The 45,672-nt window shown below is 59.6% G+C and carries 46 protein-coding genes and 1 tRNA gene (1 of these 47 cut by a window edge); 26 read left to right on the forward strand and 21 right to left on the reverse strand.

The features are described 5' to 3' along the window. From ACF8RA_RS05300 to ACF8RA_RS05360, 13 genes are all read left to right on the forward strand, one after another. Nucleotides 1-2,284, forward strand: partial view of a phage tail protein gene (locus ACF8RA_RS05300; protein ID WP_392518880.1) — the 3' portion only. Its footprint begins 557 nt before the window's first position; 2,284 of the gene's 2,841 nt are visible here — the last part of the coding sequence; the start codon falls outside the window, past its left edge; it ends in the stop codon at nucleotides 2,282-2,284. A gap of 50 nt (nucleotides 2,285-2,334) precedes the next feature. Continuing rightward, nucleotides 2,335-3,909: a phage tail protein gene (locus ACF8RA_RS05305; protein WP_392518881.1), complete on the forward strand. Its 1,575-nt coding sequence runs from the start codon at nucleotides 2,335-2,337 to the stop codon at nucleotides 3,907-3,909. Nucleotides 3,910-3,980: 71 nt separating this feature from the next. After that, entirely contained in the window at nucleotides 3,981-5,141 is a 1,161-nt protein-coding gene (locus ACF8RA_RS05310; protein WP_392518883.1) for a phage tail sheath subtilisin-like domain-containing protein, read from the forward strand. Between the two features lie 11 nt (nucleotides 5,142-5,152). Then, complete coding sequence (locus tag ACF8RA_RS05315) at nucleotides 5,153-5,662, forward strand: phage major tail tube protein (protein WP_341782681.1); 510 nt, start codon at nucleotides 5,153-5,155, stop codon at nucleotides 5,660-5,662. 11 nt (nucleotides 5,663-5,673) lie between these two features. Continuing rightward, nucleotides 5,674-6,261, forward strand: a complete 588-nt coding sequence (locus tag ACF8RA_RS05320; RefSeq protein WP_392518884.1) for a phage tail assembly protein — start codon at nucleotides 5,674-5,676, stop codon at nucleotides 6,259-6,261. Between the two features lie 150 nt (nucleotides 6,262-6,411). After that, on the forward strand, nucleotides 6,412-9,201 hold the full coding sequence (locus tag ACF8RA_RS05325; protein WP_392518885.1) for a phage tail tape measure protein: 2,790 nt from the start codon (nucleotides 6,412-6,414) through the stop codon (nucleotides 9,199-9,201). Between the two features lie 12 nt (nucleotides 9,202-9,213). Then, complete coding sequence (locus tag ACF8RA_RS05330) at nucleotides 9,214-10,092, forward strand: phage tail protein (RefSeq protein ID WP_392518887.1); 879 nt, start codon at nucleotides 9,214-9,216, stop codon at nucleotides 10,090-10,092. Then, nucleotides 10,067-10,273 carry a tail protein X gene (locus ACF8RA_RS05335; protein ID WP_029615568.1) on the forward strand — a complete coding sequence of 69 codons (207 nt, stop codon included), beginning with the start codon at nucleotides 10,067-10,069 and terminating at the stop codon, nucleotides 10,271-10,273. The genes ACF8RA_RS05330 and ACF8RA_RS05335 overlap by 26 nt, the downstream gene beginning before the upstream one ends. A 24-nt stretch (nucleotides 10,274-10,297) precedes the next feature. Beyond that, the gene (locus ACF8RA_RS05340; protein ID WP_392518888.1) at nucleotides 10,298-11,341 is read left to right on the forward strand and encodes a phage late control D family protein; all 1,044 of its coding nucleotides are present in this window, start codon (nucleotides 10,298-10,300) and stop codon (nucleotides 11,339-11,341) included. Nucleotides 11,342-11,376: 35 nt separating this feature from the next. Beyond that, nucleotides 11,377-11,946 carry a glycoside hydrolase family 19 protein gene (locus ACF8RA_RS05345; RefSeq protein WP_392518889.1) on the forward strand — a complete coding sequence of 190 codons (570 nt, stop codon included), beginning with the start codon at nucleotides 11,377-11,379 and terminating at the stop codon, nucleotides 11,944-11,946. Next, entirely contained in the window at nucleotides 11,946-12,500 is a 555-nt protein-coding gene (locus tag ACF8RA_RS05350) for a lysis protein (protein WP_392518890.1), read from the forward strand. Before ACF8RA_RS05345 ends, ACF8RA_RS05350 begins: the two co-directional genes overlap by 1 nt. A gap of 151 nt (nucleotides 12,501-12,651) precedes the next feature. Then, complete coding sequence (locus tag ACF8RA_RS05355; RefSeq protein WP_392518892.1) at nucleotides 12,652-13,446, forward strand: DNA adenine methylase; 795 nt, start codon at nucleotides 12,652-12,654, stop codon at nucleotides 13,444-13,446. Between the two features lie 265 nt (nucleotides 13,447-13,711). Continuing rightward, nucleotides 13,712-15,073, forward strand: coding sequence for a hypothetical protein (locus ACF8RA_RS05360; protein ID WP_392518893.1), 1,362 nt, complete (start codon nucleotides 13,712-13,714; stop codon nucleotides 15,071-15,073). 512 nt (nucleotides 15,074-15,585) lie between these two features. Here the strand turns inward: ACF8RA_RS05360 and ACF8RA_RS05365 are convergent. Then, nucleotides 15,586-17,913 (reverse strand): UvrD-helicase domain-containing protein, encoded by a 2,328-nt coding sequence (locus tag ACF8RA_RS05365; RefSeq protein ID WP_392518895.1) that lies wholly within the window; start codon nucleotides 17,911-17,913, stop codon nucleotides 15,586-15,588. Between the two features lie 2 nt (nucleotides 17,914-17,915). Next, a complete protein-coding gene (locus ACF8RA_RS05370) occupies nucleotides 17,916-18,785 on the reverse strand; it encodes a hypothetical protein (protein WP_392518896.1) in 870 nt (289 codons plus the stop codon). Nucleotides 18,786-19,654: 869 nt separating this feature from the next. On the opposite strand from ACF8RA_RS05370, the gene ACF8RA_RS05375 reads away from it, so the two are divergent. Together ACF8RA_RS05375 and ACF8RA_RS05380 are read left to right on the forward strand one after the other, a co-directional pair. After that, a complete protein-coding gene (locus ACF8RA_RS05375; RefSeq protein ID WP_392518898.1) occupies nucleotides 19,655-19,879 on the forward strand; it encodes a hypothetical protein in 225 nt (74 codons plus the stop codon). 1,017 nt (nucleotides 19,880-20,896) lie between these two features. Then, nucleotides 20,897-21,196, forward strand: a complete 300-nt coding sequence (locus tag ACF8RA_RS05380; protein WP_392518899.1) for a hypothetical protein — start codon at nucleotides 20,897-20,899, stop codon at nucleotides 21,194-21,196. 127 nt (nucleotides 21,197-21,323) lie between these two features. On the opposite strand, the gene ACF8RA_RS05385 is transcribed toward ACF8RA_RS05380, so the two are convergent. Next, the gene (locus tag ACF8RA_RS05385) at nucleotides 21,324-22,421 is read right to left on the reverse strand and encodes an SDR family oxidoreductase (protein ID WP_392518900.1); all 1,098 of its coding nucleotides are present in this window, start codon (nucleotides 22,419-22,421) and stop codon (nucleotides 21,324-21,326) included. Nucleotides 22,422-22,493: 72 nt separating this feature from the next. On the opposite strand from ACF8RA_RS05385, the gene ACF8RA_RS05390 reads away from it, so the two are divergent. Beyond that, the gene (locus tag ACF8RA_RS05390) at nucleotides 22,494-22,865 is read left to right on the forward strand and encodes a MerR family transcriptional regulator (RefSeq protein ID WP_392518901.1); all 372 of its coding nucleotides are present in this window, start codon (nucleotides 22,494-22,496) and stop codon (nucleotides 22,863-22,865) included. Nucleotides 22,866-22,896: 31 nt separating this feature from the next. On the opposite strand, the gene ACF8RA_RS05395 is transcribed toward ACF8RA_RS05390, so the two are convergent. From ACF8RA_RS05395 to adhP, 3 genes are all read right to left on the reverse strand, one after another. Then, nucleotides 22,897-23,133, reverse strand: coding sequence for a hypothetical protein (locus ACF8RA_RS05395; protein WP_020191348.1), 237 nt, complete (start codon nucleotides 23,131-23,133; stop codon nucleotides 22,897-22,899). Between the two features lie 277 nt (nucleotides 23,134-23,410). Then, nucleotides 23,411-23,617: a DUF6434 domain-containing protein gene (locus tag ACF8RA_RS05400; RefSeq protein WP_019438758.1), complete on the reverse strand. Its 207-nt coding sequence runs from the start codon at nucleotides 23,615-23,617 to the stop codon at nucleotides 23,411-23,413. An 89-nt stretch (nucleotides 23,618-23,706) separates the two neighbouring features. Next, entirely contained in the window at nucleotides 23,707-24,717 is a 1,011-nt protein-coding gene (gene adhP / locus ACF8RA_RS05405) for an alcohol dehydrogenase AdhP (protein ID WP_047603476.1), read from the reverse strand. Nucleotides 24,718-25,109: 392 nt separating this feature from the next. On the opposite strand from adhP, the gene ACF8RA_RS05410 reads away from it, so the two are divergent. Further along, nucleotides 25,110-25,304, forward strand: coding sequence for a hypothetical protein (locus tag ACF8RA_RS05410; protein WP_392462041.1), 195 nt, complete (start codon nucleotides 25,110-25,112; stop codon nucleotides 25,302-25,304). A gap of 1 nt (nucleotide 25,305) precedes the next feature. On the opposite strand, the gene ACF8RA_RS05415 is transcribed toward ACF8RA_RS05410, so the two are convergent. Further along, complete coding sequence (locus ACF8RA_RS05415; protein WP_176682371.1) at nucleotides 25,306-25,719, reverse strand: DoxX family protein; 414 nt, start codon at nucleotides 25,717-25,719, stop codon at nucleotides 25,306-25,308. A gap of 104 nt (nucleotides 25,720-25,823) precedes the next feature. Further along, nucleotides 25,824-25,908: transfer RNA gene (locus ACF8RA_RS05420), tRNA-Leu, on the reverse strand. A 200-nt stretch (nucleotides 25,909-26,108) separates the two neighbouring features. On the opposite strand from ACF8RA_RS05420, the gene ACF8RA_RS05425 reads away from it, so the two are divergent. The 4 genes from ACF8RA_RS05425 (at nucleotide 26,109) to ACF8RA_RS05440 (ending at nucleotide 29,445) form a co-directional block, all read left to right on the forward strand. Further along, complete coding sequence (locus ACF8RA_RS05425; RefSeq protein WP_176682372.1) at nucleotides 26,109-26,384, forward strand: hypothetical protein; 276 nt, start codon at nucleotides 26,109-26,111, stop codon at nucleotides 26,382-26,384. A gap of 84 nt (nucleotides 26,385-26,468) precedes the next feature. Further along, nucleotides 26,469-27,629 carry a nitrogen regulation protein NR(II) gene (locus tag ACF8RA_RS05430; protein WP_176682373.1) on the forward strand — a complete coding sequence of 387 codons (1,161 nt, stop codon included), beginning with the start codon at nucleotides 26,469-26,471 and terminating at the stop codon, nucleotides 27,627-27,629. Nucleotides 27,630-27,634: 5 nt separating this feature from the next. Continuing rightward, the gene (locus ACF8RA_RS05435) at nucleotides 27,635-29,080 is read left to right on the forward strand and encodes an ATPase domain-containing protein (RefSeq protein ID WP_392518902.1); all 1,446 of its coding nucleotides are present in this window, start codon (nucleotides 27,635-27,637) and stop codon (nucleotides 29,078-29,080) included. 11 nt (nucleotides 29,081-29,091) lie between these two features. Continuing rightward, entirely contained in the window at nucleotides 29,092-29,445 is a 354-nt protein-coding gene (locus ACF8RA_RS05440) for a response regulator (protein ID WP_010954660.1), read from the forward strand. Nucleotides 29,446-29,484: 39 nt separating this feature from the next. On the opposite strand, the gene csrA is transcribed toward ACF8RA_RS05440, so the two are convergent. The 8 genes from csrA to ACF8RA_RS05480 all read right to left on the reverse strand — a co-directional run bounded on the left by csrA (nucleotide 29,485) and on the right by ACF8RA_RS05480 (nucleotide 35,247). Then, nucleotides 29,485-29,682 (reverse strand): carbon storage regulator CsrA, encoded by a 198-nt coding sequence (gene csrA / locus ACF8RA_RS05445; RefSeq protein ID WP_012051904.1) that lies wholly within the window; start codon nucleotides 29,680-29,682, stop codon nucleotides 29,485-29,487. A 253-nt stretch (nucleotides 29,683-29,935) separates the two neighbouring features. Further along, nucleotides 29,936-30,958, reverse strand: coding sequence for a DNA topoisomerase IB (locus ACF8RA_RS05450; RefSeq protein ID WP_392513917.1), 1,023 nt, complete (start codon nucleotides 30,956-30,958; stop codon nucleotides 29,936-29,938). A 57-nt stretch (nucleotides 30,959-31,015) separates the two neighbouring features. Beyond that, nucleotides 31,016-32,107, reverse strand: coding sequence for a molybdenum ABC transporter ATP-binding protein (gene modC / locus ACF8RA_RS05455; protein WP_392518903.1), 1,092 nt, complete (start codon nucleotides 32,105-32,107; stop codon nucleotides 31,016-31,018). Nucleotide 32,108: 1 nt separating this feature from the next. Then, nucleotides 32,109-32,789 carry a molybdate ABC transporter permease subunit gene (gene modB, locus ACF8RA_RS05460; RefSeq protein ID WP_392518905.1) on the reverse strand — a complete coding sequence of 227 codons (681 nt, stop codon included), beginning with the start codon at nucleotides 32,787-32,789 and terminating at the stop codon, nucleotides 32,109-32,111. Next, a complete protein-coding gene (modA, locus tag ACF8RA_RS05465; protein ID WP_176682378.1) occupies nucleotides 32,789-33,547 on the reverse strand; it encodes a molybdate ABC transporter substrate-binding protein in 759 nt (252 codons plus the stop codon). The genes modB and modA overlap by 1 nt, the downstream gene beginning before the upstream one ends. 82 nt (nucleotides 33,548-33,629) lie before the next feature. Continuing rightward, nucleotides 33,630-34,715 (reverse strand): NAD(P)H-dependent flavin oxidoreductase, encoded by a 1,086-nt coding sequence (locus ACF8RA_RS05470; protein WP_392462049.1) that lies wholly within the window; start codon nucleotides 34,713-34,715, stop codon nucleotides 33,630-33,632. Nucleotides 34,716-34,766: 51 nt separating this feature from the next. Continuing rightward, a complete protein-coding gene (locus tag ACF8RA_RS05475) occupies nucleotides 34,767-34,937 on the reverse strand; it encodes a hypothetical protein (protein WP_012051910.1) in 171 nt (56 codons plus the stop codon). A gap of 7 nt (nucleotides 34,938-34,944) precedes the next feature. Beyond that, a complete protein-coding gene (locus ACF8RA_RS05480) occupies nucleotides 34,945-35,247 on the reverse strand; it encodes a DUF1883 domain-containing protein (RefSeq protein ID WP_003250918.1) in 303 nt (100 codons plus the stop codon). 159 nt (nucleotides 35,248-35,406) lie between these two features. Here ACF8RA_RS05480 and ACF8RA_RS05485 point away from each other — a divergent pair, with 159 nt between their 5' ends. From ACF8RA_RS05485 to gorA, 5 genes are all read left to right on the forward strand, one after another. Further along, entirely contained in the window at nucleotides 35,407-35,766 is a 360-nt protein-coding gene (locus ACF8RA_RS05485; protein ID WP_176682380.1) for a hypothetical protein, read from the forward strand. 77 nt (nucleotides 35,767-35,843) lie between these two features. Then, entirely contained in the window at nucleotides 35,844-36,494 is a 651-nt protein-coding gene (locus ACF8RA_RS05490; RefSeq protein ID WP_176682381.1) for a cytochrome c, read from the forward strand. Next, complete coding sequence (locus tag ACF8RA_RS05495; protein ID WP_176682382.1) at nucleotides 36,491-37,405, forward strand: c-type cytochrome; 915 nt, start codon at nucleotides 36,491-36,493, stop codon at nucleotides 37,403-37,405. The genes ACF8RA_RS05490 and ACF8RA_RS05495 overlap by 4 nt, the downstream gene beginning before the upstream one ends. A gap of 236 nt (nucleotides 37,406-37,641) precedes the next feature. Then, complete coding sequence (galU, locus tag ACF8RA_RS05500; RefSeq protein ID WP_014590484.1) at nucleotides 37,642-38,481, forward strand: UTP--glucose-1-phosphate uridylyltransferase GalU; 840 nt, start codon at nucleotides 37,642-37,644, stop codon at nucleotides 38,479-38,481. A 97-nt stretch (nucleotides 38,482-38,578) separates the two neighbouring features. Continuing rightward, the gene (gene gorA / locus ACF8RA_RS05505) at nucleotides 38,579-39,934 is read left to right on the forward strand and encodes a glutathione-disulfide reductase (RefSeq protein WP_392513921.1); all 1,356 of its coding nucleotides are present in this window, start codon (nucleotides 38,579-38,581) and stop codon (nucleotides 39,932-39,934) included. Nucleotides 39,935-40,046: 112 nt separating this feature from the next. Here gorA and ACF8RA_RS05510 read toward each other — a convergent pair whose 3' ends face one another. The 5 genes from ACF8RA_RS05510 to ACF8RA_RS05530 all read right to left on the reverse strand — a co-directional run bounded on the left by ACF8RA_RS05510 (nucleotide 40,047) and on the right by ACF8RA_RS05530 (nucleotide 45,434). Continuing rightward, nucleotides 40,047-41,354, reverse strand: a complete 1,308-nt coding sequence (locus ACF8RA_RS05510; RefSeq protein ID WP_176682384.1) for a substrate-binding domain-containing protein — start codon at nucleotides 41,352-41,354, stop codon at nucleotides 40,047-40,049. 156 nt (nucleotides 41,355-41,510) lie between these two features. Then, nucleotides 41,511-42,659 carry an ABC transporter ATP-binding protein gene (locus ACF8RA_RS05515; RefSeq protein ID WP_209966958.1) on the reverse strand — a complete coding sequence of 383 codons (1,149 nt, stop codon included), beginning with the start codon at nucleotides 42,657-42,659 and terminating at the stop codon, nucleotides 41,511-41,513. 19 nt (nucleotides 42,660-42,678) lie between these two features. Then, a complete protein-coding gene (locus ACF8RA_RS05520; RefSeq protein ID WP_176682386.1) occupies nucleotides 42,679-43,488 on the reverse strand; it encodes an ABC transporter permease in 810 nt (269 codons plus the stop codon). Between the two features lie 6 nt (nucleotides 43,489-43,494). After that, complete coding sequence (locus ACF8RA_RS05525; protein ID WP_176682387.1) at nucleotides 43,495-44,412, reverse strand: ABC transporter permease; 918 nt, start codon at nucleotides 44,410-44,412, stop codon at nucleotides 43,495-43,497. Next, nucleotides 44,409-45,434, reverse strand: a complete 1,026-nt coding sequence (locus ACF8RA_RS05530) for an ABC transporter substrate-binding protein (protein ID WP_021784242.1) — start codon at nucleotides 45,432-45,434, stop codon at nucleotides 44,409-44,411. The genes ACF8RA_RS05525 and ACF8RA_RS05530 overlap by 4 nt, the downstream gene beginning before the upstream one ends. Nucleotides 45,435-45,672: the final 238 nt, after the last annotated feature.

Genomic DNA, 45,672 nt, shown 5'->3' on the forward strand with positions numbered 1-45,672 from the left:
CTTTGACGGGGCGCTGGCCTGGGGGGCGATCAATGCCGGCGTGCGTGCGCTGCGTGAAGACGGATCGACCGACTGGGACAAGGACGGCACGGTGTATGAGGTGGAATGGATCATTGCCCACACCGGCCAGAAAATCACCCTCGACGGCAGGGTGCTGTCAGAAGGGCACACCGGCGCCGAAATCGGCCGGGTGCAACTCAAGGACACCACCCTGAATGGAACCCACCTGTTCAACTACGCCACCCGGCAACCGGTCGAGCATGGCGGCTACCTGATCCCGCGCAATGCGGTACAGCACAACCGCCCGTTGCATGTGCCGCTGCTGGGTGGGGTCAACCAGATGGGCAACGCTGCAGACGGCGAACTGTGGTACATGGACGCCTGTTATCTGCTGTGGCGTATCACCGGCGAGGAACGCTACAAGAAAGCCTTGGATGCCTGCCTGTTCACGGCCCATGAGTACACCCTGATCGACTCGACCGACCGCTTTTTCCGGCAGAGCACGGTGGCCGCCACGCCGTTTACAGACGGCATTTCCTACGAGTTCGCTTACCCCAGCGAGGCGAAACGGGAGTACGGCCGCGACTCGCAGGGCTACATCACGCTGCAGACCGATATGGGCGCCCAGGTATCCATCGAGCAGCAATCTGTGTGGTTCCGCGTCAGCAAAGACTCCAAGGTGCGGACCAGTTTCGGCGGGGTCGACCAGGCAAACGGCGCGCTGACAGCCAAGGTCGAGGTCACGATTGCCCCGGAGAAAGTCGAAAACACCGGCACCCGTTACTGCTACATGCTGCCGGAGTCGACCTCCAGCTGGCAGGTGCTGCAGCACGATATCCCGCTGTCGCAGTTCTACCGGGTGGCCAAGGATGATGGGGCCGAATACATCATGGCGGACCTGCGCGCGGTGGTGCACTCGGCCGACATTACGTCGCAAGAGCGGCATGTGCCGGTGATCTTTCCCGGTCGAGCGGGCAACGTGGTGCGCTCGTTCTTCCCGGGCGGCGGCAATGGCGGCTGGTATGTGATCGGCAATTACCTGCAGCCGAGCAAAAAGGCGCCGCTCAAAAGCATTACCTACCGGGCGGACGGCAATTTCAACGTCCGTATTCAGGACAAGGACGGCTGGCGGTGGTGGTGGATGCTGCCGGCCACGGATGGCGCGTTCTCGACTGTGCAGATCCGCCCCCAGGACGGCACGCTGTCAGGCTACCAGCCCAACGCGGCCGGCCGGCCGAACCCGTCAGCGCCGAACTACGACGAGCTGGCGGAAATGGACATTCTGCTGGACAACGACGCCGACACGAATCTGACGTTTGAGTATTACTGCATCAACGAGCTGCCCGACCTGTACGACGGGGTGGACGGCTACACGATGCTGTACCGGCTGACCCTCAACGGTCAGCAGGCGTTTCTCGGCCTGGTGGGCGATTGCACGGTGGTTGGCTATCGCAACGACTCGTTGGCATACAGCCCTGGGGTAATTCCGTTTTCCAATATCTACTCGGACGGCACCGAGCAGATTGGCGCGTGGCACGGGATGCCCTATCCCGGCTATCAGTATCCGCTGATCTTTTGCCTGGACCCGGAGACGTACAGCGTCGAGCTGGGGAACATGATCGATTTCTTGTACGACTCGCAGCAGTGGTACCAGCAGAAATTCGGCGTCCTCGGACCTGGTGCAGCGGCGTACATCTGGAACCGTTGGGACAACTATCGCTATGGCCCGGCCGACACCTGGACTCAGTACCACTGGGGCGATGGCAATGCCTGGGCCGGCTACCAGCCCAGGGCGATGATGGGCGCCTGCAGGGCCTGGTACGAGCTGGTGCACCGGGGCAAGCCCGTGCCGCCCAAGCTGGTCGCCTACGCCGAGAACTGGCTGCGCTGGTTGGTGCAGTTCGTCAAGGACTCCAAGGGGATCTTGCCCACCGACTTCCCGACCAACAGCGTGCCCAAGCCGGTCGAGGATGACTTTACCGGGCACATGACTGGGCTGTGGCTGGCCGGCGCCTGCCTGGCGGCGATGGCCGGAAGTCAGGTGGCTGACCTGGATGTGCTGATCGAGGCGTGCATGGACGAGCTGCAGGCGAACTACACGGTAACCCCCATTCCTGGTCATGCCATGAACGGCAGCTGGACCCCCGATCCGCGCCTGGGTACCGATAACGGCATGTTCTTTGGCTTCTGGGCCGGGGAAATCCTGCGCGGGCTGGGCCTGTACATCCAGTACCGGACCTTGGGCGTCGGGGCCAACATCTACGGCGGGCCAGTGCCCGCATAGCGCTTCACGGCCTGCCGCGAGGGCAGGCCACTTACTTCAAGAGCGAACCAATGGCAGATACAGACGCGATTTACGTCGCCATGCTGACTGACGCGGGCGCGGCTGCGCTGGCGAAAGCCATCGCCACCAAGACCACCCTCAAGATCACCCGCATGGCGGTAGGGGATGGCAACGGCAGTACGCCGCTGCCATCCAAGCTGCAGAAGAAGCTTATTCACGAGGTGTTCCGGATCAATCTCAACCGCCTTTCAGTGGAGAGCGGGAGGCCGGTGATTGTGGCCGAAGGCATCCTGCTGCCGGAGGTTGGCGGCTGGTGGGTGCGAGAGGTCGGCCTGTACGACGACACCGGCGTGCTGGTTGCGGTGGCGAGCTACCCGGCGACCTTCAAGCCGCTGCAGGAGCAAGGCAGCGGCCGTACTCAGGTGATCCGCCTGCTGATTCAGGTCAGCAGCACCGGCAACGTGCAGATCCTGCAGGATCCCAACACGGTTACGGCCACCCTGGCAGTGGTGCAGGAGGTCATCAGCCAGGGCGAGGCCGCCACTGCCCGCGCACTGGCCACCGAGCGCACCATTTCGCTCAAGGGTGATGCCACCGGTGCGGCCAAGTTCAACGGCGCCGGTGACGCGGCGATCAATGTCACCCTGGCCAATTCGGGGGTGCAGGCTGGGACCTATTCCAAGGTGCGGGTCAGCGCCAAGGGCCTGGTGCTGGAGGGGGCGGAGCTAACAGCCGCTGACATCCCCAGCCTGGACGCGACCAAGATCACCACCGGCACCCTTAGCCGGCCGACCACCGGCAATGCCGGCAGCGCGAGCAAGCTGCAGACGCCGCGCCTGTTCACCTTTGACGGTGATGTGGGCGGGCAGGCTCAGTTCGACGGCGCCAAGGATGTGGCCATTACCCTCAGCCTGGGCAGCACCGGTGTGCAGGCCGGTACCTATTCCAAGGTGCGGGTCAGCGCCAAGGGCCTGGTGCTGGAGGGTGCGGCGCTGACGGCTGCTGATATCCCCAGCCTGGACGCGACCAAGATCACCACCGGTACCCTGAGCCGGCCGACCACGGGCAACGCCGGCAGCGCGACCAAGCTGCAGACGGGGCGGACGCTGAGTTTCACCGGTGACGCAACCGGGCAGGGGGTGTTTGACGGCTCGCAGAACCTGTCGATTGCCCTGAGCCTGGCTGGCATGGACGTTAGCAAACTGGTGAGCGGCATTCTGCCCATCCACCGGGGCGGTACCGGGGGCAACACGCCTGACAGTGCGCGAACCGCGCTCAACGCGGCGGTGCGCTCGCAGTTTTCAGGGGCACAGAACGGTTTCTACTGGGACACCGACAACGGCTTTATGGCCCAGTGGGGGCGCTTGAACGTGGGCGACTTGCCCAGCCAGTTCACCGAGTACCAGGTGTGGTTCCACTCGGGTGGTTTCTCGGCTGCGCCGTTCATTGTCATTCCGGTGATCTACCACAAGAGCAACCCAGGGGTGCCGGCCGCCACCCTCACGCCGGCGATCATGGAGGGCAAAACATCGGGGCAAAGCTTCAACATCATGATTGGCGAGTGGGCCAATTCGGTACAGGACTTCGCGCTGTACTGGTTCGCCATCGGCTTCCGAGCGGGCTAACGCTCAACACCTTTCACGCTGTTCAACACGACCGCCCACTGGCGGTTTTTTCGTTTCTATAGGGAGCATTTATGGCTAACTTTTTTCATGGCGTGACCACCTCGCTGGTCAATTTGGGTGGGCGCACCATCAGCGTGCCCTCGTCGTCGGTGATCGGCATTGTCGACGTATACACCCCTGGGGTGGGACTGGCTGAGCCCAATACGCCGGTGATGGTCGTTAGCGACCGCGAGGCCGTGGCGGCGTTCGGTCCTAACTCCCCGCTGACCAAAGCCTGCCTGCAGATTCTCGACCAGGCCAAGGCCGTGATCATCGCTGTGGGTGTTACGTCTGCCGGCACGCCGGCCAGCATCACCAGCGCGGTGATCGGCGGTGTGGCGGCCGATGGCAAGCGCAGCGGCCTGCAGGCCTTGCTCGATGCCAAAAGCCTGTTCAACCAGCACCCACGGCTGTTGCTGGCACCCAAACACTCGGCCACCAAGGCGGTGGCCACCGCCATGGATACCTTGGCAGACAAGCTGGAAGCCATGGGCCTGATCGACGGGCCGGGTACTACTGACGAGGCGGCCATTGCCTATGCCACCGGGTTTGGTAGCAAGCGGCTGTACATGGTCGACCCCGGCGTCAAAAAGTGGAGCGTTACCAGTAACGGCGACGAGGACCTGGCGGCGTCGCCAGTGGCGGCCGGCCTGTTCGCGCAGACCGATGCCAACATCGGTTTCTGGGCTTCGCCGTCCAACAAGGAAATCAAGAACATCACCGGCACCGTGCGGGCGGTCGAGTACCTGGACAACGACCCGACTTGCCGGGCCAACCTGCTCAACAACGCCAATATCACCACCATCATTCGCGACGGGGGCTATCGCCTTTGGGGCAACCGCACGCTGTCCAGCGATAGCAAGTGGGCATTCGTCACGCGGGTGCGCACCGTGGACATGGTGATGGCAGCCGTGCGTGCCGGCATGAAATGGGCCGTCGACCTCGGGATCACCAAAAGCTATGTCAAGGATGTGACCGAGACGGTGCACGCCTTCATGCGCGACCTCAAGGCGGCCGGGGCGGTGATTGACTTCGAGGTCTACGCCGACGCCGAGCGCAACACGGCCAGCCAGCTGGCCCAAGGCAAAATCATTTGGGTGATCCGCTTCACCGATGTGCCGCCTGCCGAGAACCCGATTTTTGAAATCGAGGTGACCGATGAATACCTGACCCAAGTTCTCGACGTAGCCTAAGGAGGCACGCAATGGCTGTTATTCCAGAAATTCTGTTCAACATGAGTGCCTCGGTGGGCGGTGTCAGCCTGCAGGGCGATGTGCCATCGCTGACCCTGCCCAAGCTCACGATGAAGACCGACGAATATCGCGGCGGCGGCATGGACGCGCCGATTGAGATGGATATGGGCCTGGAGAAGCTGGAGGCCAGCTTTACCTCCAACGGCATGCGCCGGGAAACCCTCAAGTATTTCGGTGACTTTGACCTGTCCGGCTTCAACTGCGTGTTCCGGGGCAGTTTCAAAGGGCGTGGAGGGGCCACCAAGGCGGTGGTCGCCACCTTGCGCGGTGCGCTCAAGGAAGTCGATCCGGGGGACTGGAAGGTTGGCGAGAAGGCCGAAATGAAGCACAGCATCGCGGTGAGCTACTACAAGCTGGAAGTCGGCGGCCGCGTCATCTACGAAATCGATCCTGTGAACTGCATCCGCGTTATCGACGGTGTCGACCAACTGGCCAGCGTTCGCGCTGACCTCGCCATTTAAGGAGCCTGAGCATGTCCATTACCAACACTACCCCTTCCTGGCTCAACATCGAGGGCGGTCGCGCCGTTGTGTCCCTGAGCGTGCCCCTGGAGGTTTACGGCGAGGTGCGCCAGGCGCTGACCATGCGCTGTCCGACCGTGCGCGAAGACCTCATGGTGGCGCACCAGGCCGGGGACAACGACGAGCAGCGCGAATTGCTCATGCTGGGGTCGCTGTGCGAGCTGGCCGAGGATCAGCTGACGGCCCTGCAGGTGCGCGACTACCGCCGCCTGCAGCGGGCCTATAAGGAACTGCTGGGCGATGACAGCGGCGAGAATCCGGCCTGGCTCAAGCTGACCCTGGAGCATGCGGTGGTGCGCCTGATGGAGCCTATCGAGCGCGATGGCGTGAAGGTCGACCGCCTGACGCTGCAATCGCCCTCGATCCGTCTGAGCCGTGAGGTGGAGGCCGAGGCCGGCGACGACAACAGCAAGCTGGAAATGCTGCTGTTCCAGCGCCTGACCGATACCACGCCGGCCGAGCTGCATTCGCTGACCACCCGCGATTACAACCGTGTGCGCGCGGCCTACTTTCGCCTGGTCCACCAAGACGGGGTTTAACACCCCCGGATTCCAAAAGTCTCTTGCCAAGCGCCTGGCGCGAGAACTGGGGTTCTCGGCCAGCGAGCTGGAGCAAATGCCATTCGCGCGCATGGTCTGGTGGCTCTCTGAGTGAGCCGCCGGGCTGTGCCTGCGTGGGAGTGAGAAACCATGGCCAACAACAAGTTTTCCATTGGCCTTGTGATCGGCGGGGTGGTCAGCGCAACGGTCGGCGCCGCGTTCAAAGACGTTGAGGGCCGCATCGGCAAACTCAAGAAGCGCGGCGAAGATGCCAAGGTGCTGCAGGGCGTCATTGGCGAAACCATGCGCCTGCGCGATGAGTGGAAGAAAGCCAGCGAGGCTGGAGAGGCCAGCGCGCGCGGCCTGCGCAACCAGCTGGACCGCAACCTTGATGCATTGCGTAAACAAGGCGTTGAGGTCGGCCGGCTGGAGGATCACTACCGCACGCTGGGTCGCACGGCGCAAACCGCTGCCCGTCAGGCCAAGGGCCTGCAGCAGATCGAGGCGGGCAAAGCCGGCTTGCGGTCCACCGTTGTGCAGGCCACGGTAGGCACCGCGGCCTTGGCGGTGCCCACTAAGGTCAGTGCCGATTATCAGGCGATCGTGCGTGATATCGCGATCAAGGCAGGGGTGGCCAACAAGGCCGAGGAAGTCGAGCTAAACCGGGGCATCATCACCACGGCCAAGGACACCGGCCTGGGTCGCAATGAGGTGGCGGGTGTCCTCAACCAGCTGGTGGGTGCCGGTATGGACCTGCAGGAGGCGGCGCGTTATTCGAGCGTGGCCGCCAAGTTTGTGGTGGGGCAGGGCGCGGACGGTACCGACACCGCACGAATGATCAATGCCCTGGGGCAGAACGCCAAGATCACCGACCCTCAGGAGATGCAGCGGGCACTGGAGGCCATTGCCTACCAGGGGCAGGCCGGTAGTTTCGAGGCCAGCGACATGGCCAAGTGGTTCCCTGAGCTGCTGGCCGGTATGGCGAAGCAGGGTATCTATGGCATGGACGCCGTCACCCAGCTGGGTTCGATGCTGCAGGTGCAGATCAAATCCGCCGGCAGCGCCGACGAGGCGGCCAACAACCTCAAGAACTGGATGGAAAAGATCGGCTCAAGCGAGACGGTCAAGGCGTACAAGGACGCCGGTATCGACTACCAGAAGTCGCTTAACACCGGGCTACAGAATGGCATGTCGACACTGGAGTCGAGCTTTGCGCTTGCCCAGCAGTACATCCAGAAGACCGACCCCAAAAAGGCCGCAGCCATGGCCGAGGCGGCGGCCAAGATCAACCAGGAGACGGACCCCGAGAAAGCCAAGCGCATGATGCAGGCGCTGGAAGAGTCCATGCGTACCGGCGACCTGTTCGCGGATATGCAGGTCAAATCCGCGCTCATGGCTTACATGCAAAACAAAGCGCTGTATGAGGACCTGAAAACCAAGTCTGCAGACGCGGCGGGCATTCTCGACCAGAACCTGGCCGAGCGCCGCGAAACGTCCTCGCAGAAGTGGAAAGAAGCTGCCAACGCGATTGACGACGCGTTCCGCGCAATCGGTGACGGTCTGCGGCCGCTGACGGACGGCGCCGCCGATGTACTGCGGACGACGGCCAACGGCATCGGCTGGATTGCTGAAAAAGTGCCTTCGTTGGCTCTTGGGGCTACAGCGCTGGCGGCAGGTGGCTTTGCCATCGCCAAGGCTGTGGCCGCCATCCGGGTGGCCCGAGGCTTGTACAACGTCGCCAAAGGGGCTGCAGGTGCTGCCGGGGTGCAGCGTGTGTTCGTCACCAATCCCCAGGCAGGCGGCGGTAAGGGCAGCGGCCCTATTGAGAGCGGCGTGGGCGACACCGCACGCCGCAACCCACGGCGCAGTCGTTGGGGGCGTGTCGGCGGCTTCGTGGGGCGCGCCGGGCGCTTGGCCAGCCTTGGCAAGGGGGTGCCGGTGCTGGGTGCTGCGCTTGCAGCGCTGCAGGTCGGTAGCGCTGTGGCCAGCGATCAGCCGCCTGAGCAAAAGGCCGAAAGTGTCGGCGGAGCGGTAGGCGGTTTGGCCGGAGGTATCGCCGGCGCAGCCACGGGCGCTGCCCTGGGCTCGATCATTCCGGTGGTCGGCACGGCCATTGGTGGCCTGGTGGGCGGCATCCTCGGGAGCCTTGGCGGTGAGGGGATAGGTGCCAAGGTGGGCAGTCTGTTTGCGGGCGACCCGCAGCTTGACCCAGCGTCAGCGCCGGCGGAGCCGGGAGGACCTGCAGAAGGGCGAGAAGGCAATGGGCCGGCTGCGTCAGTGTCTTCTGATTCGCCTGTTACGCGTAACGGCCCTGAGTCGGTGCGGGTGGTGCCAGCGCCTGCCGAGTCGCCGGTTTCCTACGACCTGAGCGATTCCAGCTCAAAAGACCCGTTCCTGGTGCCGGCGCTGGCCGCCAACCAGGTGCGGTTCCCTGGCGCGCCGCTCACCCGGCCATCGGCTGACCCGGTCGTTACGCGTAACGACTCTGAGTCGCTGCGAGTGGTGCCGGCTCCTGCGGTACCGACGGTTTCCTACGCCCCGAAGGAGCCCGACTCCAAGGACCCGCTCCTGGCGCCGGCGCTGACTACTGTCAAGGAGCGTTTCCCTGGTGTGCCGATCACCCGGCCGCCGGCCGGCGATCCTGCGGCCTTGCTGGGCAACCTGCAGTCAGCCGGCGTCGTTGCGCCTGGTTTGGCTCAGGCGGGGCAAATGCTGGGCGACTACCAGCGTGCAGCGGATAAGCCGGCACCGGCCAAGTCCGAGCCGGCATCCCTCAAGCTGGATCAGCGGTTTGAGTTGAGCATGCCGGTGACGGTGAAAGGCGATGTATCAGACCGCCAAGCGCTGGCCAATGAGCTGCGGCCTTATTTCATGAAAATGATTGAGGACGCGACCCGCGACCTTAACGCGCGTCAGCTGTACGACGCGCCACACTTGTAGGGAGGATAACCAATGGCTTACATGGAGCAGCTGCAGGGCAGCTTAAAGTCGCTTGCCGCTGCGGGAGAGGCTGGCCGCCGCACGGTGGACGGCATGATTGGCCCCATGAATGGGGCCGTTACTCAAATGAAAGGCGCGGTTTCCGAGCTGGAAACCCTGCCGGTGGTGGGGGAGCTGATCGGTGGCCAGTTGAACCGGGTCATGGGCAGCATCACCCAAGCCCAGGCCAAAGTCGGCAAGGTGTTGGCCGTTTACAACCAGGCCAGCAACGCGGTCACGCAAGTGCAGGAGCGAGTGGCCGAGTTTGGCGAGCAGGCGGAGAGGGCCAAGAAGGCCATTTCCAACATTGCGGACAAGTACAACCAGGCCGGCGGTATCAGCGGCATGCTGTCCAATTTTTCGCTGTCGGAAATGTTCTCCAGCGCCTCGATCCGCCCCAAGGAAGACCCGCCCAAAGAAGCTATCAAGGCGTTTCCCCACCTGCTTATCCTGCAGCCTCAGAGCGTCAAGGCGGAGCCGTTCTACTTCAACCTGGACACGGCGGCTTTTGAGGAGCTGCGGCGCAAAACCTCGTTCCGCTGGGCTGCTCAGGAGCGCCTGACCCGACGCTCTGCGCAGCAGGCGGTAGGCATTGGCGATGAGCGCCTGACGCTCAAGGGGGTTATTTTCCCCTCGTTCCGTGGGGGCCTCGGCCAGCTCGACACCTTGCGCAGCATCGGCGGCCAGCTGCAGCCGCTGGGGCTGACCACCGGTTACGGCCAAGTGCTTGGCAATTGGTGCCTGACCGATATCGAGGAAGAACAACCTACGCTCCTGCAGGGCGGAATCCCGCGCAAGCAGGCATTCACCTTGGAGTTCACTCGCTATGGCGATGATCTGTCGAACGTCTGATGGCGATGTTCTCGACGCTATCTGTTTCCACTACTACGGGCACCTGAGTGGCACGGTGGAGGCGGTGCTGGGTGCCAATCCGGGCCTTGCAGTCGAGCCGCAGCCCTACCGCGCCGGGGTGCTGATCACCCTTCCCGAACTGGCTAGAACTGACCAGCTGACCGTCCAGCTGTGGGACTAGCATCCCGCCTCACTGGAGCTTTCCATGAAACCGCAATTTCGTATCGTCGCTGACGGTACCGATATCACGCGCCTGATCAATGACCGCCTGCTGATGCTGCGCACACTCGACAAGCCCGGCATGGAGTCGGACGAGTTCGAGCTGCGTATTGATGACCGGGACCAGGCTGTTTCGCTGCCGTCGCGCGGCGCCAAGGTCGAGGTGTTTTTAGGCTATGACGACGCGCAACTCACCCGCATCAACAGCTATACGGTTGATGAGGTTGAGCTGACCGGACCGCCGGACACGCTGGTGATCCGAGGTAAGGCCAGCGACATGCGCGGCAGCGGCAAGACCACCCGCAACGGCAGTTTCGAGGGTAAGACCTTAGCCGAGATTGTCGCCACGGTGGCACGCCGCAATGGCTGGGTGCCGGCCTGCGATGTGCAGACCGTTGTGCCGCGAGCGGACCAGCTGGGCGAGTCGGACTACAACTTTATTACCCGCATTGCCCGGTTGCATGACTGTACCGCCAAGGTGGCCAACGGCAAGTTGCTGGTCCTCAAGCGGCAGGCGGGTGTCACGGCCAGCGGCAAAACGCTGCCGGCGATCACCATCCGCCGCTCGGACGTTAGCCGCTACTCGTTCCGCCTCGGGGACCGCTCGACCCACAAGAGCGTCAAGGCCACCCACCACAACGCCAAGACCGGCACCCTGGACGTTATCGAGCTGAAAAACGACGACGCCCCGGACGGCCTGCCGCCGGTGCATACGGACCGCCACATACACCCGAACAAGACCGCGGCCGAGCAGGCCGCCAAGGCGCGCCTGGCGGCGTTCAACCGCTCGACGGCTGGGGTGCGTCTGGAAATGCCGGGTCGCGTCGACCTGTTCGCAGAACGTCAGATCAACGCTCAGGGCTTCAAGGATGGCTTTGATGGCGAGTACCTGGTGGATTCCCTGGAACAGGTATTCACCCAATCGGGCTGGTCGACCACCGTTGAATGCAATGGCGGCAAGAAGGGCAAGGCCAAGGCCGCTGGGAAGAACAAGAAAACCTCAACACCTCTCGAAGTCGTGCAGCTTTAACTGCACAGACAAAGAGACCATCACTGGAGACTTAAATGGCTATCTCTGTACAGCAGCTGCAACAGATCCTCCCCAACGCCGGCCGAAAAGCCGGCGTTTTTGTTCCCGGCCTCAACGCAACAATGGGCAAGTACTCGATCATCACCCCTCGGCGTATGGCTGCGTTCCTTGCGCAAGTCGGCCATGAGTCTGGCCAGCTGTTATATGTGCGAGAGCTCGGTAGCGATGCCTACCTGGCCAAGTACGACATCGGGCGCCTGGCGCAGCGCCTCGGCAACACCCCGGAGGCTGATGGTGATGGGCAGCGATACCGTGGCCGTGGGCTTATCCAGATCACCGGCCGCGACAACTATGAGGCCTGCAGCGAAGCACTGTTCGGTGACAGCCGCTTGCTCAACACCCCCGACCTGCTAGAGCAGCCGGTCTACGCGTCGCTGTCGGCCGGCTGGTACTGGCAGCGGGCGGGGCTCAATAGCCTCGCGGACAAGGTGCTGCAGGCCGATGACTCGGTGTTCGAGCTGATCACCCGCCGTATCAATGGTGGCCTGAATGGCTTAAAGGATCGCCAGGCACTCTACAAGCGTGCGCTCGAGGTGCTGCAGTAATGCCGATGAATTGGCGTATTGCACTTCTGGCCGTGGCGGTCGGGCTCTATACCGGCGGGCGTGGGGCCTGGGTATGGCAAGCCAGCGAATACGGAAAGCGGTTATCTGACCAGGCAGCAGATTATGTCCAGCAGTTGGCGGATAAGGATCGGGCTTACGGTCGTGAGCGTGAGGAAGCTTCAGCTGCAGCCCTGGAGCATTTGGCTGAGCAGAAAAGTCAGCGCAAAGACCTGGAGGATCGCCTGCAGGAGCAGGGCAAAACACATTGGAAGGAGATGAACGATGCGCAACAGATTCAGGCTCGCCTACGTGACAGGCTGGCTACTGCTGACATGCGGCTGTCAATCCTTGTCGACGCCGGGACCTCTGCCGCCTCGGGTTGTGATGGTGGGATGCGAGAAGCCGCCTGCACCGGAGGCGTGGTTCATGGAGCCGTTCGCGCCCGACTTGACCCAGCGCATGCTCAACGAATTATCGGCATTACCGACGACGGTGACCGAGGACTGATCGCACTGAAGGCCTGCCAGGCCTACGTTCGCACAGTCTCCAAATGAAAAGAGGCGAGCCGGGTAGATGCGCCAACATCCAGCCCGGCCCGCCGAACCCGCAGACCCTTCCTGCAAGTCCAGCCGCAGCCTCTGCCTTGTGCACAAAGCGCGGCGAGCCTAACACCTGTTTATTCATACAGTAAAGACTTGCATACCTATGACCTCTCCAATTATTCCCTGGATGGGTGGCAAACGCCGCCTGGCCGACCGCTTGATCCCTCTTTTTCCCCCTCATGAGTGCTATGTCGAAGTCTTCGCCGGCGGCGCCGCGTTGTTCTTCATGCGCCCCCAGCCCGCGCCGGTGGAGGTGCTGAACGATCTCAATGGTGACCTGGTAACCCTCTACCGCGTGGTACAAAACCACTTGGAGGAGTTCGTGCGCCAGTTCAAGTGGGCGCTTAGCTCGCGGCAGATCTTCGAGTGGCAGAAGATGACGCGCCCTGAAACCCTGACCGATATCCAGCGAGCGGCACGGTTTTTCTACCTGCAGCAGCACGCATTCGGCGGCAAGGTCACCGGACAAACCTTCGGTACCGCCACCACTGGGCCGGCCATCAACTTGTTGCGCATTGAGGAGAACCTGTCCGCCGCGTGGCAGCGCCTCGCCGGTACCTACGTCGAGAACCTGTCCTGGCTCGCCTGCGCAGAGCGCTACGATCGAGCACACACGTTCTTCTACATGGACCCGCCTTACTGGCAGACCGCCGGCTATGGCGTCGACTTCCCCTTCGAGGAGTACGAGCGCATGGCCGACTTCATGCGTCGCTGCAAGGGCAAGGTGATGGTCAGCATCAACGATCACCCGGACATTCGACGGGCGTTCGCCGGGTTCCATTTTGAATGCCTGGATATCCGCTACACCAACACTAACCAGCGCCAGGGTAAAGCAGATGTGACCGGCGAGTTGGTGATCATGAACTGGCAATCGTCCTCATTGGGCGGGTTGTTCTGAACCAGCACTGGTAGTAGTGACCCAAGCCATCATGTCACAAAGTCCACATCATCCGTGCTCAGAAACTGATTACACTAGGCCATACCCCTGATGGAGCAGTACCGATGAAAACAGTGACATTTTATGGCGACATGCAAGCCGACCGCGCGAGTGATCAGTACCCTATGCAGACTTGGTGTGACGATTGCGTTGGTAGGTCGGCACAGTAGCACTGCGCCGGTCTTGGTGCTGTTCGATTGGCAGTTTCAGACATTTGGAGAGCGTCTTGAGCAGTGTAAAGTGGGCGGAGTTGCACGCGTATGCTCCTGATGGCAAAGAGAACTGCCTCTGCGGATCAGGTTCTAAATACAAAAACTGCTGCAAGGATGAGTGGCCAAAATATGCTTGTAGAATGGATGATGTCCGCCCTAAATCTCCGGTGCATAAGTTAAAGAAACTAAGAGCGAATATTACCTGGTATCGCCTCTGCCATTTGGCACATACGGTTCACGGTATGCGCAAGGGAAGGGACGCTGCCAAGCTACTTGAATTAGACCTTGCATCCATGCAAGAGATGACGAGGAGTGCCTTAGCCTTATACAAATCCTGCCACTGTGTTAATGATTATCCACTGATGCTTCATCAGTTGTCTGGTGCGATTGCAGACGATCGATGGTCCTGGTTCTTGTGTGCGGAAGAGGCGCTGTTTTTCCTTGCGCTCAAAAACGATAGAGCACGCGCTAGATCTGTGATGGCGAAATTTCGCTGGCAAGACGTTGAAAGCTCGGAGTTTCTTGAGGTTTATTTGGATGTGCATTCGGGGCGACTGGGGCATGTCGATGTCGTAGCGATTGCAGCTAAAGTTGTGGATTTAACAGACTCTCCGTCGTCAGTATTTCAGTACCAATTCATTATCGCGGTTCAATACTTTCTCCTGAATGAGCCGGAGAGGGCTGAGAAGCTTGCGCGGCAGGCAATAAACGATTTCGAACAGATCCAAGTGAAAGATCGAACGGATTATGGTCGTGTTTTGCTGGCCCGCGGATATATGCACCTTGGTGAAATTCTTGCTGATGAGGAAATGGTAGCTAAGGCAGTTGAGTTGTTACTTGTTGAATGCGGCAGCAATAAGTTTGCGCCAAAGGCTACTGCCGAATTTTTATGTGATGTAGGGCAGTGTTACTTTGCGCTGCAAAAATTTTATCTTGCTGAAAAGTACTACTCACAATCAATTGCAACTTCAAGTTCTGCGCTGGCAAACATTTATTTGGGGAAGGTTCAGGTTTATTTGGGACGGATGGATCGGGCGAGAAATATATTTGCCGGGTTGGATTTGGCGAAGATGTCGTCCGCGAATTATTTTGATTATGCAATTGTAGTCTGTGAACTAGCGCTGCGAACCCAGAACTCGGAAGATATCTCTAAAGCTCTCGATATGATAAAAAGCGTAAAAACTAACGATCCATATTTTATGGATGTCATAAGGGAGTTGATAGTAGCTCTCTATGAGCTACCCAAAAAGAGCGTTTCAAGGGTGGAGTCGATCCTGAGAACGATCAATAAATATGTGACGCTTAATCCTAACTTTAATGGCGTGGGGGTTGATATTAGTTCTATGATTAATGACTATCTAAATAGGCGTAAATAGTAAGTTGTCGATCTTTCGAATTCGACAGAGTGAGACCATCATGGTACCGAAACTTAACTACTGCACGGCTTGACGCTGGCGCCTGCTTCGTTGAAACCATCAAAGACAACCGCCAAGAGATCTATGCGTGGCTGCGCTACGCACTGGGACAGCAGCGCTCGCTCCGACGGTTGGTGGCTACGAAGCGCTGTTGCTGTGGAACTGTAAGCCGGTAAATGCCCAGGTAAACCGGATCCAGCTTACTGTAAGTGGGGTTTATGTGCCGGTTACAAGGCAAAAAGGCGCCCGAACCAGGAAATTCGAAGTTGAGCGCCTTTTTTTGCTCCTACTCCAGCACAATGGTAGTTTGTGGTTACTGTCTGTATGATTCGCAGGCTCCTATTAATTGGCATGATTGGCCGGCGATTCGGCGCCAGTTAAAAAATGGTATCTGATTATAAAGGTATCGCAGCTCCATTGTTTCTAACACTCGTCTGCCTCCAAGCTTCTTGTAGGGGGAGCCATCATTGGTGTTATTGCTTGTTTGTGATTAGCTCTGCGGTAAGGGCGTCGCTCAAGATTTGGTTCTCTGTTGATGTTTTCGATATTGCAAATATTACTTTGTATCTGGCGCGCGTAATAGAAAGATAAGTTTCGCGAATCATTTGTTGCTCGATTGCAGACTCGAGGGCCGGATTCTCTTTGACTGTAAGCGCGCCTTTTTCGAGTCCCACAATTATAACGGCGTCAAATTCTTGTCCGCCTACCTGTGCTGGCCTGCATAGTACAACGACGGGTTGGTCAGATTTTATCTTCTCACCCCGCTCTCGAAGTACTTGGAATGGTAGGTCTGATTTCGCTAGCTCACTCTCGACTTGGTCCCAGTAAGTTTCGGTGTGGCTGATTATTGCGATCTGGCGGATATTGTCGGCCCGCATTTCACGGACCCGCCGGAGAATGAAACGGCCAAAACTAGGAGAGTCGTGGGCTTCTTTCTCCAACGACGGCTTTCCAAATTGTTTGCCTTTGCCTGGCGTATGGAAGCTATCGATAGATGTGAAGTCTGGAAAGTCACTGCTGAAAAGATTTGTGCTTCTTTGGATGACGAAAAAAGCAAGCTTGGCGATTTCAACAGTCGATCTTCTTATTGAGTCCAGGCTTTGATTAGAGATATCTTTGATTCCAAGTGTTGCAAGGCCTGCATTTGACTGGCCATAGAACGACTGAGCCTCGTCTAAAGCTAAAGCAATAGGGATGTGAGGTTTTGTATCGTTGGAAAGTAATGAGAATAGGCGTTTTTCATTTTCATTGAACAGCTGAGCTTCATCTACAAAAATGTAGTCGAATCCTTCCCTTTTTCGTCGCAGACGCCAAACTGGTGTTTTAATTGAGCCAAATAATGAGAGAGCAATGTCGTCTGGGTCAAGAGCCCCGTACTGTTCAAATACCTCGTGGTGATACCATTCGAACAGAGTGAATACAAAATCTCGCTCGTTCTTGGAGAGGATTCCATGGAATCTGCTTAAGTTTCGCTCGTTTTCTACATATTTGCGACGATCTTGTTCGTAGCCGTGACCTTTAATGGCAATAGAAATCTCAGCCAGCACAAGCTTTGCAAATATATCAGTTAAATTTTTGTTTGTATAAACTGTTGTCAATAGGCTGCTTTCGCATATGTGCTTTTGATAGGCGGTTTTTTCTTCTTTTAGGGCTTGTAGAATCTGATCGAGTTGGTAGTTTTTTGCGTCGGTAGCATCTGGGTCTAGTATGGATTCTAGCTCTAAGCCTAGTTTGTGTCTGCAGTACTCCGATAGCGTGCTTACAGTTATATGGTCTAAGTGGAGTTCAGGGCGTTTGTCAGCCAGTATCTCAAATTTCTGAAGGACTTTTGATCGCATTGCCTCGCTGTGTACAATATACAGTATCCTGCACTCATCTCCTCGGTCAAGGCAGTTGATTACCTTGCTTAATGCAAGTAGCTGCATTAGCAAAGTTTTGCCTGATCCGCCAGGTCCGAGAATTCGGATAGGGTTCTTATCAAGGGCGTCAGGTGTCAATATTCTTCTTTGAGCTTCAGTTAGAGGGCTGTCGATCTTCAGCCAATCCCAGTATGTGAAGTTAAGTGTTTTGTAAACTTCATCATTGGTGATTGAAGATTCGCTAGTGGTTACCTGGGAGTGAAAAAAATCATCTTGTTTCGGGGTTTCTTCAAAGTACCCCTTAATGCTGGCGGCTAATTTGTCCAGTGAACTGCATGGCTTCGACTTTGCAAGCTTGCTGTTATTTATTAGAGCGTTGGCTTGTTGTTCTAGGGGTGGTAAGTTGTTAATTTCTTCTTTGATGGCGTGAACTACGGCGCGGAAACTATCACTGGGGCCGGCAGATATAAGGGTTCGAGTAGACGACTCCTCTGCTCCTTTTATTATATCGTAATAACCTAGGCTGTACTGTCTAGCCTCTGTTCCCCGTCCGGCTAGTAGCGTATGTATATTGTTGTCGTGCTTTCGGTGCATAAATGCACCTTCCACAAGCAGGCCTTGTAGTCTCTGGTTTGCGAGATATATAGATCGTTCGAAAGATTCTTTGCTAATGGCAGGCTCTGCAAAGAGTGACATATTTCCTGTGAGCTTGATAAGTGCAAGCGACTCATCGCCAGTACCACTAAGGTAATCCGAGTGCCACAGGCATAAAAGCGTTCCGTCAACGTTGCATGCTAGTCGGAAAGGACCTTCAATGAATATGGATCCGGAAATAATTTCAGGGCTCTTAGTAATTTCACAGATAGTGTTGTGGATCCGCTCAATTACACCGATTTTGGGGATTAACCATTCTGCCATCCCTTGAGTCAAGGCTAAATACATGCTTAAAGTCCTTTCATTTCAGTAGCAAATTTTTCGATGGTGATTTTTGTGAAGTCTCTCGAACCTAAACGCATAAACATGCCGAGATATCGGGATAGCAGGTCTGTTAAAAAGTCATCTTTCAGGCGCGAAACTTTAATGGGGTATTTTTCGAAGTGCTCTATAAGAGGGGTTCTCCCGGTCATGCGCATGCAGTCCTGACTCCACCATTCTTCACGAGAGCATTGTGCATTTTCCAGAATTTCGAGCGGGATTGAATACACATATCTGAATAGTGCAACAGAGTGTTCGGGGATGGGGGCGAAGTTGCTTGAAATTTTATGGGCAGGAAAAAAATGAATGTCCGATTTATATGAGTTGGAGAAGATTTTTTTCAAAAGCTCAGTGAGTTTCTTTTCGGTGAGAATGGACTCGATTGTAGGTCTGTATTCACTCCGTTCTGCCGGCGGTGTCTCTGTGTATTTAATATATTCGCTGTATTTAATAATGCGAGCTCTGAAGTCGGTTTGCTTCTGATCGCCTTCAAGTGCTTGAATTGCGCGCTCCAAAAGCTGGATCGGTGGATGTGAAAAGCGATCTGGGGGGGCATCTGCCCCGTAGGCTTTCAAACGGCTGGAAAATTCATTCCAGATCTCGCTATAGAAAGATTTGCTATATAGGTAGTCGCGTATAGAGACTATGGGGATAAAAGTAGCGGTTTCGCTCTTTTTTTGGCTCAAGTCACAAGCTGGGGAAATAACAATTGCTGTTGTTGTGATGTCGTGCGGGAGTCCGAAACCGGGGAGGTGGTGCCATATATCTCCAGTCTCGTGATCAAGGCTGGGCATATCTCTATAAAAGTCGCGGGCTTCAATTTTTAGGGCTATCGGCATTTTAAACGTCCGAGTCATTTGCACGTAGTTTTAGCTATAGCAAAGCAGTTGAGGGTGTCACATCATGAGCGCGCATCTATCTGCCCGACATGGCGGTAAAGGCTGGAGGCATAATGCCATGATTTGTGCCATGGTTACAGATCGCAATCTATGGACGTCGGAGGGGAGCAAATCCTTATCTTTAGGGCTGCTACGGTCGTTGCAGGCCCTCCATCTGCTCGTTCTGTTGGTTAGCATGAAGGCTCACTCTCGCAAGCGTTCTATTCCGGATGAGATCGCCTCAGCATGCGTGTCAAGGGACGCTAGAGCCCCCATGACGTTTTCATGGATGTGGGCAGAGCCACGATGACTCACCCACAGGGAGAGCTCTTCCAGTGCCGCTCTGATGGCTATCTGGTTCAGCAGCAGAAGCTCTAGAGTGTCGGCTGTGACAGATGCTTTTTCATCCATAACAATGGTCCAGGTCTGAAAGGTCTTAGGGCAGATTTAGGGCAAATTCTAAGGCGCCTTGGGCCTAGATACGCCGTCCGCTGACGCGATAATAGTCGGTTTTTCTGGACTATAGCGGCCTATTGAGAAGGCTGGGCGGGTTCAAATCACTATCTATGACTATTAATGTGCCTATAGTAGTAACGGAGGCGATAGATGATGAGAAGGCCGGAAACCATGATCATGCCGGGCGATCCGTCGATGTTTGAGGTTGCTGACGCGTTACGTCGGTATCAGGGGACTCAAGCAGCTGGCAGTCCGGCCCAGGAAGTGGAGCGTTGTCGCCTCTTGGGTCGATAGCAGTCATTGAAAGACCGTCTATCAGCTCGCTACCAGCTGTTCGCACCCTATACTTGCTTTTTTCTGCTCTGGACTGGGTTGTGCACAAGCGGACTTTCATTGGGATGGTTGAGGCTGGCGAGCCGCTCATTCAGCAAGCTGTCGACGCCTTGCGCGAGTATCATCAGGCGCAAGATAGAGGCGCGCCGGCCGATGAAGTGGAGCGTCTGCACCTGCTTGCCGAGTCGCTTTTCCAGGCTGTGACTGATTACCAGCTTCGGGTGATAGCCAAGGTTCGGGGAACCGAATTGCCGAAGCTCCATTAGATAACTCGCGGCGATGGGTGCTCCTTGGGGGCAGGGAAGTATGCTGGTTCTGTCGCTAATCGGCTGCGCCGGGAGGCAGCTCAGTGTTCTGCCACGCAATCGGAGGCTATTTGGCAGGTCGCCAGGGGTGGGGTATATAGCGGTGTAAAGCTACGATATCTGGTGAAAAATCAGTTCCGCACCTCCCTGAAACTCTCTCGATTTCAAGGGGATGCAGAGCTACTAGAACTGATTTGTTGCGGAACTAGAATAGTCCTAACCTATTGAAAATAAAGAAAATATCTTTCGGATTGCAAATCCGTCTACGCCGGTTCGATTCCGACCTCGGCCTCCACCATTCGAAAGCCCCGCAGATTAACGTCTGCGGGGTTTTTCTTTATGGGTCGAGAAAACCAAGAGCTCGGTAACTTTTGGCATGGAGTTCCGAAACCTCTTAGCCAATCTTGAGTCGCAGTACTGCGTGATCAGGGCCGGCGTGCTGGGGGCCATTATGTCTAGTCAAACACTGAGCGCAGCTGCTTGAACCCGTAGATGTTGGCGGATGACCCGGTCCGGCTTGCGCTCGTCGTGTTGTTGTTCGGTCACTTCGTGGTTCTTGCGTGCAGGCGCCGCCTTTGCCGGGGGCGCGTTATCGTTGAATTAGCGGTGATATGCTTCGCCGCTTACCAAACAGGGAGGGTGGTAATGAAACTGCGGAAGAGGCACAAGGCGTTTCAGGAATGGTTCACGCCGAGGCGGCGTAGGCGAGCGGGCGGAACCTTACTCGCCATCTGGGCTGTCGGCATCTTCATCTACCCTGGCCAGCACTGGATCTATGTATTGACGCCAGGAATCATGTGGTTCTTCAGCGCTTGGCCGCCCGAGCTTCACGACAAGCGTTGAGTCTTTGGTGGGGCTGCTGAATAGCCGATTGTCCGATTCAGCTCACAGATGAGTCAGACGAATTTGCGTAAAACTGCACGTTCGCTATGGTGGCAATAAACCACCTGACTACAACTAAAGTCGTAGGAGCGCCTCATGAGAATACGCGGTGATGTTTTCTGGGCCTGGGCTGACCCGACGCTTCATCACCGAACTCACGACGAGACGCTCGACGATGGGACATACGTTGATGTTCAGACGCGACTGTCGCGGACAGGCAAAACGCAGATGTTCATCGGGGTGTACGCCCCAGGCGGCATGGCTATCCATGAAGAGACCTTCGATTCTCGCCCTGGCGAGTCGATGACCAGGGCGTTGGCGTGGGGCGTTGGTCGGGCCCGATGTGTCGCCACTGAAGGTGCGCCTGCTGTAGGCTTTCTGGCTGCCTCGAAATAGCGGCCAGGCGCGCAGCGCCGGAGGTCGAGCGGTGACTTACTGTCATCAGCGAAGACGCAGTACATGAAACCCCTGTGTCTCCAGACTTCCAGCAAGCCGGCAGGGAAGGCTTCATCGGCCTGGCCCGTTATCCTCGCTGGCCAGCGCCTTCTCTTTTGGACTTTTTCATCAAGTAGTCGCTGACATAGCGCACCGTGTTTTCCAAGGCCTGCGTCATGTCGGGATGGGTAAACGCGTACTTGCGCTCCAATTGCCTGCTGTTTCCCATGTCGAAGCGCTGCGTCTGAATAAAGTTCAAGGACTCGGCGCTGATCGCCAAGCGGGTCGCCAGTCCTGGAATCGTCAATATCGACCTGAGCAACCCTATGGGTACATGGCGGCGGGGGGCCTTGACCTTTAGCGTGTCTGCGATCTGCAAAAGCATTCCCTGCAAGTTCGGTGTTCGCTCATACAGCGCCAGAACTTGCCGGTTGGCCATGGAGGGGTCGAACGCCACGCAAGTTATCATGTTCACCAGATAATCGACGCTGACCAATGGCAACCAGTGACTGGCGGAACCGGGAACAGCTTTGAACCGGCCTTGTGCCAGATTGCGAATGAGTTCGGCAAGCGGTTGTCCGTCCAGGATATGCCCGTTCTCGCTGTGGCCGCACACCGTAGCAGGGTGAACAATCGTGTAATCCGCATCCGCGTCTTGCATATAGCGGATGACTGCAAAATGGGACTCGAGTTTGCTGCCTTCGTAGCCGCCTACACGGGCGTAGACCGCGGGCCAGTTTGTGTTTTCAGGGCACTGAATATCAACCCCGATACTGGCAAGGTGGTTGAGGTTTTGCAGCATGAAACCGCCTACCATGAGCAATCGGATGCGCTGGCCGGCCGCAAGCCTGGCCACTCTCAAAGCACCTTGGACATTGACTGTGCGGGCGCGTTCCGGTGTCAGCCCCCAGGAAAATTCCGCCGCGAGATGGAAAAATACAGCGGCCGAAGTGACGCGTTCTTTGTCTGATTTGCTGAGGCCAAGCCCCTCCTGGCTGATATCGCCTTCAACGGCATGGATATACTCAGGGTTACCCCCCAGTTGGCCTACCTGCTCCTTGAGACGTTCGAGGTTGCCGGGGCTGCGCATCAGCACCCAGGTCTTGTGTCCTTGCGCAGTAAGACCGGCCAGCAAGTGTTGCCCTACAAAGCCGCTGCCGCCGGTGACAAAGCATTCCACACTCATGTTTGAACCCTTGTTTGGATGATGGGCGCAGGCTAAGGTGTAGAGCCTGCTCTACAGTCAAGGATTTTTAACGTGAATATTGGAGAGTTGGAGCGCCGGAGTGGGCTCAGCCGCCATGCATTGCGCTATTACGAACAGCTCGGGCTTATCGAGCCACACCGACAAGCCAACAACTACCGCAGTTACAGTGAACAGACCGTTGTTGACTTGGCCTTCATACAGAGCGCCCAGAGCGGGGGCTTTTCACTTGCTGAGATCGGGGACATCCTTGCGGCCAGGCGGGGTAACACGATCGACTGCGCGCAAGGCGCCGCCTTGGTCGCCGCCAAGATGGCCGAGATTCAAGCGAAGATCACCACGCTACAAGCCGCTTATGTGTTTCTGGACGCGGAGCGTGCGAAGCTTGAAGCCAGTGCAATTGCCAATGGGCAGATGATTCCTTGACGTCCTGTCCATGACCCTTTTCGATCGAGCATCAGCCTTCAGGTAAGGTTACACCGCAGATAAACTCATGCGTCCCCAAGCGGTGCGAGCCGAATTCCACCACGTAGCCATCTCCTCTGCGCTGCGCCTCTGCCATGGCCGTTTTCTGGTCAGCATAAACGTCGACGAAATGCCATGGATGTCGGTCTCTCAGGACCCCCCATCCGATTACCCAGCCTTCCCGCGAAGGGTCCGGCGGCAGGTGCTTCGCCAAGCTTCGAATGGACATACCTAGCTCCTCAATATGCACAGGCTCGCCATTGCAGGCTGAGCACTTTTATTGAACCTCACCTCGCGGGCGTCGGTCTTTAGCATGAAGGATGAGCGATATTTCCAGGTTTGCTGATCAAATATTGAAATGTTCGTAGTCTATGGTTGAACGCAAGCCAATTTCACCAGCGAGGGAGTGAGGAAATGGATTATTCCAGCATGGTTGAATCGTTGGACAAGATGTTGAAAGCAACGGCTGCAGCCAAAGGCTGCCTCCAGCCGTTAGATGCAAAGTGTCACCCATACCTCCGTAGCCATTCATCCGCGACGTCACCCATGGTTGATGGGGTGCCACTTTTGATCCAAAGCATGAATCCACGGTCGAACTTGAATGCCGCCCCGCACTCGCTGAGCAGAAACTGACGAACCTTCTGCGTGTTACGGTAATGCTTGTCCAGTGGAGTCGTACGGGTAATCGGCCCAGCGTGCCAGTCGACGGTCATGGTCTGTTCCTTGACTATTGAGAAGGCAAAAGCCCGTAGGTGGTCATCTACGGGCTTTGCGATGGTTTCAAATAATCTGGGTCGGCCTGTCAGCCTTCGAACTGTATCACCATCCGGCCTTTGATCTTGCCCTCGAGCATCTCGTCAAAGATCTGGTTGATATCCTCGATCGGTCGCAGCGTCACCTTGGGCACCACTTTGCCTTCAGCGGCGAACTGGAAGGCTTCCTGCAGGTCCTGGCGTGTACCTACCAGCGAGCCCACTACTTCGATCCCATCAAGCACCAGGCGGGGAATATTCAGGTCCATGGACTCCGACGGAAGCCCGACGGCCACCAGTCGCCCGCCTGCGCGCAAGGCATCGACGGCCGAGTTGAACGCGCCTTTGGCCACGGCAGTCACGACGGCAGCATGTGCGCCACCGGTCTTGGCCTGGATGACCTTCGCGGCGTCTTCGTTGAGCGGGTTGACGACCAGATCCGCGCCCATCTCGCTGGCGAAGCGCAGTTGCTCTTCGTTGACGTCGATGGCGATGACTTTGGCGTTGAACACGTTCTTGGCATATTGCAGGGCCAGGTTGCCCAGACCGCCGAGCCCGTAGATGGCGATCCATTGGCCGGGGCGAACGTTGGAGATCTTCACTGCCTTGTAGGTCGTGACGCCAGCGCAGGTGATGCTGCTGGCGGCAGCGGAGTCGAGGCCGTCGGGTACTTTAACCGAGTAGTCGGCCTTGACGATGCAGGCCTCGGCCATGCCGCCGTCCACGGTGTAGCCGGAATTCTTCACGTCGCGGCACAGGGTTTCGTTGCCGCTGTTGCAATATTCGCAGTGTCCGCAGCCCTGATAGAACCAGGCAACGCTGGCACGGTCGCCTGGCTTGAGCGAGGTGACGCCCGGGCCAACTTCCTGGACGACACCAATACCTTCGTGGCCCAGTACTACACCGGTCTTGTCACCAAAGTCGCCATTTTTCACGTGCAGGTCGGTATGGCACACCCCGCAGCACTGCATCTTCAGCAGCGCTTCGCCGTGTTCGAGAGGGCGCAGGGTTTTCTCTACCACGTCCACGCGACGGCCAGGTGCAACGACAGCAGCTTTCATAAGAGCCTCCGTGTATATCCGATGTGAGCTTGGGTTATCGCCGGGACAGCATAGACCTTGCCTGGCCAGGCAAAACTGCTTCAGGTCATGGTCGTGGTGGACGCGCCCATAAAATGCCTGTGTAGGCCTGACTGGCATGTGCGGAAAAAAGAAAAGCCCGCGGCAATGATGCGGCGGGCTGCAAGAACGTACGGAGCAGGGTCAGTGTGCCCATCCGGATGTCGGCATTTCGTGAAAACCATAAAAAAGCCCGCCATAAAGGGCGGGCAAAAGACGTTTGAAGGGAGAGCCTGCAGGCTGCGCCGTGCCGGTTAACCCAGGATTAAGCGACAATGCATTGACCCGGTACCCTGATCAGCCTATACAGGCCTGCCATTATCCCAGGAGCCAGCATGCGCGACGAAGACGACCTGCACGAACCCGAGCACGATCACCTGCTCGACCACGAATTTCTCTACGACGACGTGGAGCCCGAGGCAGATGCCCAGGGTGCCGAGGATGAAGTGGAGGAAGACGAGGAAACGCTGGATGATCTCGATGAAGAAGAGCGCGATCACCCAGCCTGGTTCGACGACTGCGAAGACTGACTCAGCGACCATCCACCGAGAACCGTCCGGGCCCGCTTACCGCCAGTAGCAGCAGGCCGCCCATGATGCTGAGGTTTTTCAGAAACTGGGTCATGTTGGCGCTGCGCTCGGGGTCGACCATGTTCCAGAACGGGTGGCCAAGCAACGCCGTGCCCAGTACGAACAGCGCGAACAGGAACGCCAGTGGCCGCGTGTAGAAACCGAGGATCAACAGGATTGCGACGACGAACTCCATGATGACGGCAATCCCTGCTGCCAGCATCGGGGCAGGGGCGCCGAGCGAGGTCATGTAGCCTACCGTGCCTTCGAAGCCGGTCAGCTTGGCCCAGCCAGACAAGACGAACAGGATCATCAGCAGTATGCGGGCGATCAGGATAATGATGTCGCGTTGACCATCGAACAGGGAGTAGCGCATGGCGGCGTTCCAGTGGACGGGTACAAGCTCCACTTTAGCAGCTGCGCAAGACATTGCCGTCAGGCAGCAAAAAGGCGCCGCAAGGGCGCCTTTTCAACGAAGTTTGGTGCGAGTGGCGGGACTCGAACCCGCAAGGCTCACGCCGACAGATTTTAAGTCTGCTGTGTATACCAATTCCACCACACTCGCACGCTTGAAGGGGTCGCAACGACCAGCTCGCTTCTAGGCAGAAGGGCTTCGCAATCAAGCGCGCTTTATAACCCATTGTTATAGTTGAGTCAACTGCAGCACCTATGATCAACAGATAGAAGGGTCGATCGAACGGGCAATTGACACCTTGCCATCACTGCGCCACTGTTGCCCATTAATGGATCCAAGAGTGCTCCGTAATGACTCAGGGCCGAGTTGGCGAAGGTGTGGTGCGTCCACGGTTATTCTGGCGGCTGGTGTTCGCGCAGGTGCTCGTGCTGGGTGCATTTCTTTACATCAGCCTGATCAGCCTGGGCGGGTACCTGTTGTTGCTGGGCTTCGATGCAGAGCACTCACAGCAGCAGCGTATGTTGGCACTGGTCGGCGGTGGTATGATCATGGTGCTGAGCCTGTGGTTGCTGAAAGTGGCCATGCCGCGTCGCATCAGTCCGGCGCTGACCGAGCCGGAACGCTGACAGCCTGTAGTCGTTCAGCGGTCTACTGGCAGACCCTCCGGGCTACGCTCATTTCCTCCCTCCTGCTGTGCCAGTGGAGTTTGCATGGTTCCAGCTGACTGCCTCGACTATTCCGTCATGCCTGCCCATCGTTATGAACAGCTGGTTCAGTCGGTGGTGGATTATGCCATCTACATGCTCGACCCTTCCGGCCATGTGGTGTCGTGGAACGCCGGCGCACAACGGATCAAGGGTTACCGTGGAGATGAAGTGATCGGCAAGCACTTTTCGTTGTTCTTCACCCCCCAGGATTGTGCGGATGGCCGCCCCGAGCGCCTGCTGCGCCAGGCGCTGGAGCAGGGTGGGGCGCAGGACGAAGGCTGGCGGGTGCGCAAGGACGGTACACAGTTCTGGGCCCTGGCTGCTCTGGATGTGATCCGTGATGAAAATGGCCAGATCATTGGCCTGGCCAAGGTGACACGCGATATCACTGACCGTCGCGAGTCGGCGCTGCAGCTGGACGCAGTGCGCGCCCAGCTGTTCCAGGCGCAGAAGCTTGAAGCCCTCGGCCAGTTGACCGGTGGTCTGGCGCACGACTTCAACAACATGTTGACCATCATCATCAGCTCGGCCCGCCTGGCGCTGGCCACCCAGGACCCGGCTCGCGCCCAGCGCATGTTGCAGCACATCCTCGATGCCAGCCAGCGCGGTACCGAACTGACCCAGCAACTGCTCAGCTTTGCTCGTCACCGCAAGTTCGATGTGGCCAGCGTTGCCCCGGCAGACGTGGTGACCGCTACGCGTGGCCTGCTTGAACATGCATTGCCAGGCTCGATTGACTTGAAGGTATTGCTGCAACCGGACCTGCCGCTGATCGAGGTGGATGCCGGGCAACTGCAGATGGTGTTGCTCAACCTCTTGTTCAATGCCCGTGATGCCATCGAGGGGCATGGCCAGATCAGCCTGACAGTCGATGTGGTCGAACTGTTCGGCGAAGTTGAAGGGCTGAAGGGCAGCTTCGTGCGCTTCGAGGTCCAGGACAGCGGCGCAGGCATACCCACAGAGATACTGCCGCGTATCTTCGAGCCGTTTTTCACCACCAAGCCTTTCGGCAAGGGTACCGGCCTGGGGCTCAGCCAGGTCTATGGTTTCGCCCGGCAAAGTGGCGGTGCGATTTATGTCGACAGCGAGCCTGGCCGGGGAACTTGCATGCGACTGTACTTGCCAATGTATCAGGACCAGACGGATAGCCCACTCGACAGGTAGACAACATGGCACAGGCACTGAAGCGGCTGGTAACGGGGATCGACGGGCTCGACGCGTTGCTCAAGGGCGGCCTGATCGCTGGCGCATCCTACATTATCCAAGGGCCGCCGGGGGCCGGTAAGACCATCCTTGCCAATCAGCTGGCCTGCGGCCACGTGCGTGGCGGTGGTCGGGTGCTGGTGGCCACGTTGCTGAGCGAGTCGCATGAACGCTTGTTCCAGTATCTGTCCACGCTGGACTTCTTCGACCCGGCGCTGGTCGGCGAACAAATCCAGTTCGTCAGTGCCTTTGATACGCTTGAGCAGGACGGGCTGGATGCAGTGGTGCGCTTGCTGCGTCAGGAAATTGCCCGGCAACAGGCCAGCCTGCTGATCGTCGACGGTGTGCTCAATGCTCGGGTACGTGCGGAAACCGCGCTGGACACCAAAAAGTTCGTCTCTGAGCTGCAGGGGCATGCAGCCTTCGCCGGCTGCACCGTTCTGCTGTTGACCAGTGCCCGGCTGGACGAGGGCAGCCCGGAACACACCATGGTCGATGGCGTGATAGAGCTGGGTGAGCAACTGGTGGGCAGCCGCGCCGTGCGCCATGTTCAATTGCGCAAGACCCGTGGTAGTGGTGCGTTGTCGGGGCGTCACGAATGCCTTATCGATGAAACCGGCATGCAGGTCTATCCTCGCCTGGAAGCCCTGTTCAGCCACCCCAGCCAGTTGGGCAGCGGCACCTTGGCGCGCGTCAGCAGCGGTGTGCCAACCTTCGATGAAATGCTTGGCGGTGGCTTGGCCACTGGGTCAGTCAGCCTGTTGATGGGGCCTTCGGGAAGTGGCAAGACGTCATTGGGCCTGGCCTTTCTCGGTGCCAGCACCCCGCAGGAACCGGGGTTGCATTTCGGTTTTTACGAAACGCCCGAACGCCTGCGCAGCAAGGCCGCTTCGCTCGGTTACGATTTTGCCGCGATGGAGCAGGGCGGTAGCTTGCAACTGTGCTGGCAGCCCACCACCGAAGGCTTGCTGGACCAGGTTGGCGCGCGGCTGCTGGAGCGTGTGGCGGCGCAGGGCAGCAAGCGCGTGGTGATCGACAGCCTTGGTGCATTCAGCCGGCTGGCAATTGACTCGACGCGGCTCAATGCGTTTTTCCGCGCGCTGGCGGGTGAGTTGCGCGCGCGCGATGTCAGTGTGATCCTGACCTGGGAGATGCGCGACATCTTCGGCGCGGAAATCAGCGCCCCCGCGCCGGACCTGTCGAGTATCGTCGACAACCTTATGCTGATGCGCTTTGTCGAACTGGACTCGCAACTACGGCGCATGCTGTCGGTCCTCAAAGTACGTGACAGCCACCATGACCCGGCCTTGCACGAGCTGCTGATCGGGCCGCAAGGCATTACCTTGCGCAAGGCGTTCGAAGGTGCCTGTGGTGTGCTCTCGGGAACGCCGATGCCGCAGGGGAGCGGGTGACGGACGAGCCGATGAACACCATCCTGATTGTCGATGACGAATACCTGATCGCCGATATCCTCGGGTTTGCCCTTGAGGACGAAGGTTTCCTGGTGGAAAAGGCGAGCAATGGCTGCAAAGCACTGGAGGCGTTAAAGGAAAAACGCGTGCAACTGGTGATTACCGACTACATGATGCCGCTACTCAACGGCGAGGAGCTGGCGCGTGCCATACGTGAGGACCCGGCGTTAAGCGAGTTGCCAGTCATCCTCATGAGCGGCGCGCAGGCCAGCCAAGGATGTCCGGCCCTGTTTGCCGCAATATTCGACAAGCCTTTCGACATGGATGAGATGATCGCCACGGTGCATCAGTTAATTGGCACCTGAGGCTGGCGGTCGAGCGCATCCATGCCCCTTAGGGGAGGCTCAGTGCGAGTCTTCGTGCTTCTCCGGAGCCGGGCTGCCGGCCTGGATGCGTTTGAAGATCTCTTCTCGATGGACCTGAACATCTTTCGGTGCATCGATACCAATCCTCACCTGCATCCCTTTGACGCCCAGAATGGTGACTTTGATGTCATCGTTGATGACGATGCTTTCGCCAACCTTACGGGTGAGTATCAGCATGTAGTTCTCCTTGGTGATATAAAAATCCGCAGGGCTAGTTGCCCTGGCGGCGGGAGCTTGTCCCTCTTCCTTCTCATTAAAGACGCTTTCGGCGGATAGGAATTCCCCGACAGACAAATTCTGTTGCGTGTCTTCAGTTGCAGGTGCCAAAGCAAACCGTCAACGGTTTGTCGGCCAAGGCGCTCGCTGCCAAGAATAGGGGGGTTGGCGGCTAATGGGAAATTTCTTCGCATCATGGGCTGAATAGACAAGCTTAATGGTCCTCCTGTTCCTCGAGAGCCTGAAGAAACAACAGCAAGGCCACTTCCTCCGAGTCCAGGCCTTTGCGCGCACGTTTTTTCGGCAAATTGGCCAGGCGCCCCAAGGCATAGTGCTCCAGGACTGCCGGGTGGATGTAGCAGCGCCTGCACACTGCCGGCGTATTGCCCAGGCGCGTGGCTACCTGGCGGACTATCGCGGCGACCTGGCGTTTGGCTTCACTCTCCGGCTCCCAGGCCAAGGGCCTCAGCAGGTTCAATGCCAGGCTGCTGCCGGCCCAGGTGCGATAGTCCTTGGCGGTGAAATCGGCGCCGGTCAACTGCTGCAAAAACTGATTGACCTCGCTGGAGCCGACACTATGGCGCTGGCCGTTTTCATCCAGGTACTGAAACAGCGCCTGTCCAGGCAGTTCCATGCAGCGCTTGAGCAAGTTGGCCAGGCGCCGGTCGTTGAGGGTGACGCTGTGTTCGACGCCGCGCTTGCCGCGGAACTGGAAGCGAATGTTGCTGCCTTTGACCTGTACATGGCGATTGCGCAGGGTGGTCAGTCCATACGACTTGTTGTCGCGCAGGTAGCGCTGGTTGCCAATGCGAATCAGGGTGTGGTCCAGCAGGCTCACTACCAGCGCCATGACCTTTTCCCGATCCAGCCCTGGCCGCGCCAGGTGGGCTTGCAACTGTGTGCGCAGCGTTGGCAGGGCCTGAGCGAACGCTAGCATGCGCCCGTATTTGTGCTGGTCGCGCAGTTCGCGCCACTGCGCGTGGTAGCGGTACTGCTTGCGGCCACGGGCATCGCGGCCAGTGGCTTGCAGATGGCCTTGCGGATCGGCGCAGATCCACACATCGGTGTAGGCCGGGGGAATCACCAGTGCGGCGATGCGCGAGAGGGTGTCGCTGTCGCGTACCCGTTGGCCATCGGCATCCAGATAGATGAAGCGGTCGCGCCAGCGCCGACGGGTCAGGCCCGGCTGACTGTCGTCAACGTAGTGCAGGGTGCGCGGCAGGGGGCAGTCGAGCATGGGCTGCAGGCCTCGATCGGGTCACAGCTCAATGGACAATACGCGCGCGAAGGATGCTCAACCCAAAAGGGCCACCGACTTGATCTGGGCGAACAGTACCTGCCCTGTGTGCAAGCCGAGCTGGTCTGCCGAGAAGCGGGTGATGCGTGCAAGCAGGGCATTGCCCCCGGCATCCAGGCTGACCAGCACATGCGCCGGGTTGGCCGCCGGTCGGCTCTCGCGCACACGCACCGGCAGGCGGTTGAGGATGCTCGATGCGCTGTCCGCCGCCAGTGCCAGGCTGACGTCCCGGGCCTGCACCTTGACGCGCAGGGTACTGCCCATCAGCTGCGCCGCGTGGGTGATGCGCAGCAGCGGCCCGCTGCTGCCGGGCAGGCGCAGGTCAAGCAGGCCGTAGTGCGGGTCGTGCCCTACCACCGTACCCTCGAGCACCACGCCGGCATCGTCGCCCTGGGCCAGCGACAGGTCGAGGCGAGCCAGGGTCTCGCCGATCGGGCCGCTGGCGATTGCCCGGCCTTGTTCCATCAACACCAGGTGGTCGGCCAGTCGCGCGACTTCATCCTGGGCGTGGCTGACATAGATCAGCGGGATGTCCAGTTCGTCGTGCAGGCGCTCCAGAAAGGGCAGTATCTCGCGCTTGCGCGGGCCGTCGAGGGCTGCCAGCGGCTCGTCCATCAACAACAGCCGTGGGCTGCTGAGCAGGGCGCGGGCAATACCCACCCGCTGCGCCTCGCCACCAGACAGGGTTGCCGGGCGGCGGTCCAGCAAGTGGCCGATACCCAGCAGTTGGCAAGCCTGGTCGAGGCTGACCTTGCGTTCAGCGGGCGCTACCCGGCGCCAGCCGAACGCAAGGTTGCCGCGCACTGACAGGTGCGGGAACAGGCTGGCTTCCTGGAACACATAGCCCACCGGGCGCAGGTGCGGTGCCTGGAAGTAGCCACGGGTGCTGTCTTCCCAGACTTCGCCGTTGACTTCGATATAGGCGCTGGCGGCCCGCTCCAGCCCGGCCAGGCAGCGCAGGCAGCTGGTTTTACCAGAGCCGGAGTGACCGAACAGGGCGCTGATGCCGCGCCCGGGCAGGTGCAGGTTGACGTCCAGGGTAAAGTCGTCGCGTGCCAGTTTCAGGCGCGCCACAATCGATGCGGTCATTTCAGCTCCAGCCAGCTTTGCCGCGGCGTCCAGCGTACAGCAGGAGCAGCACCAGGAAAGAGAACACCAGCATGGCACCGGCCAGCCAGTGGGCTTGCGAGTACTCCATGGCTTCGACGTGATCGAAAATTTGCACCGAAACCACGCGGGTCTTGTCGGGGATGTTGCCACCGATCATCAGTACGACGCCAAACTCGCCCACCGTGTGGGCAAAGCCGAGGATGCTGGCAGTGACGAAGCCAGGGCGGGCCAGCGGCAGCACCACATGAACGAAGGTGTCCCATGGGCTGGCGCGCAGGGTGGCGGCGACTTCCAGGGGCCGCTGGCCGATTGCGCCAAAGGCATTCTGCAGGGGTTGTACCACGAACGGCAGGGAGTACACCGTCGAGCCAATCACCAGGCCTGTGAAGCTGAACACCACATTGCCCAGGCCCAGCGCCTGGGTGGCCTGGCCAAGCCAGCCGTGCGGGCCAAGGGCGATCAACAGATAAAAGCCGATCACCGTCGGTGGCAGTACCAGCGGCAGTGCCACCACCGCCCCCACCGGCCCGCGCAGCCATGAGCGCGTGCGCGCGAGCCACCAGGCGACGGGTGTGCCGATAACCAGCAGGATCAGCGTGGTCAGGCTGGCCAGTTTTACGGTCAGCCAGATGGCACCCAGGTCACTTGCATCCAGTGGCATCAGCGTTGATAACCATAGGATTCGATCACCGCTTCGGCTTTCGGGCCTTTGAGGTATTCGACCAGTGCCTTGGCGGCCGCATTGTCCTTGCCTTTGTTGAGGATGACAGCGTCCTGGCGGATCGGGTCGTGCAGATTGGACGGCACGATCCAGGCCGAGCCATTGGCCACCTTGCCATCCCTGTAGATCTGCGACAGGGCGACGAAGCCCAGCTCGGCGTTGCCGGTGGAGACGAACTGGAAGGCCTGGGTGATGTTCTGGCCTTCGACGATCTTGCCTTTGGTGGCCTCGGTGAGCTTCAGCCTGTCCAGTACCTGGGTGGCGGCCAGGCCGTAAGGTGCCGCTTTCGGGTTGGCGATGGACAGGTGTTTATATGCGTTCTTCTTCAGCACTTCACCCTTGGCATCTACGTAGCCTTCCTTCGCAGACCACAGGGCCAGAGTGCCGATGGCGTAGGTAAAGCGCGAGCCGGGTACGGTTTCCTTTTCCGCTTCAAGCTTCTTGGGGGTGGTGTCGTCAGCGGCGAGGAACACCTCGAACGGTGCACCGTTCTTGATCTGCGCATAGAACTGCCCGGTGGCGCCATAGGCCGCGACCAGTTTGTGGCCAGTGTCTTTTTCGAAGGCCTTGGCGATGGCCTGGACAGGGGCTGTGAAGTTGGCTGCGACCGCGACCTGGACTTCGTCGGCCCAGGCCGTGTTGAAGGCCAGCAGGCTGAGCAGGGCTGTTAAGGTCACCTGGGGCGAGGGCAAGCGCATGAAGACAGATCCTTGAGGTTATCGTTATAGCCATAACTATATAGCGATAAACCAGTTGCCGTGAAGAGGCCTGGCCTGCCTGTCAGAATGCCTGGTGACCGATCACTGCCAGTGCCTTCCCGGCGATCTCCCGGGTCAGCTCACCTGCTGGCATGTGCCGCCCCAGCCGCAATGCCTGCCCCGACCAAAGATTACTGAAGTCACTATTACCCTGCGGATCGGTGATTGCCCGTAAAGGCATCAATGCCCCACCCGCTAGCGGAAAGCGCGGTGCAAGTTCGCTCATCGGCCCCAGCTCGCGCATGATGCGGTTGTTGATGCCACGTGCCGGGCGGCCGGTAAACAGGTTGGTCAACGCGGTGTCGCTGGCAGGCGCGCTGTCCAGCGCCCGGCGATGCGCTGGCGACACCTTGGCCTCGGGGCAGAACAGGTAAGCCGTGCCGATCTGCACTGCCGAGGCACCCAGGGCCATTGCCGCCAACAGCCCACGGTGGTCGCCGATACCACCGGCGGCAATCACCGGCACGCTGACGGCATCGGCCACCTGCGGTACCAGAGCGAAGGTGCCTATCTGGCTGGTGATGTCATCGCTGAGGAACATGCCGCGATGGCCACCGGCTTCATAACCCATGGCGATGATAGCGTCGCATCCATTGCGCTCCAGCCAGACCGCTTCTTCCACGGTCGTGGCGCTGGACAGTACCTTGGCGCCGGTGGCTTTTACCCGCTGCAGCAGTTCGGCCTGAGGCAGGCCGAAGTGGAAGCTCACCACCTCAGGGCGCAAGGCTTCGACCAACTGGCAGCTCTGCTCGTCGAAAGGCGCGCGGTTGGACACTGGCGTGGGCGCTGCGAAATCGGCGCCCACTTCGCTGTAATAAGGCTCAAGTGCCTGCTTCCAGCGCGCATCGCGCTCGGCATCGGGCGCTGGCGGCTGGTGGCAGAAGAAGTTCAGGTTCAGCGGGCGCCCCGGGCAGCCGGCGCGGAATGCAGCGATCTCGGCGCGCACCTGTTCGCCGCTGAGCATGGCGCAGGGCAGGGCGCCCAGACCACCTGCCAGGCCCACGGCAATGGCCATGACCGAGCCGGTGGCCCCCGCCATGGGGGCCTGCAGAATGGGCAGCTCGATGCCCAGCAGGTCGAGGATACGGCGGTCTGGCCAATGGCTCATGCGATTCTCCTTGCGTAGGGCGAGCGATGCGGCGGGGGCTTGCGGCGAGTCTTACAGGGCCTTGCTGACCTGGATGTCGCTGATTTTCTCGGCGTCTTCGCCGTGGATCTTGCGCAGGGCTTCGAGGGCTTGCTCTTGCGAGGCATCGGGCATCAGTGCGAAATCCCAACGACGCTGGCCGTCGAGCTTGTATTTGATGACGTACTTGATGGTCTGGGTCATGGTGGCCTTATCTGAGTTTCGACGACGAACGACGGATGATCTTGATCTTGTGGGTCAGGGTTGGCTTGCGGGTGACCGAGATCGGGCGAGTAGTGACGGTATCGATGGTGATGTTCCAGAAGCCGGTGCTGGGTACGGTGATCTTTGCCGGAAACTTCTCGAAATGGCCGCCGTGGTAGGTATGACGGCCGCCGTTCTTGAAGCTGCGGAAGTTGGCGTCGTTCATCAGGCGGATATTGCAGCGCTGGGAGCACTCGATGACGACAATATCGTCCTCATTGAGGTGCTCGCGCTGGTGTACGAATTTCATGTGATGCTCCGCAAGGTTTGGATCTGCAAAAGCAAAAGATACCACGATGTGCCGTTAGACTGCCGCGTTGATCGCCGGGCGTAGATAATTCTGCCAAAGCAGGGAGCAAAACCGCCTGGATGTGGTCGAAGCGAATTCTTGAAGGCAGAGGTGCAGCAAATGAAGTGGATGGTGGCGGCGTTGTCGGTGACGCTCGGTGGCTGCGTGAGCGTCGCAGAGCTGGAGCAATCGCGTGAAACGATGGATGTGATCTCTGGCAAGAGCCCGCGCGCCTATGCCGATTGCGTAAAGGAGAAGCTGGCCGATACGCGTGACCCGCTGACCGAAGAGCCGCGTGGCGACGGCCTGCGGCTGATCGTCCCGCAGAAAATCACCTCAGGTGCTGGCCCGGCGGCGCTGGTGGATATCGACGAGCGCGGCAGCGGCAGCAGCATCAAACTGCACGAGCGGCTGAATAACTTCCCGCTGCGCCTGGGGGATGTGCGCACCGCCGCCACCGAATGCATCTCCGGAAGTTGATCTGAAGCAACGGGTGCTCCTTTCTCTGCTTATATGTTTTGAGCCTAAACATATAACAAAAGAAAAGGAGATTCGTGATGACACCGTTGAGACGCGTGGTGATCGGCAGCCTGCTGATCCTGGCCTGGCCCACGGCACATGCCGCTGACGGTCAGAAGGTCTTCACCCAGGGTGGGGCCAACCCCGCCGCCATGGCCTGCCTTGGTTGCCATGGCCCGGACGGCAAGGGTATTGCCGCTGCCGGCTTTCCACGTTTGGCCGGGCTTCCGGCCGGTTACCTTGCCAAGCAGTTGCATGACTGGCGCAACGGCAGCCGCAAGCAGCCAGTGATGGAGCCCTTGGCCAAGGCCTTGAGCGACGATGAAATCAAGGCCGTCAGTACCTACCTGGCCAGCCTGCCGGCAGCACCCGCTGGCGACCTGCGCCGGCAGCAGATTGCCAATGACCCTACCACCCGCATGGCCCTGTACGGCGACTGGAGTCGGCAGATTCCCGGCTGCGTGCAATGCCACGGGCCGGGTGGCGGCGGGGTGGGCGAACACTTCCCGCCCTTGGTCGGCCAGCCCGCCAGTTACCTGGTGGCACAGCTCAATGCCTGGCGCGACGGCAGCCGCAGCAATGACCCCAATCAGCTGATGGTCGGCGTGGCCAAGGCCATGACCGATGAGGAGGTCAAGGCCGTTGCCGAGTTCTTCGCCCGCCCCGTCAGCCAGGAGGTCACGCCATGAAAACCATGATTCCAGTCTTGTGGCTGCTGACCGTGGGCGGCGCCCAGGCCACGCCGATCGCCATGGAAGACCAGTCGCAGTTGAAGGTTCCCGGTGTGCAGGCGGCACCGCAGTTCGTGCCGCCCGCTGAGCGTGAGTTGCCCGATAATGCCTTTGGCAAGATGGTGCGTGAAGGCCATGCCTTGTTCGTCGACACCCGCCGATTGATGCCCGAGGCTGTGGGCAACGGCATGAACTGCAGTAACTGCCACCTCGATCAGGGGCGATTGGCGCATTCGGCGCCGCTGTGGGGCGCCTACCCGATGTACCCGGCGTACCGCAAGAAAAATGACAAGGTCAACACCTTCGCCGAGCGTATCCAGGGGTGTTTTCAGTTCAGCATGAACGGCAAGCCGCCGGCCGCTGACAGCCCGCAGATGACCGCGTTGGCAGTGTATTCATACTGGCTGTCGACCAAGGCACCGACCGGTGTGGAGATTGCCGGACGTGGTTATCCGGAGGTGGCACAACCCAAGGGTGGTTATGACTTCAAGCGCGGCCAGCAGGTTTACCGTGAACAATGCGCGATTTGCCATGGCGATAACGGTGAAGGGCAAAAGGTCGCAGGCGAATACGTCATGCCACCGCTGTGGGGCAAGGACTCCTACAACTGGGGGGCTGGCATGCACCGCATCAACACCGCTGCGTCGTTCATCAAGTACAACATGCCGCTGGGCAAGCCAGGCAGCCTAAGCGACCAGCAGGCCTGGGACGTGGCGGCGTGGATCAACCGCCACGAGCGGCCACAGGACCCGCGGCTGGTGGAAGGATCCATCGAGAAAACGCGGGTGAAGTTTCATGCCAATGATGGGGTGAACCTGTATGGTCAGCAGGTCGATGGGGTGCTGATCGGACAAGGGACGGGGAGTTGATGTAAGTCTTAGGCGGCCTCTTTGCGGATGAACCCGTCGACGAGGCCGCCACAGGCACGCTGATTTGCCTGTCATCCAACGGTCATGTATGACAGCAATATTTACGATCCCCCGGAACTATCTACACTGGGATATCTCTATGATGGCATCGGTCGTTATCGGGGGCATTGTAAGGTCACTGCCGCCTGATTAGACTGCGCCGAATTCCACAGGCCTAGCCTTTTGTAAGGACGTATATGATCAAAAAATGCTTGTTCCCGGCAGCCGGCTACGGCACTCGCTTCCTGCCTGCTACCAAAGCCATGCCCAAGGAAATGCTGCCGGTGGTCAACAAGCCACTGATCCAGTACGGCGTTGAAGAAGCACTGGATGCTGGCCTGAACGAGATCTCCATCGTTACCGGGCGCGGCAAGCGGGCCCTGGAAGACCACTTCGACATCAGCTACGAGCTGGAAAACCAGATCAAGGGCACCGACAAGGAAAAATACCTGGTCGGTATTCGTCGTCTGCTCGACGAGTGCTCGTTCTCGTACACGCGCCAGACAGAAATGAAAGGCCTCGGCCACGCCATCCTCACTGGCCGCCCACTGATCGGCGACGAGCCGTTCGCGGTGGTGCTGGCGGACGACCTGTGCGTCAACCCGGAAGGTGACGGCGTGCTGACGCAGATGGTCAAGCTGTACAAACAGTACCGCTGCTCGATCGTCGCCATCCAGGAAGTCGATCCGCAGGAAACCAACAAGTATGGTGTGATCGCCGGTGAGATGATTCGCGACGACATCTTCCGTGTGACCAACATGGTCGAAAAACCGGCCCCCGAAGACGCGCCCTCGAACCTGGCGATCATCGGCCGTTACATCCTGACCCCGGATATCTTTGACATCATCGCCAATACCAAACCAGGCAAAGGCGGTGAAATCCAGATCACCGATGCCCTGCTGCAGCAGGCCAAAGATGGCTGCGTGATTGCCTATAAGTTCAAAGGCAAGCGTTTCGACTGCGGTGGTGCCGAAGGCTACATCGACGCGACCAACTTCTGCTTCGAGAACTACTACAAGACTGGCAAGGCATACTGATTAGCCCTGTTGGCCTCAAAGCCATCCTTCGGGGTGGCTTTTTTGTTTGCTGCGGCCAACGGCGGTATGCTGGACGCCTGCCTAGGAGAGTGAATACATGGCCTTCGATTTTGATCTGTTCGTGATTGGCGCCGGGTCCGGTGGTGTGCGCGCAGCGCGTTTTGCTGCCGGTTTTGGCGCAAAAGTGGCAGTGGCTGAAAGCCGCTACCTGGGGGGGACCTGCGTCAACGTCGGTTGTGTGCCGAAAAAGCTGCTGGTGTATGGCGCGCACGTTGCCGATGAACTGGAGCAGGCCGCAGGTTACGGCTGGACGTTGGAAGAGGGGCATTTCGACTGGGGCACCCTGATTGCCAACAAGAATCGGGAAATCGAGCGCCTCAACGGTATCTACCGTAACCTGCTGGTCAACAGCGGGGTGACCCTGTTGCAGGGCCACGCGCGTCTGACGGGTGCCAACGAAGTGGAAGTGGACGGTCAGCGCTACTCCGCCGAGCACATCCTCATCGCTACGGGTGGCTGGCCGCAGGTATCGGACATCCCCGGCAAGGAACTGGCCATCACCTCCAACGAAGCCTTCTACCTCAAGAGCCTGCCGCGCCGCGTGCTGGTGGTGGGCGGGGGTTATATCGCCGTCGAATTCGCCGGCATCTTCCAGGGCCTGGGTGCCGACACCTCACTGCTGTACCGTGGCGACCTGTTCCTGCGCGGCTTCGATGGCTCGGTGCGCACCCACCTGAAGGAAGAACTGGAAAAGCGCGGCCTTGACCTACAGTTCAACGCCGACATCCAGCGCATCGACAAGCTTGAAGATGGTCGCCTCAAAGCCACGCTCAAGGACGGTCGCGAGCTGGTCGCCGACTGTGTGTTCTATGCCACTGGCCGGCGCCCGATGCTGGACAATCTGGGCCTGGAAAACACCGGCGTCGAGCTGGATGCGCGCGGCTACATCCGGGTTGATGAGCAGTACCAGACCACCGCGCCCTCGATTCTTGCCATTGGCGATGTGATCGGCCGTGTGCAGTTGACCCCAGTGGCCTTGGCTGAAGGCATGGCCGTGGCGCGGCGCCTGTTCAAACCCGAGCAATACCGCCCGGTGGATTACCAGAACATCCCCACTGCGGTGTTCAGCCAGCCGCCAATCGGTACCGTGGGCTTGACCGAAGAACAGGCGCTGGAGGCCGGGCACAAGGTGCAGGTATTCGAAAGCCGCTTCCGGGCCATGAAGCTGACCCTGACCGACATTCAGGAAAAGACCCTGATGAAGTTGGTGGTCGATGCCGAGACCGACAAGGTGCTGGGCTGCCACATGGTCGGTCCAGACGCTGGCGAGATCATTCAGGGCCTGGGCATTGCGCTTAAAGCCGGTGCGACCAAGCAGCAGTTCGACGAAACCATCGGCGTGCACCCGACGGCGGCTGAAGAGTTCGTCACCATGCGTACAGTCACCCGCTGATAACGCGGAACCTGCTGTACAGCCTGTAGAAGCAGCCTTGTGCTGCGATGGGGCCCTTGTTCGGGCCTCTTTGCAGCAAAAAGGCTGTTGCAGGGATGTGTACGGGGCTGGATCAATACACCCACACCTCGACCCGCCGGTTGCGCAGCCGGCCTTGCTCCAGTTCATTCCCGGCCACTGGCAACTCATCGCCCATCCCGATCACCTGAAGCACCTCCACTCCACCGCGTGCCAGTTCGCGGCGCACCGCTTGCGCGCGCAGGCGGGAGAGCAGGGCTGCGCGCCCGGGGGTTTCCTTGGGGTCGCCGAACCCCACCAGCACTGCCTTGCCCTGCAGCTTTCCGGCCAGGCGCAGGTACTCTGCCACCCGCTGCACGTCGCGCAGGGCCTTGTTGTCCAGGTTGGCGCTTCCTTCCTGGAATCGGAAGTTCACACTCAGCCGCTGCGCCTGCTGGGCCAGGGTGCGATAACGCGGTGGCATGTCGCGTTGGGGGGCGACAGACAGGGCCTTGATCTGCTGCGAAACGAAACCCTGCTGGGCGATGATCGCCTGGCCGGCCGGGCTCTGAGCGAAATCGGCCAGGGCCTTGGCCTGGGGCTTGGGGTTGGCTGGCAAGTAAAAATACAGGCGCCGCGAGAGCGGGTAGTCCTCACTGGCCACCCGTGCGCGCTCCGGCAGCATGGCCGGTGCGTCGCCCTCGGCCACCGCCAGCACCTTGGCCCCGTGTACGGCGGCCAGGCTGCTGAAACCGATGGCCTGGCGGTCGGTACCCACGTGTACCGCCAGTTCGTCGCTGGACTCGAAGCGCCTGGCCTTGGCCGAAATTTCGGCGTGCTGAGGTTCCAGCACCAGTGCCTTGAAGGTCTCGAAAGTCCCGGAACGGTCGTCTCGGGCATGCAGGTGAATGGCCCCGCCAGGTACGCCCAGTTGTTCCCAGCGCTGGATCTGCCCAGAGAAAATTTCCGCCAGTTGCCGGGTGTTCAGTTGGGGTATTGGGTTGTCGGGGTGGACGAAGACTGCGACGCCGTCGAGGCCGATCACGTGTTCGGCGCCAGCTGCGCGCAGGTCGCCCAGCGCCTGCAACCGGTGGACTTCACTGTCGTTGATCGGCCGCGAGGCAGCGGCCAGGTCCGCTTCGCCCCGGCCCAGTGCGACAAAGCCGGTGCTCGAGCCGTGTGCGGCAATGTCGATGCGCAAACGCTGGCCGTGCACGTCGCGGGCGGTAACCACCCACTCGTTGGCGACCTTGCCTGGCTGTTGTTCGATGGCTGTGGCCTGCTGCGCGCGCAATTGCCCCTGTACCAGCGCCGGCAGCAAGGCCGCACCGATGGTATTGGAGCCTTGCACGCGCAGGTGCAGGGGCTCAGCCAAGGTTGCGAGAGGTAACAGGGTGAGCAGCAAGACAAGCAGGCGGAGCATGCCGGGTGGCCTGTGGCATAGAGTTGGCCGGCAGATTACGACAGTGGCGTGATGATAATGTGACGGGGGCGTACGCCTTTAATCGTGCAGCGCCTGTCAGATCGTGCGCCGCGCGGACGTTGCTCGATCTGGCAGGCGCTGCAACGCAGAAGAGCGTTAGTGCGCCCCGGCTGACTTGCTCAGGTCGCTCTCGGCCCATTCGGTATAAATGCACGCGTCTGCCACTGCCCAGCGCACCTTCACGCTGTCGCCCGGCTGCATTGGCATGCCCGCAGCCGACAGTGCCTTCACGGTCAGCTCGGTACCCCCGGAAGTCACCACATGGCAGGTCTGGCTTTCACCCAGGAACAACACTTCGCCAACCTTGGCGCTGACCTCGTTCCAGCCCGCCGGCAGCGGCTCGCGCGTGGCCTGTTCAGCGGTCAGGGCCACGGCCTTTTCCGGGCGCACCATGATCAGTGCATCCTGCGAGGCGGCCAGCCCCGGGGTCAAGCGAATAGCCACTGGCTGGCCCTCGAAGCTGCCCGCGCCGTTGCTGCTGGCCTTGATCCGCAGGAAGTTGGAGTTGCCCAGGAACGATGCGACAAAGGCATTCGGCGGATTCTGGTACAGGTCGTAACCGGTGCCCAGGCCGACGATCTTGCCGTGGCTGAAAATGGCGATGCGCTGGGACAGGCGCATGGCTTCTTCCTGATCGTGGGTGACGTAGACGATGGTGATACCCAGGCGGCGGTGCAACTGGCGCAGTTCGTCCTGCAGGTCTTCACGCAGCTTCTTGTCCAGTGCGCCGAGCGGCTCGTCCATCAGCAGGATGCGCGGCTCGTACACCAGCGCTCGTGCAATCGCCACGCGCTGCTGCTGGCCGCCCGACATTTGCGAGGGTTTGCGGTGGGCGAACTGCTCCAGTTGCACCAGCTTGAGCATGGCGTCGACGCGCTTGGCGGTTTCGGCAGCGCCGAGTTTGCGAATGGCCAGTGGGAAGGCGATGTTGTCACGCACATTCAGGTGCGGGAACAGCGAATACCGCTGGAACACCATGCCGATGTCACGCTTATGCGGCGGCACGTTGACCAGCGACTGGCCGTCGACCAGGATTTCGCCGCTGCTCGGTGTTTCGAAGCCGGCCAGCATCGACAGGGTGGTGGACTTGCCCGACCCGCTGGAACCGAGGAAGGTCAGGAACTCGCCGTCCTGGATCTCCAGGTCGAGGTTGTCCACGGCGGTGAAGTCGCCGTAGTGCTTGTTCAGGCCGCGCAGGCTGACCAGGGCCTTGCCGTGCGCGTTGTCTTTGATCACTGCACTCATTGTTGTTATCTCCGCGCACTCAGGCGTTGGTTTCGGTGCGCCGGCGCAAGGCGGCGGCAATGAACATGACAAGCAGCGACAGGCCTATCAGCAGGGTCGAGGCCACGGCGATCACCGGGCTGAGGTCCTGGCGCAAGGTGGTCCACATCTTGACGGGCAAGGTCTGCAGGTCGGGGCTGGCCATCATCACGCTCAGCACCACTTCATCCCACGACACCAGAAAGGCGAACAGGCCACCTGCGATCATGCCGGGGCGAATGGCCGGGAAGGTCACCTTGAAGATGGCTTGCAGGCGCGAGGCGCCGCAGATCACCGCGGCATCCTCTATCGACTGGTCGAACAGCTTCAGCGAGTTGATGATCGAGATGATGGTGAACGGCAGGGCGACGATCACGTGGCTGACCACGAACGCAAACAGCGTGCCGGTGTAGCCAAGCTTGAGGAACAGCGCGTACACCGCAACGGCAATGATCACCAGCGGTACGATCATCGGCATGGTGAAGAGCCCATACAGCAGCTCGCGGCCCGGGAAGCGGCCACGCACGAGGGCGAACGCGGTGGGCAGGCCCAGCAGTACGGCGGCGACCGTGGTCAGCGCGGCCACCTTCAGGCTGGCCAGCGCGGCCTCCATCCACTCCGGGTTGGAAAAGAATTGGCTGTACCACTTCAAGGTCCAGCCGGGTGGCGGGAACACCAGCCACTGGGATGAGCCGAACGACAGCAGCACGATGAACACCACCGGCAGCAGCAGGAAAGCCGCAATCGCCCCGGTGGTCAGGTACAGGCCCGTACGCAGCGGGCGGCCCATGGCATTGGGAGACAAGAGCATGGCGGATTACCTCGGGTTGCCAACCGGGGATTCCGGCTGCAGCTTCAGGTACAGGTAGAAGAGCACCAGGGTGATCGCTACCAGGAGTGCGGCGGCGGCGCTGGCCAGGCCCCAGTTGAGGAACGACTGCACCTGCTGGATGATGAATTCGGGCAGCATCATGTTCTGCGCCCCCCCCAGCAGCGCCGGGGTGACGTAGTAACCGAGCGACATCACGAACACCATCAGTGCCCCGGAGAACAGCCCCGACCGGCACAGCGGCAGAAACACCTTCCAGAAGTTGGTCCACGGGCTGGCACCACAGATCGAACCTGCCTGCAGCACCATCGGGTCGATGGCGTGCATGGTCGCCTGCAGTGGCAGCACGATGAACGGGATCATGATGTAGCTCATGCCGATCACCACGCCGGTAAGGTTGTGCACCATTTCCAGCGGGGCATCGATGATGCCCATGGCCATCAACGCCTTGTTGATCACCCCCGAGCCTTGCAGCAGCACCAGCCACGAGTAGGTGCGCGCCAGCAGGCTGGTCCACATCGACAGCAGCACGATGTTCAGCAGCCAGCGGCCCCAGCCCTTGGGCACCAGGGTGATTGCCCAGGCCAGCGGGAAGCCCAGCAGCACGCTGATCAGGGTAACCACGCCGGCCACCGAAAAGGTGTTGAACAGCACACGCGCGTAGGCCGAGTTGGCAAACAGCTGCTCGTAATTACCCAGCCCCGGGGTGGGTTCCAGCACCCCGCGCAGCAACAGGCCGATCAGCGGCGCGAAGAAGAACACGCCGAGGAACAGCAGGGCGGGCAGCAGGTTGCGGCTGCCTTTCCAGCGCTGGCTCAGGCTTGCGCGGCGCGGGGCGGTGCCCGGGGCGCCGGCACCCGTGGGGGCACCTTGCGCATTGTGCAGGGCGTTGATGGCGACTTTCATTTGACCAACCACTCATTCCAGCGTGCCGCGATGGCTTGACCGTTCTTGGCCCAGTAGGCGAAGTCGAGGGTGACCTGGTCCTGGGCGTAGGCAGTCGGCAGGTTTGGCGCGAGGTCTTTGTCCAGTTTGGCCACGCTGTCGACGTTGACCGGCGCGTAGGCAGTCTTGTTGGCGAATTCGGCCTGGCCTTCGGCGCTGCTGGCGTTGGCCAGGAATTTCATGGCCGCGTCCTTGTTCTTGGCGCCTTTGGGGATGACCAGGAAGTCGGCCATGACCAGGTTCTGCTTCCAGCTCACGCCCACCGGTGCACCGTCTTGCTGCAGGGCGTAGACACGGCCATTCCAGAACTGGCCGAGCGAGGCTTCACCCGAGGCCAGCAGTTGCTGCGACTGGGCGCCACCGCCCCACCAGACGATGTCTTTCTTGATGGTGTCGAGCTTCTTGAAGGCGCGGTCCAGGTCCAGCGGGTACAGCTTGTCGGGGGCTACGCCGTCCGCCAGCAGGGCCAGTTCCAGCACGCCTGGGCTGGGCCATTTGTACAGGGCTCGCTTGCCGGGGTAGGTCTTGGTGTCGAACAGCGCGGTCCAGTCCACCGGCTTGTTGGCGCCGAGCTTGCCTTCGTTGTAGCCGAGCACGAAGGAGAAGAAGAATGAGCCGACGCCATGATCGGAGACGAAGCGTGGGTCGATCTTGTCGCGCTTGATCTGGGTGAAGTCGAGGGGTTCGAGCAGGCCTTCACTGGCAGCACGCAGGGCAAAGTCGGCTTCGACGTCGACCACGTCCCACTGCACGTTGCCACTCTCGACCATGGCTTTGAGCTTGCCGTAGTCGGTGGGGCCGTCCTGCACGACCTTGATGTTCGTGGCCTTGGTGAACGGTACGGCCCATGCTTCTTTCTGGGCGTCCTGGGTTGTACCGCCCCAGCTGACGAAGTTGAGGCTGTCGGCGGCCTGAGCGGCCTGACATGCCAGGGTCAGCAGGCTGGCAGACAGCACTGCGGTTACACGTTTGCTTAACAGCATGGTTACGCCCTCGTTGCTTTTGTTATTCGAGGCGGGGCTCTTGGTGCGCCCGCCAATGGTGTTCGGGGAGCAGCTAAAACAAAGTGTTCTGGTGGCCGTTTTTAATTGTAGGTGCCGGCCTGCAGACTCAAGGTCTACGGGATATCATATTATGGTATTCCAAGATTTTGGCAAGAGGTCTGGGGCGACCGGCCATCACTCCGCCCTGTCAAAAGCACCAAGGGCCCTGTAGGAGCGG

The organism is Pseudomonas sp. FYR_5, from assembly GCF_043106315.1.
In the GTDB taxonomy this organism is placed as follows: Bacteria; Pseudomonadota; Gammaproteobacteria; order Pseudomonadales; family Pseudomonadaceae; genus Aquipseudomonas; species Aquipseudomonas putida_Y.

Coding starts and splice junctions, on each gene's coding strand:
- ACF8RA_RS05410 (WP_392462041.1), top strand. CDS start 25,110: ATGCGCGACGAAGACGACCTGCACGAACCCGAGCACGATCACCTGCTC.
- ACF8RA_RS05510 (WP_176682384.1), bottom strand. CDS start 41,354: ATGCTCCGCCTGCTTGTCTTGCTGCTCACCCTGTTACCTCTCGCAACC.
- adhP (WP_047603476.1), bottom strand. CDS start 24,717: ATGAAAGCTGCTGTCGTTGCACCTGGCCGTCGCGTGGACGTGGTAGAG.
- ACF8RA_RS05485 (WP_176682380.1), top strand. CDS start 35,407: ATGAAGTGGATGGTGGCGGCGTTGTCGGTGACGCTCGGTGGCTGCGTG.
- ACF8RA_RS05425 (WP_176682372.1), top strand. CDS start 26,109: ATGACTCAGGGCCGAGTTGGCGAAGGTGTGGTGCGTCCACGGTTATTC.
- modA (WP_176682378.1), bottom strand. CDS start 33,547: ATGCGCTTGCCCTCGCCCCAGGTGACCTTAACAGCCCTGCTCAGCCTG.
- ACF8RA_RS05330 (WP_392518887.1), top strand. CDS start 9,214: ATGGCTTACATGGAGCAGCTGCAGGGCAGCTTAAAGTCGCTTGCCGCT.
- ACF8RA_RS05380 (WP_392518899.1), top strand. CDS start 20,897: ATGAGAATACGCGGTGATGTTTTCTGGGCCTGGGCTGACCCGACGCTT.
- csrA (WP_012051904.1), bottom strand. CDS start 29,682: ATGCTGATACTCACCCGTAAGGTTGGCGAAAGCATCGTCATCAACGAT.
- ACF8RA_RS05515 (WP_209966958.1), bottom strand. CDS start 42,659: ATGAGTGCAGTGATCAAAGACAACGCGCACGGCAAGGCCCTGGTCAGC.
- ACF8RA_RS05530 (WP_021784242.1), bottom strand. CDS start 45,434: ATGCTGTTAAGCAAACGTGTAACCGCAGTGCTGTCTGCCAGCCTGCTG.
- ACF8RA_RS05480 (WP_003250918.1), bottom strand. CDS start 35,247: ATGAAATTCGTACACCAGCGCGAGCACCTCAATGAGGACGATATTGTC.
- ACF8RA_RS05415 (WP_176682371.1), bottom strand. CDS start 25,719: ATGCGCTACTCCCTGTTCGATGGTCAACGCGACATCATTATCCTGATC.
- ACF8RA_RS05325 (WP_392518885.1), top strand. CDS start 6,412: ATGGCCAACAACAAGTTTTCCATTGGCCTTGTGATCGGCGGGGTGGTC.
- ACF8RA_RS05315 (WP_341782681.1), top strand. CDS start 5,153: ATGGCTGTTATTCCAGAAATTCTGTTCAACATGAGTGCCTCGGTGGGC.
- modB (WP_392518905.1), bottom strand. CDS start 32,789: ATGCCACTGGATGCAAGTGACCTGGGTGCCATCTGGCTGACCGTAAAA.
- ACF8RA_RS05430 (WP_176682373.1), top strand. CDS start 26,469: ATGGTTCCAGCTGACTGCCTCGACTATTCCGTCATGCCTGCCCATCGT.
- galU (WP_014590484.1), top strand. CDS start 37,642: ATGATCAAAAAATGCTTGTTCCCGGCAGCCGGCTACGGCACTCGCTTC.
- ACF8RA_RS05450 (WP_392513917.1), bottom strand. CDS start 30,958: ATGCTCGACTGCCCCCTGCCGCGCACCCTGCACTACGTTGACGACAGT.
- gorA (WP_392513921.1), top strand. CDS start 38,579: ATGGCCTTCGATTTTGATCTGTTCGTGATTGGCGCCGGGTCCGGTGGT.
- ACF8RA_RS05365 (WP_392518895.1), bottom strand. CDS start 17,913: ATGTATTTAGCCTTGACTCAAGGGATGGCAGAATGGTTAATCCCCAAA.
- ACF8RA_RS05320 (WP_392518884.1), top strand. CDS start 5,674: ATGTCCATTACCAACACTACCCCTTCCTGGCTCAACATCGAGGGCGGT.
- ACF8RA_RS05395 (WP_020191348.1), bottom strand. CDS start 23,133: ATGTCCATTCGAAGCTTGGCGAAGCACCTGCCGCCGGACCCTTCGCGG.
- ACF8RA_RS05345 (WP_392518889.1), top strand. CDS start 11,377: ATGGCTATCTCTGTACAGCAGCTGCAACAGATCCTCCCCAACGCCGGC.
- ACF8RA_RS05340 (WP_392518888.1), top strand. CDS start 10,298: ATGAAACCGCAATTTCGTATCGTCGCTGACGGTACCGATATCACGCGC.
- ACF8RA_RS05475 (WP_012051910.1), bottom strand. CDS start 34,937: ATGACCCAGACCATCAAGTACGTCATCAAATACAAGCTCGACGGCCAG.
- ACF8RA_RS05495 (WP_176682382.1), top strand. CDS start 36,491: ATGAAAACCATGATTCCAGTCTTGTGGCTGCTGACCGTGGGCGGCGCC.
- ACF8RA_RS05520 (WP_176682386.1), bottom strand. CDS start 43,488: ATGCTCTTGTCTCCCAATGCCATGGGCCGCCCGCTGCGTACGGGCCTG.
- ACF8RA_RS05435 (WP_392518902.1), top strand. CDS start 27,635: ATGGCACAGGCACTGAAGCGGCTGGTAACGGGGATCGACGGGCTCGAC.
- ACF8RA_RS05400 (WP_019438758.1), bottom strand. CDS start 23,617: ATGACCGTCGACTGGCACGCTGGGCCGATTACCCGTACGACTCCACTG.
- ACF8RA_RS05355 (WP_392518892.1), top strand. CDS start 12,652: ATGACCTCTCCAATTATTCCCTGGATGGGTGGCAAACGCCGCCTGGCC.
- ACF8RA_RS05305 (WP_392518881.1), top strand. CDS start 2,335: ATGGCAGATACAGACGCGATTTACGTCGCCATGCTGACTGACGCGGGC.
- modC (WP_392518903.1), bottom strand. CDS start 32,107: ATGACCGCATCGATTGTGGCGCGCCTGAAACTGGCACGCGACGACTTT.
- ACF8RA_RS05370 (WP_392518896.1), bottom strand. CDS start 18,785: ATGCCGATAGCCCTAAAAATTGAAGCCCGCGACTTTTATAGAGATATG.
- ACF8RA_RS05385 (WP_392518900.1), bottom strand. CDS start 22,421: ATGAGTGTGGAATGCTTTGTCACCGGCGGCAGCGGCTTTGTAGGGCAA.
- ACF8RA_RS05310 (WP_392518883.1), top strand. CDS start 3,981: ATGGCTAACTTTTTTCATGGCGTGACCACCTCGCTGGTCAATTTGGGT.
- ACF8RA_RS05335 (WP_029615568.1), top strand. CDS start 10,067: ATGGCGATGATCTGTCGAACGTCTGATGGCGATGTTCTCGACGCTATC.
- ACF8RA_RS05440 (WP_010954660.1), top strand. CDS start 29,092: ATGAACACCATCCTGATTGTCGATGACGAATACCTGATCGCCGATATC.
- ACF8RA_RS05470 (WP_392462049.1), bottom strand. CDS start 34,715: ATGAGCCATTGGCCAGACCGCCGTATCCTCGACCTGCTGGGCATCGAG.
- ACF8RA_RS05490 (WP_176682381.1), top strand. CDS start 35,844: ATGACACCGTTGAGACGCGTGGTGATCGGCAGCCTGCTGATCCTGGCC.
- ACF8RA_RS05525 (WP_176682387.1), bottom strand. CDS start 44,412: ATGAAAGTCGCCATCAACGCCCTGCACAATGCGCAAGGTGCCCCCACG.
- ACF8RA_RS05350 (WP_392518890.1), top strand. CDS start 11,946: ATGCCGATGAATTGGCGTATTGCACTTCTGGCCGTGGCGGTCGGGCTC.